49 protein-coding genes and 2 tRNA genes (1 of these 51 running past the window's edge) are annotated in these 57671 nt (G+C 51.1%); 38 read left to right on the top strand and 13 right to left on the bottom strand.

Going from position 1 to position 57671, the window contains the following annotated elements:
- A protein-coding gene (locus ABD892_RS01265; RefSeq protein WP_345193028.1) for a prenyltransferase crosses the window boundary here: on the top strand, window positions 1-709 show its 3' portion. The gene continues 158 nt to the left of window position 1, outside the view; the window shows 709 of its 867 coding nt (coding positions 159-867); its start codon lies beyond the left edge, outside the window; it ends in the stop codon at window positions 707-709.
- Window positions 710-762: 53 nt separating this feature from the next.
- Here ABD892_RS01265 and gspD read toward each other — a convergent pair whose 3' ends face one another.
- Window positions 763-2760: a type II secretion system secretin GspD gene (gspD, locus tag ABD892_RS01260; protein WP_345193026.1), complete on the bottom strand. Its 1998-nt coding sequence runs from the start codon at window positions 2758-2760 to the stop codon at window positions 763-765.
- A 38-nt stretch (window positions 2761-2798) separates the two neighbouring features.
- On the bottom strand, window positions 2799-3434 hold the full coding sequence (locus tag ABD892_RS01255) for a type II secretion system protein N (protein WP_345193024.1): 636 nt from the start codon (window positions 3432-3434) through the stop codon (window positions 2799-2801).
- A 368-nt stretch (window positions 3435-3802) separates the two neighbouring features.
- Between ABD892_RS01255 and gspE the strand changes: the two genes are divergently transcribed.
- The 12 genes from gspE to bamJ all read left to right on the top strand — a co-directional run bounded on the left by gspE (window position 3803) and on the right by bamJ (window position 12571).
- Window positions 3803-5299, top strand: a complete 1497-nt coding sequence (gene gspE / locus ABD892_RS01250) for a type II secretion system ATPase GspE (RefSeq protein ID WP_345193169.1) — start codon at window positions 3803-3805, stop codon at window positions 5297-5299.
- A 26-nt stretch (window positions 5300-5325) separates the two neighbouring features.
- The gene (gene gspF, locus ABD892_RS01245) at window positions 5326-6546 is read left to right on the top strand and encodes a type II secretion system inner membrane protein GspF (protein ID WP_345193022.1); all 1221 of its coding nucleotides are present in this window, start codon (window positions 5326-5328) and stop codon (window positions 6544-6546) included.
- Window positions 6547-6567: 21 nt separating this feature from the next.
- Window positions 6568-7005, top strand: coding sequence for a type II secretion system major pseudopilin GspG (gene gspG, locus ABD892_RS01240; protein ID WP_345193020.1), 438 nt, complete (start codon window positions 6568-6570; stop codon window positions 7003-7005).
- A 1-nt stretch (window position 7006) separates the two neighbouring features.
- On the top strand, window positions 7007-7501 hold the full coding sequence (gene gspH / locus ABD892_RS01235; protein WP_345193018.1) for a type II secretion system minor pseudopilin GspH: 495 nt from the start codon (window positions 7007-7009) through the stop codon (window positions 7499-7501).
- Between the two features lie 40 nt (window positions 7502-7541).
- Window positions 7542-7925: a type II secretion system minor pseudopilin GspI gene (gene gspI / locus ABD892_RS01230; protein ID WP_345193015.1), complete on the top strand. Its 384-nt coding sequence runs from the start codon at window positions 7542-7544 to the stop codon at window positions 7923-7925.
- Window positions 7886-8587, top strand: a complete 702-nt coding sequence (gspJ, locus tag ABD892_RS01225; protein ID WP_345193013.1) for a type II secretion system minor pseudopilin GspJ — start codon at window positions 7886-7888, stop codon at window positions 8585-8587. The genes gspI and gspJ overlap by 40 nt, the downstream gene beginning before the upstream one ends.
- A complete protein-coding gene (gene gspK, locus ABD892_RS01220) occupies window positions 8584-9591 on the top strand; it encodes a type II secretion system minor pseudopilin GspK (protein ID WP_345193011.1) in 1008 nt (335 codons plus the stop codon). Before gspJ ends, gspK begins: the two co-directional genes overlap by 4 nt.
- A 3-nt stretch (window positions 9592-9594) precedes the next feature.
- A complete protein-coding gene (gene gspL, locus ABD892_RS01215) occupies window positions 9595-10950 on the top strand; it encodes a type II secretion system protein GspL (protein WP_345193007.1) in 1356 nt (451 codons plus the stop codon).
- A 56-nt stretch (window positions 10951-11006) separates the two neighbouring features.
- Window positions 11007-11513, top strand: a complete 507-nt coding sequence (gene gspM / locus ABD892_RS01210) for a type II secretion system protein GspM (protein WP_345193005.1) — start codon at window positions 11007-11009, stop codon at window positions 11511-11513.
- Window positions 11514-11653: 140 nt separating this feature from the next.
- A tRNA-Val gene (locus tag ABD892_RS01205) sits at window positions 11654-11729 on the top strand.
- 21 nt (window positions 11730-11750) lie between these two features.
- A tRNA-Asp gene (locus ABD892_RS01200) sits at window positions 11751-11827 on the top strand.
- 126 nt (window positions 11828-11953) lie between these two features.
- The gene (bamJ, locus tag ABD892_RS01195; protein ID WP_345193003.1) at window positions 11954-12571 is read left to right on the top strand and encodes a BamJ family beta-barrel-assembly machinery protein; all 618 of its coding nucleotides are present in this window, start codon (window positions 11954-11956) and stop codon (window positions 12569-12571) included.
- A 13-nt stretch (window positions 12572-12584) separates the two neighbouring features.
- Here bamJ and ABD892_RS01190 read toward each other — a convergent pair whose 3' ends face one another.
- The gene (locus ABD892_RS01190; protein ID WP_345193001.1) at window positions 12585-13616 is read right to left on the bottom strand and encodes an AraC family transcriptional regulator; all 1032 of its coding nucleotides are present in this window, start codon (window positions 13614-13616) and stop codon (window positions 12585-12587) included.
- Between the two features lie 218 nt (window positions 13617-13834).
- Between ABD892_RS01190 and ABD892_RS01185 the strand changes: the two genes are divergently transcribed.
- Both ABD892_RS01185 and ABD892_RS01180 read left to right on the top strand, forming a co-directional pair.
- Window positions 13835-15880, top strand: coding sequence for an oxidoreductase (locus tag ABD892_RS01185; protein WP_345192998.1), 2046 nt, complete (start codon window positions 13835-13837; stop codon window positions 15878-15880).
- Window positions 15881-16110: 230 nt separating this feature from the next.
- Window positions 16111-17049, top strand: a complete 939-nt coding sequence (locus tag ABD892_RS01180) for a 1-aminocyclopropane-1-carboxylate deaminase/D-cysteine desulfhydrase (RefSeq protein WP_345192996.1) — start codon at window positions 16111-16113, stop codon at window positions 17047-17049.
- On the opposite strand, the gene ABD892_RS01175 is transcribed toward ABD892_RS01180, so the two are convergent.
- Window positions 17032-17967, bottom strand: a complete 936-nt coding sequence (locus ABD892_RS01175; protein ID WP_345192992.1) for a DUF1853 family protein — start codon at window positions 17965-17967, stop codon at window positions 17032-17034. The two genes, ABD892_RS01180 and ABD892_RS01175, sit on opposite strands and share 18 nt — an antisense overlap.
- Before the next feature lie 90 nt (window positions 17968-18057).
- On the opposite strand from ABD892_RS01175, the gene ABD892_RS01170 reads away from it, so the two are divergent.
- The 11 genes from ABD892_RS01170 to ABD892_RS01120 all read left to right on the top strand — a co-directional run bounded on the left by ABD892_RS01170 (window position 18058) and on the right by ABD892_RS01120 (window position 32717).
- Window positions 18058-18939 (top strand): NAD(+) kinase, encoded by an 882-nt coding sequence (locus tag ABD892_RS01170; protein ID WP_211828818.1) that lies wholly within the window; start codon window positions 18058-18060, stop codon window positions 18937-18939.
- Window positions 18940-18995: 56 nt separating this feature from the next.
- Complete coding sequence (locus tag ABD892_RS01165) at window positions 18996-19994, top strand: metallophosphoesterase (protein ID WP_345192988.1); 999 nt, start codon at window positions 18996-18998, stop codon at window positions 19992-19994.
- A gap of 44 nt (window positions 19995-20038) precedes the next feature.
- Window positions 20039-20926 carry a rhomboid family intramembrane serine protease gene (locus tag ABD892_RS01160; protein WP_345192986.1) on the top strand — a complete coding sequence of 296 codons (888 nt, stop codon included), beginning with the start codon at window positions 20039-20041 and terminating at the stop codon, window positions 20924-20926.
- Between the two features lie 31 nt (window positions 20927-20957).
- Window positions 20958-21230 carry a YeaC family protein gene (locus ABD892_RS01155; RefSeq protein WP_425559141.1) on the top strand — a complete coding sequence of 91 codons (273 nt, stop codon included), beginning with the start codon at window positions 20958-20960 and terminating at the stop codon, window positions 21228-21230.
- A gap of 21 nt (window positions 21231-21251) precedes the next feature.
- Entirely contained in the window at window positions 21252-22109 is an 858-nt protein-coding gene (locus ABD892_RS01150) for a DUF2797 domain-containing protein (RefSeq protein WP_345192984.1), read from the top strand.
- Window positions 22110-22208: 99 nt separating this feature from the next.
- Window positions 22209-24854, top strand: coding sequence for an aminopeptidase N (gene pepN / locus ABD892_RS01145; RefSeq protein ID WP_345192982.1), 2646 nt, complete (start codon window positions 22209-22211; stop codon window positions 24852-24854).
- Between the two features lie 433 nt (window positions 24855-25287).
- Window positions 25288-27288 (top strand): DUF1302 domain-containing protein, encoded by a 2001-nt coding sequence (locus ABD892_RS01140; protein ID WP_345192980.1) that lies wholly within the window; start codon window positions 25288-25290, stop codon window positions 27286-27288.
- Between the two features lie 75 nt (window positions 27289-27363).
- A complete protein-coding gene (locus ABD892_RS01135) occupies window positions 27364-28734 on the top strand; it encodes a DUF1329 domain-containing protein (RefSeq protein WP_345192978.1) in 1371 nt (456 codons plus the stop codon).
- 336 nt (window positions 28735-29070) lie between these two features.
- Window positions 29071-29985 (top strand): WD40/YVTN/BNR-like repeat-containing protein, encoded by a 915-nt coding sequence (locus ABD892_RS01130; RefSeq protein ID WP_345192975.1) that lies wholly within the window; start codon window positions 29071-29073, stop codon window positions 29983-29985.
- A gap of 16 nt (window positions 29986-30001) precedes the next feature.
- Complete coding sequence (locus ABD892_RS01125; protein ID WP_345192973.1) at window positions 30002-32377, top strand: efflux RND transporter permease subunit; 2376 nt, start codon at window positions 30002-30004, stop codon at window positions 32375-32377.
- Window positions 32378-32504: 127 nt separating this feature from the next.
- Entirely contained in the window at window positions 32505-32717 is a 213-nt protein-coding gene (locus ABD892_RS01120; RefSeq protein ID WP_345192971.1) for a hypothetical protein, read from the top strand.
- Window positions 32718-32729: 12 nt separating this feature from the next.
- On the opposite strand, the gene ABD892_RS01115 is transcribed toward ABD892_RS01120, so the two are convergent.
- Window positions 32730-33872 carry a cation:proton antiporter domain-containing protein gene (locus ABD892_RS01115; protein ID WP_345192968.1) on the bottom strand — a complete coding sequence of 381 codons (1143 nt, stop codon included), beginning with the start codon at window positions 33870-33872 and terminating at the stop codon, window positions 32730-32732.
- A gap of 233 nt (window positions 33873-34105) precedes the next feature.
- On the opposite strand from ABD892_RS01115, the gene minD reads away from it, so the two are divergent.
- The 3 genes from minD (at window position 34106) to ABD892_RS01100 (ending at window position 37336) form a co-directional block, all read left to right on the top strand.
- Window positions 34106-34942, top strand: coding sequence for a septum site-determining protein MinD (gene minD / locus ABD892_RS01110; protein ID WP_425559140.1), 837 nt, complete (start codon window positions 34106-34108; stop codon window positions 34940-34942).
- The gene (gene minE / locus ABD892_RS01105) at window positions 34932-35198 is read left to right on the top strand and encodes a cell division topological specificity factor MinE (RefSeq protein WP_345192964.1); all 267 of its coding nucleotides are present in this window, start codon (window positions 34932-34934) and stop codon (window positions 35196-35198) included. Before minD ends, minE begins: the two co-directional genes overlap by 11 nt.
- Window positions 35199-35395: 197 nt before the next feature.
- On the top strand, window positions 35396-37336 hold the full coding sequence (locus ABD892_RS01100; RefSeq protein ID WP_345192960.1) for a transglycosylase SLT domain-containing protein: 1941 nt from the start codon (window positions 35396-35398) through the stop codon (window positions 37334-37336).
- Window positions 37337-37346: 10 nt separating this feature from the next.
- Here the strand turns inward: ABD892_RS01100 and ABD892_RS01095 are convergent, their stop codons facing one another.
- The 4 genes from ABD892_RS01095 to ABD892_RS01080 all read right to left on the bottom strand — a co-directional run bounded on the left by ABD892_RS01095 (window position 37347) and on the right by ABD892_RS01080 (window position 40687).
- Complete coding sequence (locus ABD892_RS01095; protein WP_345192958.1) at window positions 37347-38327, bottom strand: ABC transporter substrate-binding protein; 981 nt, start codon at window positions 38325-38327, stop codon at window positions 37347-37349.
- A 46-nt stretch (window positions 38328-38373) separates the two neighbouring features.
- Window positions 38374-39114 carry an ABC transporter permease gene (locus ABD892_RS01090; RefSeq protein WP_345192956.1) on the bottom strand — a complete coding sequence of 247 codons (741 nt, stop codon included), beginning with the start codon at window positions 39112-39114 and terminating at the stop codon, window positions 38374-38376.
- A gap of 22 nt (window positions 39115-39136) precedes the next feature.
- Window positions 39137-39880: an ABC transporter ATP-binding protein gene (locus ABD892_RS01085; protein WP_345192954.1), complete on the bottom strand. Its 744-nt coding sequence runs from the start codon at window positions 39878-39880 to the stop codon at window positions 39137-39139.
- A gap of 198 nt (window positions 39881-40078) precedes the next feature.
- A complete protein-coding gene (locus ABD892_RS01080; RefSeq protein WP_345192952.1) occupies window positions 40079-40687 on the bottom strand; it encodes a hypothetical protein in 609 nt (202 codons plus the stop codon).
- Window positions 40688-41134: 447 nt separating this feature from the next.
- On the opposite strand from ABD892_RS01080, the gene ABD892_RS01075 reads away from it, so the two are divergent.
- From ABD892_RS01075 to ABD892_RS01065, 3 genes are all read left to right on the top strand, one after another.
- Window positions 41135-43294 (top strand): type I secretion system permease/ATPase, encoded by a 2160-nt coding sequence (locus tag ABD892_RS01075; protein WP_345192950.1) that lies wholly within the window; start codon window positions 41135-41137, stop codon window positions 43292-43294.
- A gap of 10 nt (window positions 43295-43304) precedes the next feature.
- Window positions 43305-44759 carry an HlyD family type I secretion periplasmic adaptor subunit gene (locus ABD892_RS01070; protein ID WP_345192948.1) on the top strand — a complete coding sequence of 485 codons (1455 nt, stop codon included), beginning with the start codon at window positions 43305-43307 and terminating at the stop codon, window positions 44757-44759.
- Window positions 44760-44871: 112 nt separating this feature from the next.
- The gene (locus ABD892_RS01065; protein WP_345192945.1) at window positions 44872-46188 is read left to right on the top strand and encodes a TolC family outer membrane protein; all 1317 of its coding nucleotides are present in this window, start codon (window positions 44872-44874) and stop codon (window positions 46186-46188) included.
- Window positions 46189-46252: 64 nt separating this feature from the next.
- On the opposite strand, the gene ABD892_RS01060 is transcribed toward ABD892_RS01065, so the two are convergent.
- Window positions 46253-47332, bottom strand: a complete 1080-nt coding sequence (locus tag ABD892_RS01060) for a malate dehydrogenase (protein ID WP_345192943.1) — start codon at window positions 47330-47332, stop codon at window positions 46253-46255.
- Window positions 47333-47434: 102 nt separating this feature from the next.
- Window positions 47435-47869, bottom strand: coding sequence for a universal stress protein (locus tag ABD892_RS01055; RefSeq protein ID WP_345192940.1), 435 nt, complete (start codon window positions 47867-47869; stop codon window positions 47435-47437).
- A gap of 136 nt (window positions 47870-48005) precedes the next feature.
- On the opposite strand from ABD892_RS01055, the gene ABD892_RS01050 reads away from it, so the two are divergent.
- The 6 genes from ABD892_RS01050 to ABD892_RS01025 all read left to right on the top strand — a co-directional run bounded on the left by ABD892_RS01050 (window position 48006) and on the right by ABD892_RS01025 (window position 56123).
- The gene (locus ABD892_RS01050; RefSeq protein ID WP_345192938.1) at window positions 48006-48455 is read left to right on the top strand and encodes a hypothetical protein; all 450 of its coding nucleotides are present in this window, start codon (window positions 48006-48008) and stop codon (window positions 48453-48455) included.
- Between the two features lie 311 nt (window positions 48456-48766).
- Entirely contained in the window at window positions 48767-50911 is a 2145-nt protein-coding gene (gene fadB / locus ABD892_RS01045) for a fatty acid oxidation complex subunit alpha FadB (RefSeq protein ID WP_345192936.1), read from the top strand.
- Window positions 50912-50990: 79 nt separating this feature from the next.
- Window positions 50991-52166, top strand: coding sequence for an acetyl-CoA C-acyltransferase FadA (fadA, locus tag ABD892_RS01040; RefSeq protein WP_345192934.1), 1176 nt, complete (start codon window positions 50991-50993; stop codon window positions 52164-52166).
- 493 nt (window positions 52167-52659) lie between these two features.
- Entirely contained in the window at window positions 52660-55305 is a 2646-nt protein-coding gene (topA, locus tag ABD892_RS01035; RefSeq protein ID WP_345192932.1) for a type I DNA topoisomerase, read from the top strand.
- Window positions 55302-55811 (top strand): DUF6586 family protein, encoded by a 510-nt coding sequence (locus ABD892_RS01030; RefSeq protein WP_345192930.1) that lies wholly within the window; start codon window positions 55302-55304, stop codon window positions 55809-55811. Before topA ends, ABD892_RS01030 begins: the two co-directional genes overlap by 4 nt.
- 78 nt (window positions 55812-55889) lie before the next feature.
- Window positions 55890-56123 (top strand): hypothetical protein, encoded by a 234-nt coding sequence (locus tag ABD892_RS01025; protein WP_345192928.1) that lies wholly within the window; start codon window positions 55890-55892, stop codon window positions 56121-56123.
- On the opposite strand, the gene ABD892_RS01020 is transcribed toward ABD892_RS01025, so the two are convergent.
- Window positions 56101-56613 (bottom strand): SulA-like leucine-rich domain-containing protein, encoded by a 513-nt coding sequence (locus tag ABD892_RS01020; RefSeq protein WP_345192925.1) that lies wholly within the window; start codon window positions 56611-56613, stop codon window positions 56101-56103. The two genes, ABD892_RS01025 and ABD892_RS01020, sit on opposite strands and share 23 nt — an antisense overlap.
- A gap of 74 nt (window positions 56614-56687) precedes the next feature.
- Window positions 56688-57293 (bottom strand): transcriptional repressor LexA, encoded by a 606-nt coding sequence (gene lexA, locus ABD892_RS01015; protein WP_345192923.1) that lies wholly within the window; start codon window positions 57291-57293, stop codon window positions 56688-56690.
- Window positions 57294-57671 lie beyond the last annotated feature (378 nt).

Here is a 57671-nt window from a genome sequence, read left to right as displayed (position 1 = left end):
TGGTGTGTTGTTACAGGCCGCCACTAATCTGTTTAATGATTATGCAGATCTTAACTTTTGGCGGCGACAAACCACCGCACTGGCCACGTGTGTCATGCATCAGATCCGAATGAATGCGCAGTGTGCCATGGCGATGGCGTTTGTGGCTTGTCTGCTCGGCCTTTACTTGGTGAGCCATGCGGGATGGCAACTTTTACTGATTGGCCTTCTTGGTGTGGCTGGCGGATATTTTTATACGGCTGAGCCTGTCAACCTGAAAGAGCGGGGGCTTGGGCTTGTCGCTGTTTTCGTTTTTACGGGGCTGCTGATGGTGGAAGGTGCCTATATGGCGGTTAGTGGTGACTGGTCTTTCCGTGCTTTGCTGCTGGCCTTGCCTTTATCTATTTTGTCGAGCCTGGTGCTTTTGGCTAATGAACTGCGGGATGTAGAAGATGATAGTCAACGTCATATAAAAACATTTACCGTGCGTTTTGGGTTTACCGTTGGGCGATCACTTTACCTGACCCTGTTCTTGATGCTTTTTGCTGTAGTCGTATGGCTTACAGTATCTGACTTTATTCATGAGCCGATGTGGCTTCTGCCATCGGTTGTCTGCCTGTATTGGCCACTTCGTTTGTTGTTTAGCGGGCAAAAGGATTTGTCACGTTTGCCTCCCATGACGGGGCGTGTCTTTATGGTATTTGGTCTTGGGTTGATGTGTGCCGTGTAGTTGGATGTAACCGGGAACAGGGGGCTCTGTTCCCGGCCAGCACTTATTGAATGTTAATTCTTCAGGCGTAATTCAAACAGCTTGGCTGCGGTATCAGGCATGCTGCCACTAACAGGTGAAGATGCTTTGCCGTCATGAATTAATTTCAGGGTTGAGTATTTTCGGTTGGTTGCGTTTGTCAGTGATTCGGGCGTTCTCATGATGCTGGGTTTGATAAAAAGCATCAGATTTTTCTTGGTGCGTTTATCGGTGCTGTTGGTAAATAAGCCGCCCAATAAGGGGATATCGACCAAGAAGGGGACTTTGGATGAACCTTTCTGAACATCGTCTTGTAGCAGACCGCCCAAAATAACAGTGTTGCCATCATCTACGATAATCGTGGCCTTGATTTTTCGTTGACTGGTTATGGGATCACCACTTTGTGTCACACTGGATGTGTTATCCAATAAGTTGGATATTTCCTGTTCGATTTCCAAGCGCAAAGATTCTCCGTCACCGATGTGAGGTGTAACTTTGAGTGTCAGGCCAACGGGTTTTCTCTCTGTCGTTGTGAATGGGTTCGTGCTTGAATCGCCACCACTGGTGTAAGAGCCCGTTTGGAAAGGAACTTCCTGGCCGACGACGAATTCCGCTTCTTCATTGTCGAGCGTTATCATGCTGGGTGTGGAGAGCAAATTGGTTTTAGTTCGACTGCTCAGAGCATTAACCAGCACACCGAAATTACTGTTTCTTAATGCCACGGAACCAATACTGATAGTGGGTAAAGGCGCTCCGACGACGGAAACAGGGTTTGCTGTATTGCTGGAGTAGGTGTTTTTTCCACCAATACCCCATTGGATACCCAGTGCATCATTAACGTCACCTGATACTTCGACAATGGCTGCTTCAATTAACACTTGAGCCCTGCGAACATCCAGCTGCCTGACCAGGGTTTCGAGTTCTTTCAACGTGTTTGGGTCAGCAATCATAACCAGCGCGTTGGTTGTCTCATCCGCTTTGATGAAGATATTGCCTGACAGCCCCTTATTGCTGCTTCGCGAACTGCTGCCCTGGCTGGTCGGGGCTGACGGTACACCGGACGGTCTTGAGCTGTTGCTGCCAGATTGGGTGCCCGTATTTCCTTCTTTTATGGACTGGGAGGCTTCGCTGAGAATCTCGGCGAGATTCTTGGCGTCGGCATAGCGGAGGAATATTACTCGCGTGGATGATGTCAGGATTCCCTGTTCATCTAATGTGTGGACAAGCTTTCTGACCCGTGCGCGCTTGTTGGCATTACCCTTGATAACCAGCCTGTTACTGCGCTCGTCGGCAATGACCTGAAGGCTGCTGGGGAGGGGGCCTTTGTTGCTTGACAGTGTGTCCTGGATGATTTTGCTGACATCGCCGACCCAGGCGTGTTCGAGCTTGATGACTTCGTAGTCATTGTCGCTGGCGTCGTCTAGATCCCTAACCAGGTGGGTGATACGCTCGACGTTGTCGGCTAAATCGCTAATTACTACTGCATTGCCGGATGATGATGCCGCCGCATGGCCATATTGTGCGATTAAAGGCCGGATGATGGGAATGACTTCAACCGCAGAGACGCTGTGTAGATCTAAGACTCGTGTCACCATGGTAGCGTTGTCGGGCTTTTTCGCTGAGTCCGGCGAAGTGCCTGCGGTCTTGGCCGTGGTGGTAGGGATAATGCTCTTGGCATTACCTTTCGGAATGACTGCGTAGCCATTGGCACTCAGGACCTCAAGAAAAATATCGTAAATCTGGTCCTTGTCCATGGGGGTGGATGAAATGACCGTAACGGTATTCCCACCCTTGATGCGGGGATCAATAATAAATGTGTCACCCGTGATATTGGCGATCTGGGCGATAAACTCCCTGATGTCGGCATTCTGCTGATTCAGTGTCCAGTGCTTTTCTGTGGAAGAATCATCCTGGCTTGATACCGCTTGCTTGGGCAGCGCCGACTGTTCTGCAAAGGCAGAAAAACAGGTGAGCAGCAGAGAGAGTGTCAATACCCCAAGGCGTTTCATGCCTGCTCGCTCTGTTGGAAACATAATCATTGGCAACCTGTACAATTTATTGTTCGCTAAGGCTAATTCCCCTGAGCCTGCTCAAGACGCTGGCGCAGCTGTTCCATTCGATCTTCAAGGGCCTTGGCGTTCTCCTGGTATTGATCGCTTAGGCCTGGCATTTCTTTGGGCATAGGAGGCGTTTGCGGGTGGCTCACTGTTTCCAGCACCTTGTCGTGGGTGATTTCCGGAAAGACCAGCTTCTGCAAAGCGCCGTGATAGCGTATGACGATGTAGTGTGGGTGTACCTGATCCAGAACCGCTCCTCCGGGGAGAGAATCGCCAATCCGGTAAAACCGATCCTGGCCGCTGCCGTCCTGAATGATAGCGCTGGAATCTGTGGTTGTGTCTCCTGCCAGTGCGCCGCGCAGGGTCAGGTTCAGGCTGGTTTTTGGGAGTTCCTGTGTTGAGAGTTGGGTATTTGACTCTTGACCTTCACCAAATAAAAAACTGAAATCGGCGAGCACAAACGTTTTTTGACTGGTGTTGCTATCGTTTGCAATGTCTGAGACTTCAGGGGGGCCTTGAAGAGTGCGATACAGGTTAAATGATTGCACTGCCAGTGTGGCAAGCATTCCAATAGTCAGCACAGCCAGAATAATGCTCGACTGGTGCTTTGCAAGCAAATTCAGCGATTTATCAAGCACTTCGTTGTTCATGTTGTCATGATTATCCTGGACGAACAGTGCAGAGAATTAAGTTTATTAATGTAGTTATTATTAAACATGATAACAGCAATTTTTTTTAAAATCGTCAAATGGCTCACAGAGGAATATGCCTCAAGGAGCGAGGAATGCGTCATCACCAAAAAACCTGCAAATCGTATGAAATCAAAGCATAATAGCTCATAGTCTGTTACTTGGACGTTATGACTAATAAATCGTTCCCTCTCTGTCAGGAACGTTATACTGATTGACCAGTCCAATAATTATTAATGGGGAAATCAGGAGCTACACGCTTGAACAATCAAAGCCAGTCGGAATCCGTTAGGGGGCAGATTGTCGCTGACGCACAGGAGCGTGAGTCAATGGCGCCCAGCGTACTGGCCATGCCGGAGTCAGTACGAATGCTGCCTTTTGCCTTTGCACGACGTCACAACCTGGTGCTTGATAAGGAAGATGGGCAACCTGTGTTGCTCATGCTGAATGTACCCTCGATTGAGCTGATTGCTGAAGTACGTCGCTTCTGTGGCAGTCCTTTACAGTACCGTCAGCTGGATCAGGAAGCCTTTGCTGCCGTGATGTCCCGCTGCTATCACGAAAACAGTTCGGATGCCCTGCAGCATGTGGCCGGGATTGGTGATGACCCTGACCTGGTTAGCCTGGCGGATGCGGTACCTGAGACGGAAGACCTGCTGGAGCAGTCAGATGACGCGCCTGTCATTAAGTTGATTAATGCGCTTTTGACTGAAGCTATCAAGGAAGGTGCTTCCGATATTCATATTGAAACCTTTGAATCCCGCCTGGTGGCACGGTTTCGTGTGGATGGTGTTTTACGGGAAATCCTATCGCTTAAACGGAATCTGGCGGCACTGCTGGTATCTCGAATCAAGGTTATGGCGCGACTGGATATTGCAGAAAAGCGTATACCTCAAGATGGTCGAATTTCGCTACGGGTAGCGGGTAAAGAGGTCGATGTTCGGGTATCCACGCTGCCTTCGAGTAATGGCGAGCGGGTTGTACTCCGGTTGCTGGATAAGGCAGCAGGACGCCTTCGTCTGGAGCACTTGGGTATGCGCCAGGAGGTGATGTCAACAATACAGCAAATGTTGGCCCAGCCCCATGGCATCATTCTGGTGACCGGCCCGACAGGTTCCGGTAAAACCACGTCCCTTTACGCGGGCCTTTCGTCACTCAATGACAGTTGTCGCAATATTCTCACGGTTGAGGATCCCATTGAATATAACCTGGAAGGCATTGGGCAGACGCAGGTGAATACCAAGGTGGACATGACTTTTGCCCGTGGTCTGCGGGCTATTTTGCGTCAGGATCCGGATGTCGTGATGGTGGGGGAGATTCGTGATACGGAAACGGCTGAAATTGCCGTTCAAGCCAGTCTGACCGGCCATTTGGTCCTTTCTACTCTGCATACCAATACCGCGATTGGCGCCATTACCCGCCTTCATGATATGGGGATTGAGCCGTTCCTGTTGTCGTCCAGTTTAATCGGAGTTATTGCGCAGCGTTTGGTCAGAATCCTCTGTACCCATTGTCGTCAGCCGTATGTGGCCGATGAAGTGGAGTGCCGTCAGCTGGAGGTGGATCCCGAGAGTCCGCCCACGCTATACCATGCGACGGGTTGCAGTGAGTGTAAACACAATGGCTATCGGGGACGTACGGGGATTTATGAAGTGGTCTCTATTGATGATGAAGCCCGGAGGATGATTCATCGGGAAGCCGGCGAGCAGACGATTAATGATTATGTTCGTCGAACCCTGCCCAGCATTCGGGCGGATGGTCGGGAAAAAGTGTTGGCCGGTGTCACCACGCTTGAAGAAGTACTCAGGGTTACCCGTCAGGATTAACAGGCCGGAGGGCGTGGAAGCACATCATGGCTGCGTATGAATATCTGGCGCTGGACGAAAATGGCGCCCAGCAGCGGGGTACCCTTGAGGCGGATAGTCAGCGTCAGGTCCGGCAGGTGTTGCGTGACCGGGAGTGGACACCACTGCAGGTTGATGCAGTGGCTGAACATAAAACCCGCCAAGGTACTGCGCGTTTTCAAGGCATTGGGCGGGGGATGTCGGCTTCGCAGCTGGCATTGATTACACGTCAGTTTGCCACCTTAATCCAGGCCGCTATGCCGATTGAGGAAGCATTAAGAGCGGTTGCTGCACAGCAGGAAAAACGGCGACTGAAAAATATGTTGCTGGCCATTCGTTCAAGAGTGTTGGAAGGTTTTACCTTGGCTCAGAGTATGGATGCCTTCCCAAATCATTTTCCGCACATGTACCGTGCCACTATCGCTGCCGGTGAGCATGCCGGTTATCTGGACAAGGTCCTGAATCAGCTGGCTGATTATACTGAGCAGCGCATGCAGTCACGCCAGAAGGTTCAACTTGCGCTCTTATATCCGGTAATACTGATGCTGGCCTGCGTGGCTATCGTCAGCTTCCTGTTGGGTTATGTCGTGCCGGATGTGATCAAGGTCTTTATCGACAGTGGCCAGGCTTTGCCCCTGGTGACCCGGGGATTAATTACTGTCAGTGAGGGGTTTCAGCAGTATTGGCCGTGGCTGGCAGGTGTTGGAGTATTACTGTTTTTTGCGACGCGTTATGCCTTGGCAAAGCCCGATATCCGATTGCGCTGGGATCGGCGACTTATGGGCTTGCCGGTGATCGGGCGGTTCAGTCGATCATTGAATACCGCCCAGTTTGCCGGAACCTTGAGTATTTTGACCCGTAGTGGTGTCTCATTGGTGGATGCTCTGATGATTGCCGCTCAAGTGGTGGGTAATGAAGCCATGAAAGCCTCGGTGAAAACGGTGGCAAGAAAGGTCAGTGAAGGAAGCAGCCTGCACCGGGCATTGGAGGAGGCTGGTTATTTTCCACCGCTGATGTTGCATATGATAGCCAGCGGTGAGGCAACCGGGGAGCTGGAAGCCATGCTGGACCGGACGGCTGACAATCAGCAGATGGAGCTGGAAAATCGTATGGCTATGCTGGTTGGACTGTTTGAGCCCCTGATGCTGGTTGTGATGGGGGGCGTTGTGCTGGTGATTGTGTTGGCGATTTTGCTGCCAATTTTGAATATGAATACATTGATTGGGTAATCGGTGTCAGGAGGTAGAGACATGATGCAGGACAGGCGGCAGGGTGGTTTTACACTCATAGAAATTATGGTGGTGGTCGTCATTTTGGGTATTCTGGCGGCGCTGGTTGTGCCCACCATTATGAGCCGGCCGGATCAGGCCAAGGCGACGGTGGCCCGGACAGATGTCAATGCCATAGCCAGCGCACTGGAAATGTATCGGCTGGATAATGGCTTTTATCCAAGTACCGAGCAGGGGTTGGATGCGCTGGTAAAAGAGCCTTCCGGCAGTCCTGAGCCGCGGCGCTGGAATCCGGATGGTTACCTGCCCAAGGTGCCGGTCGATCCCTGGGGGCATCCTTACCAATATGAAGTACCAGGTACGCACAACACCCGCAGCTTTGATGTTTATTCACTCGGGGCGGATGGTCGCGTCGGTGGTGACGGCATTAATGCCGAAATAGGTAACTGGGAAGAGTAACGTGTATCGGGCGGCCAGAAACAGGGGGTTTACGCTGATTGAGATACTGGTGGTCATATTGATCATCGGGATTATTCTGGGTGTGACACTCCTCGCTCCCCGGTCGTCAGGCCCTGCACAAGCCTTGCAGGATGAGTCTCAGCGGTTACAGCTATTAATGGAGCAGGCCCGAGATCGTGCACTGCTTGATGGTCAGGAGTATGGGCTTTCTACCACAGATAATGGTTATTACTGGTGGCGCTGGTCACGGGATAATGAGGCCTGGAAAAAATACGAGGACGCACACTACAGGCCGCATCAATTTTCGGATCGCATCCGGATGGACGTGATAGAACCGGTACCGTCGAATTTGCCCGGTAACGAACAGAAACCATTAATCGTCATGTTCAGTGACGGATTGATGACTCCGTTTCAATTGAATCTGTATCTGGGGACAGACGGACAGCAAACCCTGCAGTTGTCATCCGATGGATTGTCTGCGGTGTCAATGCCATGAGCAAGAACCAGGGGTTGGTTTTAATAGGAAAAAACGGTTGATGCGGCGTACGTCAGGGTTCACATTGCTTGAGGTCATGATAGCGCTGGTTATCTTTGCTGTGGCGGCCTCAGCCTTGTTGCTCTCTGACGGGAATGCCGTGAAACGAACGGCTCAGATACAGGACAGGATCATCGCGAACTGGCTGGCGGACCAGGCGATCAACCACTTTTATCAGGATGCGGATAACCTGCAGGTCGGGAGTTTCGGCGGACCGCAGGTGATGTCAGGGCGGGACTGGTATGTGCAGAGTGATGTGCTTGAAACCGACAAAGCGGGCTTTTACCGGGTAGAAGTGACCGTTTTTGCGGGCAATCAACTGCCTGAAAACAAGAAGGAGGCAATATGGGGTCTAACCGGATTCCTGCACAAGCCCCTTCGCTGAGGCGTTCAGGCGGTTTTACATTACTGGAGTTGTTGATCGCGATTGCTATTTTCGCGCTCATTGCGACAGCCTGCTATCGCCTGCTGAAGTCCGTTACCCAGATGCAGGAATCATCGATTGCCGTTTGGGAGAATGTCGGCGTTATGCAGCGTGCACGGCTGGTTCTGGAAAAAGACCTGTTGCAGCTTGCGATTCGTCCTATAAAAGATGAGTTTGGTCAGCGCCAATCCGCAATGGTGGCCGGTCAGGACGGTAAATTGCTCGAATTTACTCGTTCGGGTTGGCGTAACATTACCGGGGAATTGCGTAGTGATCTGCAGCGGGTGTCTTACGAGCTATCTGACCGCCAGCTGATTCGGCGTTATTGGCTGGTTCTTGATCGGGGCATATTCCTGGAGCCCCAGCAACAGGTGCTGATGGAGGATGTGGATGCCATTCGCTTTCGTTTCCGTGACAGCCGGAAACGCTGGCATAAAACATGGCCGCCTCAATCAGAGAAACAGAGTCTGCGACCCTACCTGCTACCGGCGCTGGTTGAGGTCGTGATTGAGCATCCTGAGTATGGCTACATCAGAATGCAATTACCGGGTCTGAGCTATGAGCCTCAACTGCAAACGGAGCAGGCGCCGCCATCTCCCAATAATGGGGGGAATGGTTCATGAGGGGCTCAGGCAGGAATCGTCACGCCAAATCCCGTGAATCCGGAGTCGCATTGATTTTTGTGCTCCTGATTTTTGCCATTATTGCCGTTGTGGCAGCAGGTATTGCGACAAGGCTTTATCATAATACGGAGAAGCAGTCGCGCTATCTGCAGTATGTCCAGGCTAAGCACTACGCCCTTGGTGCTGAACACTATGTGGCGTTATTGTTAGAAGAAGATAAAAAAAAGGACAAAAAAGAGGGAAAACCAGTTGATCACTGGTTTGAATCCTGGGCTGACGCCAATGACCGGTTTGAAGTTGCCGAAGGCGAGATATCTATTCAGGTACTTGATGACCAGGGACGCTTTAACCTTAATCTCCTGGCAGATGGGCAAGGTAAGGAAATTCTGGAAACACTGGTCAGGATTCTGTCTTATGAAAAAATCGATCCGAGACTGGCGTATCGTATCAGGGATTGGATTGATCCCGGCCAGGAAGTCTCTGGCAGTGGTGCGGAAGACAGTCTCTACTTGACGGCGTCCCCCCCCTATCGAACGGGTGACACCTTGATGGCTTCGGTGTCGGAATTGAAATTGTTGCAGCTATTAACGCCGGATGAATTTGCACGGTTGTTGCCACATGTCACTGTCCTGCCGGACAGCAAGGCTGGCCTGAATGCCAATACGATGACGGCAACGGTTTTCCAGAGCCTGTCTGACCGGCTCAGTGAATCGGATGCCAAAGCCTTTATTGATGGACGGGGCCGTGACGGTTTTTCTGATGTTGAGACCTTCAAGAAGCACCCACTCATCAAGGGAAAGATTGACGAAAATGTGCTTAAGAAGCTGAACCTTGATGTGAAAAGTCGTTTCTTCAGTGTCTATATCAAGGCGGTATACCGCGATGTGACGTTTTATCTCCATTCCCGGCTTGCCAGGGATGATGAAGGCAAAGTGACCGTGATAGGTCGAGAACTGGATGTGTCCCCGAAGTGGGTTGCAGCCCTGCGTGAGTCGGTGAGGTGATTGATGAATCAGGAACTTGTCATTCGTATCATGCCATCTGTGCATGGAGAAGGCGTAACTTCCCCTGTTCAGTGGATGGTGAGAGGGCAAGCGTCAGACGATGAGACGACCATCCGGCAGGGCTGTATTACTGATCTTCAGGTCTGGGCTGAACAAGTACAGAACGAGGCGCCGGAGCAGTGGCCAGAACAGGTTACGGTGTTATTGCCCGGTACTTTAGCCGGTCTCCATCGTTTGCCGGTGACATCGGCTCAGAAAAAACACCTGAAGCAGGCACTGCCTTATCTGATTGAAGAAAGCCTGATCGGCAATGTTGAAGAACAACATATTGTCGGCTTGTCGGAAACTGGGCGTGACAGTGTACTAGTCGGACATCTTCCTGTGGCGGCTATGCAGGAATTGATAGATACGCTCGCAGAAAGTGGCATTTCGCCTGTTAGTGTTGTGTCTGAGAACGGCCTTTGGCATACCGATGACCAAACGATCATGTTGCTGTTTGAACAGGGAATGGTGACGATTGCCTCCCATGAAAAGCCGGCGCAGACCGTGGATCGTGAAGCATTGCCTTTTTTGCTTGGTCAGTATCTTCATCATGATTTGATTGATCAGAGCACTGCGGTGCAGGTCGATGACGATAAGGGCACGTCAGAGCCTGAGAATATGATCACTACGATTAAAGTACTTTCCGAACGCAGTGAGAGTGAAACGGATATTGCCCAGATGACTGCTTTGGCAGGGGAGGGGGGCAAGATAGAGTATCAGGGTATCAATGGCGGCAGTGTGTTATCGGCTCTCGCGTCATTGTTGTCTGAGCAGCGCAGAGCAAGAGCGCTGGTGGAATTCCGCAGTGGTGCTTTTAAGTGTCCCAGAAAGGCGGGCAAGCGTTGGCGCCAGTGGCGTCCGGTTGCCTGGGTAGCTGGGGTCTGGGTTGCACTAGAATTTGTCTTCTATCTAGGACAAGGGTTCTGGTTTCAGCATCAGGCGGCTCATTATTATGATCAAAATTATGCGCTTTATAAGGAAATTAATTCGGGTGACCGCTCGGTGGTGGATGTCAGGAACCGCTTTAACAGTCTGCTAAAGCGGGCTGGCACGGCAAAAACAGATAATGGTTTCCTGCAGGTGTTAAACACCCTGTCCAGGGTCAGTGCTCAGGCTGGGGCAAAGGGCGTCGAGCCAAAAAGCCTGGATTTCAATGAGAGTGGTGACGGGGTTACGCTGAATGTTGCGGCGGCGAGTTTTGAAGCGGTCAACCGTTACCTGGAGGCTCTTCGTGACGCGGGGTTAAAGGCGACAATGGAAACTGCGAACCAGGAAGGAAATACGGTGGTTGCCCGTCTTAGTATGAGGTCGTCATAGGGAAATGTTGAGATTGATAAGTTTAATGGGTTCACTGGTAAGGATTAAACGTCATCATGGGTAAATTGGTCGATGCTTTAGCACCTTATCTGGACCGTGCGCGGGATTATTATGCGCAATTGTCCAGCCGTGATCAGCGGGCGCTGCTGGTATTGTCGATATTTTTTGCAGTGATGCTGGTGTATTTTGCGGTATGGCATCCCATCGCGAGCTGGTCGGCCAAGCAGCGGGCGGATTATGTCTATGAAAAAGAAACCCATGCGCTGATGGTGGCTAACCAGGGCAAGGCGAGATCCGTAGTGACAGCGTCTTCGCAGTCTGCCCCAACGAAAGATGCTGCGTCGGTGATTGCTTCTTCCGGTAAGCGTTCAGGCTTGACCCTGACCCGCGTGCAGCCCGCGCGACAGGGGGTGTCAGTATGGATTGATGAAGTACCCTACCAGAAGCTGTTGGGGTGGCTGATTTATTTGAACGAAAAAGAACACCTGCAGATTCGCCAGATTCGTATCGATCGTACCGAGCAGGATGGCGTAGTCAAAGTCTTTATGCGGTTGTCCTATTAGCCTGAATATTATGAGGTTGTCGTCTTTTTCTGGATTGGGGCATTGACCTGTACCGGTAAATCTGTAGAATGCGCTTCCCGTAGCCACTTGCAGACGTCAGTGACAACCTTCTCCGCGAAGGTGGCGTTTGAAAGCGTGTTGGGTGATTAGCTCAGCTGGGAGAGCATCTGCCTTACAAGCAGAGGGTCGGCGGTTCGATCCCGTCATCACCCACCAAAACAAGTGCTGCACAAAAGCGGACCGGTAGTTCAGTTGGTTAGAATGCCGGCCTGTCACGCCGGAGGTCGCGGGTTCGAGCCCCGTCCGGTCCGCCAGATAAGAAAGCCTGTAATCAATGATTGCAGGCTTTTTTGTTGTCTTTATTACATGTTTGTCGTGTATCCCTTTCTCGCTGCCATTCTGATATTCTTGCCCCCTTTACCCTACAGCGGAGCAGTTGAATGTCTGATTACGAAACCCACGAACAGCAGGCCAGTTACGGTATTGGTCGTCAGATGGGTGACCAGCTGGCCAGCCAGAGCTTTGAAGGGCTGTCTATTGAAGCCGTTCAGCAGGGTCTTGCGGATGCGCTGCGTGGGGAAGGCTGGGCTGTTGAGCCTGCGCTGGTAAAGGAAGCGTTTTCCGTGATCAGTCAGAAAATGCAGGCTGAACATGAAGAGAAAGCCAAGGTATTAATGGCTGAAGGCGAAGCCTATCTGGCAGAAAACGCCAAGCGCGATACCGTTAAAGTGACTGAATCAGGTCTGCAGTATGAAATTCTTGTAGAAGGTGAGGGTCAGCAGGCTTCACGTGACAATACTGTACGTGTTCATTACCACGGCATGCTGGTGGATGGCACCGTCTTTGACAGTTCTGTTTCCCGTGGTGAGCCGGCAGAGTTTCCGGTGACTGGGGTGATTGCCGGCTGGATTGAAGCGCTGCAGATGATGCGTGTCGGTGATAAGTACAAGTTGCACATTCCCCATAATCTGGCGTATGGAGAGCGTGGTGCGGGTGGTGCTATCCCTCCGTATGCTGCCCTTGTGTTTGATGTTGAACTGCTCGATATCGTTGCCTGATAGCGAACCCCTCCTATCGATTCCGGCGGCCAACCTGATGTTGGCGCCGGAATTCTCCCGGCGTTAGGCCACTCCAGCGTTTAAATGCACGCTGGAAGGCTTCCGTTGATGAAAAACCTGTCATGAAGGCAATTTCAGACAGGGCATAATCTGACTCTTTCAGCCAGGCGCTGGCCAATGATTCACGGGTTTCATCCAGAAGTTGCTTAAAACTGGTCGCTTCTTCCTGCAATTTGCGCCGCAAGGTCCATGCCGGCAGGTGCAGTTTTTCCGCGACATCATCCAGTCCCGGTGTGGTGTCCGGAAGCAATGAGGCGATGATCTGGGCCGTTTTGCTCCGATAGCTATTCCACTCTGCCAGATTATGAAGGCGTTGTTCGCACTGGGTGAGAAAGGCCGTATGATCGGCCGGGTTAGCAAACAGGCAGGGCGTTGAAGGTGTCTTTGATCCCAGTATCAGTTGATTGTGTGGTTGGCCAAAGAGTACCGGTAGGTTAAAGGCTTCAACATAGGCTGCTACGTAATGGGGCGCTGGAAATTCAAAATGGACTTCCCTTACAAGATTGTCGGCGCCGGTTAGTAATGCACATAACTGGTACCAGCCACTCAGTACGCTATCAACGACAAACCGGTTGTATTCGTTATAAGGGGCTATGGAGTAAAACCGGAGAATACCTGCGTCTGAGGTTTCCTGATAACGGGACTGTCCGCGGATATTTCGACCGTATAAGGGCTCGAGCCTTACCAGTAATGACAGGGCGTCTCCCAATGTATCTGCGGTCATGGCGGTATAACCGCATAATCCCAGCCCGTGCAGGCGGCTGTGTTCACCGGCTTTCAGACCCAGTGCGGGGTTGCCTGTTAATTCGATCAGTGCGTGACCGAGTCGCATGAACCGGCCAATGGAGATCCAGTGGCGTTGGTTGTCGAGTTGCTCCGGTGTAATGCTGAACCGTTCAAGCACCGGTGACGGATCGTATCCACTGCTGCGAACTGCGTTCAGCAGGGGCAGGGTAAAATTCAGCGACAGCTCACCCAGCTTCATTGTCTAACGTGCATCCACGGTCAGTGATTTGTTGTTTTCGGTCATTGTCTCGATATGCCCTTACGATTACTGTCGTCTGGACAATAACCTGAATTCTAAACCGTGAATAACGGCGGACAAACCCTCGTGAGCATAACGGGCACATTGAATATCATCAATGCGGCTTGATCACGAACAACAACAGATAATGCCGCCTGCTGATGAGTGAGGAGAATCGTATGTCAGGACACGACCAATACCCGCACCTGCTGGAGCCGCTTGACCTGGGTTTCACAACGTTGCGTAACCGGACTCTGATGGGATCCATGCATACCGGGCTTGAAGAGCGCCCGAAAGGCTTTGAACGCCTTGCTGCGTTCTACGCGGAGCGTGCCCGTGGCGGGGTTGGCCTCATTGTCACCGGCGGTATTGGGCCGAATGCCGAAGGCGCCGTGGCGATGGGCGCTGCCAAGCTGAATACGGAAGCAGAAGCCGAAGAGCACCGGATTGTGACGGAGGCTGTCCATAAGGAAGGCGGCAAGATCTGTATGCAGATTCTTCATGCCGGTCGTTACGCCTATAGCCCTAAAAGTGTTGCCCCTTCTGCAGTGCAGGCTCCCATTAACCCCTTCAAACCCCATGAATTGACGGAAGAGGAAATCGAAGGTCAGATCCAGGATTTCATCAATTGCGCTGCACTGGCGCAGAAGGCTGGCTATGACGGCGTTGAGATCATGGGGTCTGAAGGGTATTTCATTAACCAGTTCATTGCCGAGCGGGTCAACAAACGGACCGATCGCTGGGGTGGCAGTTATGAAAACCGAATCCGGCTGCCGCTCGAAATCATTCGTCGTGTGCGTGAGCGGGTAGGGACAGATTTCATTATCATTTATCGCCTTTCAATGCTGGATCTGGTCGAAGGTGGTAGTGTCTGGGATGAAATTGTCACGTTGGCGAAAAAAGTGGAAGAAGCCGGCGCCACCCTGATCAATACCGGGATTGGCTGGCATGAAGCCCGTATTCCGACCATTGCCACCATGGTGCCTCGCGCGGCGTTTACGGATGTGACCGCGAAACTGAAAGGGGAAGTGGGTATTCCGCTGGTTACGACCAACCGTATCAATACCCCCGAGGTGGCGGAAGAGGTTCTTGCGAATGGTCAGGCGGACATGGTCTCCATGGCACGCCCCTTCCTAGCGGATGGTGAATTCGTTATCAAGGCTGAGCAGGGTCGTGCAGATGAAATCAACACCTGCATCGGCTGTAACCAGGCCTGTCTGGATCATACGTTCCAGGCCAAACTGACGAGCTGCCTGGTCAATCCCCGTGCCTGTCATGAGACCGAGTTGAATTACATTCCGTTGAAGCAGGAAGAAACCCGTAAAAAGATTGCTGTTGTGGGTGCCGGTCCAGCGGGTCTGGCCTTTGCGACAGTCGCGGCTGAGCGCGGGCATGCGGTGACCCTGTTTGATCAGGCCAATGACATTGGTGGTCAGTTCAATGTGGCCAAGCTGATTCCGGGCAAGGAAGAGTTCTATGAAACCTTGCGCTACTTCCGTCGCCGCATTGAGTTAACCGGTGTTGATCTGCAGCTGGGTCAGAAGGTGACGGCGGGTGATCTGCTGGGTATTGGTTTTGACGAAGTGGTGCTGGCAACCGGCATTGTACCAAGAAAGCCGGCTATTGATGGCATCGAGCATGAGAAAGTGCTGGGCTATCTGGATGTGCTGAAGTATGGCAAACCAGTGGGTAAGACAGTCGCGGTGATAGGAGCCGGCGGTATCGGTTTTGATGTGGCGGAATTCATCACTCACGAAGGTCAATCCAGCAGCTTGAGCAAAGAAGCCTTCTTCAATGAGTGGGGGATTGACAAGGATTTCAATGTTCGCGGTGGTGTTGAAGGTATGTCGCAGCAATTGCCGCAGTCTCCCCGGGAGGTGTTCCTGCTGCAACGTAAGAAGAGCAAGGTAGGGCAGAATCTGGGTAAGACCACTGGCTGGATTCACAGGGCAACCCTTAAGCACAAGAATGTTGTGATGCTCAATAAAGTGGAATACCAGAAAGTGGACGATGAAGGATTACATATCCTGCAGGATGGTGAAGCCAAGGTGTTGCCGGTGGACACGGTGATTGTCTGCGCCGGTCAGGAACCCCTGCGAGAACTGCAGGCTGGGATTGAAGCAGCCGGTGTCAACGTCCACCTGATCGGTGGTGCCGATGAGGCCGGTGAGCTGGATGCCAAGCGTGCGATTGACCAGGGCTCTCGTCTCGCTGCTGTCATCTGATCTTTTTGGTTATTGCAAGGTGTTGCCGCTGTATATCTTCTACAGCGGCATTTTTGTTTTTGAATTTGGTATGATTATACGTTTCCGTTATGTGAGCCAAAACGTATGCTTCATTAGGGAAAATACTGGAAAAATACAACGATTGCCTAGAAAAGGCGCCAGAGTTGTATTTCATTTGGACTTTAGTTTCTGATCTTGCGCTCACGAACTCAGCCTTCCGGATAGTTTGCATGGCTTCGCCTTCTGGTCTGATTCCCGGGTTAATAGAACCTGTTCCATTACAAAAGCTTGTGATTCAAAAAGGACCATTGGCATCTATCCATTTGGATGTGCTGCGTCTGGATCTTGTGCATCCATTGGTCAGTGGCAACAAGTGGTACAAGCTCAAATATAATCTGGATGACTGCCACAAGCGTGGGTTTCAAACAGTGATCAGCTTTGGTGGCGCCTGGTCAAACCACCTGCATGCGTTGGCAGCTGCTTGTCAGGTTGTTGGGGTTGAGTCCGTTGGCGTTATTCGTGGTCAGAAACCTGATGTACTCTCGCCATCGTTGAAAGATATGCAGGCAATGGGAATGCGCCTGCACTTTGTGACACGTGAGGCTTATCGCCGACGCTATGACACTGAGTTTCATGGTGAGCTGATTGTCGCTCTGGGGTGTGACTCTGCAGTAACCCGTATTATTCCTGAAGGTGGCAGTAATGCTTCTGCTATGCAGGGATGTGCAGAAATCCTGTCTCTGCATAGTATTCAGCCGGTCGATTACGATCGCATTGCTACAGCCTGCGGAACAGGGGCAACACTGGCTGGCTTGATTCTGGGGGCGGAAGGAAAGGGGCGATTTCTTGGCGTGCCGGTTTTGAAAGGGGGCGATTTTCTTGTTCAGGATATTCGCAAGCGGTTGATGGATTTCGGTTGTGATTATCAAAACTGGCAACTCAGGACGGAGTTTCATTGCGGCGGCTATGCGCGCCAGACTGATGAACTGCAGCAGTTTATACGTCGATTTTATGAAGATACCGGTGTGCCTCTGGATCGGGTTTATACCGGCAAGCTCTTTTTTGCATTGGAACAGTTAGTTGAAAACGGCGATATTCTGCCTGACAGTCGAATCCTGGCGATACACACGGGTGGTTTGCAGGGAAATCGTTTACTGGTTGAATCGTAAGTGAGCCTGATCTTCCCAGTCATCCGGTACCAGGAAGAAACGGGATATTTCCCGGTACTCATCATCCTTTACGGTCAATCCGGCCAGCATGACAGGGCCCCGGTATTGCTCGAATAATGACGCGGCATTCATACGTAGCCAGTCGACGGTATGCACATGGGTAGTGTTGACTTGTGACGTATGGCCATTCAGAGGAGGTGTAATCCACTGATGCTTGTTTAAGTGGCTAACTGCGTTGATCTGCTTGCTGTTGGCATAGTGATCCAGTGCGCTGGTTGTGAGCCAGTCGCCACGTAGATGGTTGTCAGATAACAGGTCAGGTGCCGTTATTGAGTTTTCAAAGGGATAAAACAGGCAACCCTGTAAGAGGGTTTCGCTGATAATTGCAGTGATACCAAGGGCTTCCAGAGAGTGACGGCCTTCTATGGTTTGGCTTAACACAGACTGGTGATGGAGCAACCGTTCAACCTTATGGTCGAAGCGATCCTCAAGACCAGGCCCAAACCAGCCGGCAAGTGAATCTGTGCCGGGCAGTCCCAGGTAGAATTTGACCGCCATTTCCCGATGCACATAGGTTTTTCGGGTGCCACAGTAATAAATCAGATCAAATTCGCCCACGGTACGTTTCCCTGACTGAACCTGACGATTGCTGCTGATAACCCGGGTATCCGGTAAATGCCGGAAGATAGCCTGCCAGAGCGTCTCGTAATAGACGCCGAGAAGATGGTGTCTTTTTTCCTGTAAGTCACCCAACAGTGCGTCAAGGTTGCTTTTCAGGTCACCCATTGCGGGTCGAACGGACGGCGGCAAGGCAGACGCCAGTAAGGCGGGATGCTGCTGGTGATCCAGCAGAACCGGGCATTCCAGCAGCCACTGGGTCGATGCCTGTAGCGTTTCTGTAGAAAAATTGACGCTCATGGCTCAGTCTTCCTGAGAAACCCTGTGACGGTCAGGGCCGTGGACGTTTATAATGGACAGTAACATCTATTTCTCATAACCAATGGTTTTATGGAACAGTTCAAGAACATTGGGATCATCGGTCGTCTGGGCAGTGTCCAGGTTGTGGAGACGCTCAAGCGGCTGAAACAGTTTCTGTTGTCCCGTCACCTGCACGTTATTCTGGAAGAGCCATTGGCGCAACTGTTGCCCGGTCACGGGTTGCAGGTCTGTAACCGGAAGATGATGGGGGAAATCTGCGATCTTGTGATCGTCGTCGGTGGTGATGGTAGTATGCTCGGCGCCGCCCGGGCGCTGGCGCGGCATAATGTGCCGGTGCTGGGGGTAAACCGTGGCAGCCTGGGATTTCTCACCGATATTCAGCCTGACAACCTGGAAGAGCAGGTTGGCGAAGTGCTTGAAGGCAAATATATCGTCGAAAGCCGTTTCCTGCTGGAAATGACGATCAAACGGGAAGGTGAGGTCATCGGACGTGCTGGCGCCCTGAACGAAGTGGTACTCCACCCGGGTAAGGCGACCCGGATGATTGAATTTGAACTCTTTATTGAAGGTCAGTTCGTTTACAGCCAGCGCTCTGACGGTTTGATCGTGGCTACACCGACCGGTTCTACGGCCTATGCACTGTCCGGTGGCGGGCCGATCATGCATCCTCGACTGGACGCCTTGGTGCTGGTGCCGATGTTTCCCCATACCCTGAGCAGTCGCCCGATCGTCATTGACGGTAACAGCGAGCTGAAAATCGTCATCGGCCGCAATAACCCGACCTATCCGCAGCTCAGTTGCGATGGTCAGGTGCATATCACGGCAGCCCCGGGTGATACCGTGACTGTCCATAAAAAACCGTACAAACTGCGTCTCATCCATCCCCTCAATCATAACTACTACGAAGTGTGCCGCACCAAGCTTGGGTGGGGTAATCGTCTGGATAGCTAAGCACCCCGCGTGGTCTAACGTTGTTCAGGCACTGGTTTCCTGGATTGGAGTACGTCATGGAATATGCAGACAGTGTGTGTCATCAGGGTTATGACCTGATTGGCGATGTCCACGGCTGCAACAACACCCTGTGTCGGCTGCTGGCCGAGCTGGGTTACAGACAGGTGGATGGTATCTGGCGCCATCCGGACCGGCAGGCGGTGTTTGTCGGCGATATTGTCGACCGTGGACCCCGGATTCGGGAAGCCCTGCGAACTGTGCGGGATATGGTAGAAGCGGGCGCCGCACAGCTGGTCATGGGAAACCATGAGTATAATCTGCTGGCCTTTTTAACGCCCGGTGCCGAGGGTTCCGGGCTGGAATACCTGCGTTCCCATACGGAACGTAACTGTCGTCTGGTCAGGGAAACCCTGGAGCAGTTTGCCGGCCATGCCGATGAGCTGGCGGATCATGCTCGGTGGCTGATGTCCTTGCCGCTATTTCTCGAATTTCGCCGTTTCCGTGTGGTGCATGCTTGCTGGGACCCCCGCCTGATTGGCGAGTTCCGCCGTCGCTACCAGCGCAACACTATCGACAGTGAGTTCCTGCAGGAATCTGCGGTCTACGGCAGCTTTGCCAACCGGACGGTGGACCATCTGCTGAGGGGCATAGATCTGCCCTTGCCGGATGGTATGACCATGACCAGCAAGGACGGTCTCGTGCGCCGGTTTTTCCGGGCTGCCTTCTGGCAACAATACCCGGATACCCTGAACGATGTGGTGTTTCAGCCCGATCCGCTGCCGCCGGAGCTGGCGGGCCGCAAGCTGTCGCCGGATGATCTGGAGCGTATACCCTACTATGATCCGGACCAGCCCCCGCTGTTCTTTGGCCACTACTGGCGTTCCGGTACGCCGGCGCTGATCCGACCCAATATTGCTTGCCTGGATTACAGTGCCGTCAAATATGGCAAGCTGGTCGCCTACCGGATGAGTAATGAGCGATGGCTCAAACACAGCCATTTTGTCTGGGTGGATGTCGACCCGGACGAGCCCTTCACGGCTTCGGCTGCTTTTTAATGATGCGATACTTTTTCGTGATGCGATAAATCGGCGAGACAATCATGCAACGTGTACTTGAACTGTCTATGGAGATAGACCTGTTACCTTTTTCCGCTTTTCTCTGGCGGGAGGGGATTGCCCACCGGATCACCGAGGAAGGGGGGCGTCAGGTGCTGTGGCTGGAGAATCCGGCCAGTGCGGCGGCGCAGGTGGAGCAATTTTACGCTGACTGGCAGGCAGGCCTGCTACAGCTTGGCGAAGTGAAAATTCAGTGGTGGAAGCGTCATGGCTTGATGAGCGGACCGCTGGCGGACTGGAAGCGCATGCCGGCGACATTGTTGTTTCTGGTGGTATGCCTGGTGGTGGCCTTCATTACCCGGCTGGGCAATGATTATCAGACGGTTGCCTGGTTTTCATTTCTGAATTTTGACATTGCCGGGGAATATATCCGCTTTGTGCCCTTGTCCTACAGCCTGTCCCACGGGGAGTACTGGCGTCTGCTGACACCGATTTTCCTGCATTTTGGCATTCTGCACCTGGCGTTCAACATGCTCTGGTTGCTGGAATTCGGGCGTCGGCTGGAGTTGCATCATGGCAGTCTGTTTATTGCGCTGCTCATTATTGTCACGGGGCTGGTTTCCAATATCGCCCAGTATCAGTTTGGTGGCAGTGTGGCGCTGTTCGGCGGGTTCTCTGGCGTCATTTATGGCCTGATGGGCTTCCTGTGGATTCGGGAAAAAGAACAGCCGGGACTCTATGGCGTACCTTCCGGGATTTACATGTTTATGTTGATCTGGCTGGTGATTGGCTTTACCGGCGTGTTGGGAGCGATCGGTTTTGGTCAGATGGCCAATACGGCGCATGCGGGTGGCCTGTTAAGTGGTGCAGCCTGTGGCTGGTTGTACAACCGCTTTCGGGGCGAAAAACAAAATGTGGTGAAAGGCGCCTGAAGGCTACAGCGATGCTGTGACAGGGGGAATAATGGAATTTGATCAGTTAATCAAAACAATGACGTCCGAAACCGTGGCGAACCTGCGTCGTGCGGTGGAGCTGGGGAAATGGCCCGATGGTCGCAAGCTGACACCGGAGCAGCGTGAATCCAGCCTGCAGGCCGTGATTGCCTGGGAACGGCACCATCTGCCCGAGTGTGAGCGTACCGGTTACATGGCCCAAGCCTGTCGTTCGCATAAAAATGAAACGTCGTCCGAAGAAAGCAAGGACAATGAAACCATTCTGCGGTTCAGGGATGCCTGAGCCCGGGAGAGGGAGTGTAAGTTGACAGAACAGGTAATAACCGGCGCCAAAGTCCTTTCGGGGGTGCTCAGGAAAATGCGTGGTGAGCTGGTGGATGGTGTGGTGCACTACCAGCTTCCTGTGGGGGAGGATTTATTGCCGCTCAATGCTTTGATCGGTGAAAAACTCTCCATTCACTATGCAGGTGCAATCAACTGCGTCCATTGTGGCCGGAAGACCAAAAAAAGCTTTAACCAGGGATTCTGCTATCCCTGTTTCCGCAAGCTGGCCGCCTGTGACAGCTGTATCATGAGTCCCGAAAAGTGCCACTATGATGCGGGCACCTGTCGTGAGCCGGAATGGGGTGAGCGTAACTGCATGACCGATCATGTGGTCTATCTGGCGAATTCATCCGGCATCAAGGTCGGGATTACCCGTCTGAATCAGGTGCCGGTGCGCTGGATTGATCAGGGCGCTGTCGAGGCGCTGCCGATTTTCCGGGTCGCTACCCGTCGATTATCCGGTCTGGTCGAAGACCTGTTCCGCTCAGCCGTGAAGGATCGAACGAACTGGCGTGCGATGGTGAAGGGACAGGTACCTGAACTGGACATTGTCGCTGAGCGAGACGCCTTGTTTGATCGTTTTGATGATGATATCGCTGCATTGCAGCAGGAATACGGGGTCCAGGCTATACAGCCAGTGCTGGATGCAGAGAGTTATCGCTTCAGTTACCCTGTTCAGCAATACCCGGTCAAAGTGACGTCCTTTAACCTGGACAAAACCCCGTTGGTCGAAGGGGTGCTGCAGGGTATCAAGGGACAATACCTCTTACTGGATACCGGCGTGATCAATATCCGGAAATTTACCGCTTACCAGGTGGACGTTTCCGTGGCCAATTGAGACCAGAAGTCTCACGTTTCACAGGGAATGATTGATCTCAGGAACAAGCCGTCTGCTGGCCTGTCTGACAGAGAGAGGCCATGACACAAGGAGCATACGATGAAAGACGCACAACCCGGCGCGATCTATCTCAAGGATTACCAGGAACCCGATTACTGGATCGACAAAACTGATCTGTCGTTTGATCTGGTCGAAAACGAAACACGGGTTACGGCCCGTCTGCAGTTCCGCTTGAATCAGGATCGGCACAACAGCCAGCTGCCACCACTGGTGCTGCATGGCAATGCCGATATGAAGCTGGATCTGGTGAAAGTGGATGGTGTCGAACTGACGCCGGAACAGTACACGTTGACGTCGGAAACACTGACCCTGCCCATAAGCAGTGACCGTTTTGAAACGGAGATTGTCTCGGTGCTGGCGCCACAGGACAACACGTCGATGGAAGGGCTGTACAAGTCTGGCGGCATGTATTGCACCCAGTGTGAAGCAGAAGGATTTCGACGTATTACCTGGTATCTGGACCGGCCTGATGTGATGTCGCTGTTCACAACCCGGATCACTGCGGATAAAGCGAAATATCCGGTGCTCTTGTCCAATGGTAACTGCATTGAACAGGGTGAAACGGAAGATGGCCGCCATTGGAAAGTGTGGGAAGATCCGTTCAAAAAGCCGGCGTATCTTTTTGCGCTGGTGGCTGGCAATCTCGTGTCAGTGGAGGATACCTTCACGACCCAGAGTGGACGTGATGTTACCCTTCAGATCTTTACGGAGTCGCACAATATTACCAAGTGCGACCATGCGATGCGTTCCCTGAAACAATCCATGCGCTGGGATGAGGAAGTCTATGGTCGTGAGTATGACCTCGACATCTTCATGATCGTGGCCGTGGATGATTTCAATATGGGGGCCATGGAAAACAAGGGGTTGAATATTTTCAATTCCTCCTGCGTGCTGGCCCGGGCGGATACCGCAACAGACGCCACCTTCCAGCGCATTGAAGCCATTGTTGCCCATGAATATTTCCATAACTGGTCTGGCAACCGGGTGACCTGTCGGGACTGGTTCCAGCTCAGCCTGAAGGAAGGGTTTACGGTATTCCGTGATTCTGAATTCTCCGCAGACATGAATTCTCGTACCGTGAAACGGATTGAGGATGTCAATCACCTGCGTAGCGCACAGTTTGCTGAAGATGCCGGCCCCATGGCACATCCGGTGCGTCCATCGTCATTTATTGAGATTTCCAACTTCTACACGCTGACGGTGTATGAGAAAGGGGCAGAAATTGTCCGGATGATTCATAACCTGGTCGGTAAGGATGGATTCCGGAAAGGGAGCGACCTCTACTTCGAACGGCATGATGGTCAGGCAGTGACCTGCGAGGATTTTGTCCGCGCCATGGAAGATGCCAATGGTGTCGATCTGTCGCAGTTTATGCGTTGGTACACCCAGGCCGGTACACCGGTGCTTGATGTTGCCGACAGCTATGATGCTGACAATAAGCGTTATGTTCTGGAAATCACCCAGAGCTGTCCGACAACGCCGGGGCAGGAAGAGAAGGAGCCATTCCATATTCCGTTGGGAATAGGCCTGTTATCTCCAGCAGGAGTAAACCTGCCTGTGGGTGATAAGGGTGAAACAACAACGGTGTTGGAAGTGCGTGAAGCCAGCCAGCAGTTTGTTTTCGAGAATATGGCGGAACGACCCTTGCCATCGCTGCTGCGGGGATTCTCTGCACCGGTTCGGCTGAACTACGACTACAGCCGTGAAGATCTGCTGTTCCTGATGCGTCATGATGAAGATGGTTTCAACCGCTGGGACAGCTGTCAGCGGCTGGCGACGGATACCATCCTGGATCTTGTGCGTGATATTCAGGCCGCCAACCCCCTGTCGCTGGATTCACGGTTGATCGAGGCTTGGCGTGAACTGCTGGAAGACGAGACTGCTGATAAGGCTATGGTGGCAGAAATGCTGTCGTTGCCATCTGAGCAGTGGCTGTCTGAACAAATGGCGGTTATTGATGTTTATGCAATCCATGAGGCGCGGGAGTTTGTCCGTGGCGAGTTGGCGAAGAGTCTGAGTGAACCGCTTCAGTCGCTCTATCGTGGGCTGGCCGTCGAAAAGCCGTATAAGCCGGAAGCGGAAGATATCGCCGAACGACAGTTGAAGAATATCTGCCTGGGTTACCTCACAGAACTGGACACACCGGCAATGCTGGTACTGGCGGAAACCCAGTTCAATAATGCCACCAACATGACGGATCAGATGGCGGCGTTGTCCTGTGTCGTGAATGGCGCCCATCAATCGGCACTGGAAAAGGCAGACGCATTGCTGTCGGCTTTCCATGACCAGTGGAAGGGTGATGCCAATGTGATGGATATGTGGCTGTCTGTGCAGGTTTCCGGGGCGCGTATGGGATCGCTGGAGCGGGTCAAAAAGTTGATGGAACATCCTGTCTTTGATTATCGCAACCCGAACAAGCTGCGGTCACTGATTGGTGCTTTCTGTATGCGTAACCTGAAGCGTTTTCATGATCTTTCGGGGGAGGGTTATGCATTCCTGGCGGACAACATTATCCGCCTCGATAAGCAAAATCCGCAGATTGCTGCCCGTATGCTGACACCGCTGACGCGCTGGCGGCGTTACGATGAACAGCGCGTTGGGTTGATGAAAGGCGAGCTGGAGCGCATTCAAGCCAATGAGCTGTCCAAGGATGTCTTTGAGGTCGTCAGTAAATCTCTCGCGTAACCTTTTTGTTACTCGATCATTAAAACTGTTACCCGGCTATTAAAAAGTGTTACCGGGTAACTGTTTCCCTCTCAATAAGCGGAATTGACGAGTGTCTGTCGTCAATTCCGTTTTTTTATTCCTGTCTTAATGGATAGCTTGTCGCGATATTTGATCATTTTTCATTTTCTTACCCTATTGACAATGGGTTTACAGGCTAAAAAGACAGATTGGTATTAATTTTGCTAAAACCGCCCTGAAGATGGCTGTGGGCTGATGCCAGAGCGTTCGAGAGTTGATTTTCTGAACGTTGCCTGTCATTCTCGTGCCCGCCTGCGGGGGAAATGTCAGCAACCGGTAAGGAGCTGGTCAAGCAAAGTGGGCACAGGCAAAGCCTGACAATAATAAAGGGGCTCTGGGGCGCCCCGTCACAATCCACGGAGTTATCACGATAATGAAGAAGAAGCAGAACACACTGCCGACACCGATACGACTCGCGCCGGCCGCTGCCGGTTTCACCCTGGCCAGTATCCTTGCGGTAGCACCTGTTCACGCTATCGAGTTTGATCTGATGGATGGTGAAGTGACCGGGTCTGTTGATACTACGATCTCCTACGGGGCGTTGTGGCGCGTACAGGGTCAGGATCGCAATAATGACGACATCAATGGTAACGACGGTAACCGTAACTTCGATACTGGACTGGTGTCGCAGGTTTACAAGATTACCTCTGACCTTTCCCTGGAATATGAAAACTACGGTGCCTTTGTTCGTGGTACTGCCTATTACGACACTGAGTTCTGGGGTAGCAATAACTACGGTAAGGAAAGCTGGCAGCCTTTCCAGCCCAGTCAGGCAGGTATGAATGGGACTCGTCCTGATAACCGTTTCCTGGATGACGCCAAGAGTATTTCCGGTAAGAATGCCGAGATTTTAGATGCTTATGTTTACGGCAGCTGGGATATCGGTGAAATGCCGCTGGATGTCCGTTTTGGTAAGCAGGTGCTGAGCTGGGGGGAAGGCCTGTTCTACCGTAATGGTATCAATACCACCAACCCGCTCGATGCCGCTAAGTTCCGTCTGCCGGGTTCCGAGCTGAAAGAAGCGCTTGTGCCTGTTGAAACACTGGCAATGAGTCTGGGTCTTACAGATAACCTTTCAATGTCAGCATTCTATCAGTTCAACTATCGCCGGACTGAAATTGATCCTGTAGGTACCTTCTTCTCTGAAACTGATCTCTTTGCTGAAGGTGGGCATACTGCTTATAACGAGTTTGAAGGGACGGATTTAGAAACCGCAATACCTGGTTATCAAACAATAGTGGCTGCTGCAGAAAATGGTATTGGTGGTCTTACTCCAGCTATTCTAAATGGCCTCGGTATTAGTGGTGATGCCGAATTGTATAACGATGGTGCTATATCAAGAGTTGCTAATATTGGAGGTGATATAAATCCAAGTGATGATGGTCAATTCGGTGTTTCATTTAGGTACATAGCAGAAAATCTTAACGATACTGAGTTTGGTTTCTATTTCATTAATTACCATTCAAAAGAGCCAACAATTTACGCTGATCTTAATGATGATTTTGATGGAGTTAATGTGGGTGGATTAACTACACCTGCTGGAGGGGTTTTGCAAGCTTCCGGCTTGGCTACCGTTGAACTCATAAATAACGTAAATGCTAATAGGGAATATGCTGAAGATATTCGTGTCTACGGTGTGAGTTTTAATACCACTGTTGGTGATACATCTTTTTCGGGTGAGATAGCCTACCGTCCAAATATGCCAATTGGCATTGCTACTACCAATGATTTATTAGGTGATTTGGTTTTGCAGGGGGCTGATTTGGCCGATAATAGCGGCACTGTTGGTGATGGTGTAATAACGATTGCAGATCAAACAATCGATAGAAATGGTGCAGTTCATAATTATGAGCGAGTAGAAAGTTGGAATTTGTCTCTTCTGGCCATACATAACTTCGGACCAAGTCTGACTTTTGATTCTCTCTTTGGTGTAGTGGAGGTAGCTTCTGAGCATCTTCGTGGTTCAAGTCTGAGCTATACCGGTGTCCAAGCAACAGGTACTCCTGGCGTCTTAGATGATGAAGATAGGAACTTTGCCGGACGTGGCGATTGTGCTTATGTAAACGGCTGTGACGATAGTGATCAGGTGAGTCGTAATGCCTGGGGTTACAGTGCCGTTCTTGCTGGTACCTGGAACGATGTTTACGCCGGTGTCAACCTGAATCCTTACCTGCGCTGGAGCCAGGATATTGATGGTACTTCACACCGTACCGGTAACTTCCTGGAAGGTCGCAATGCCATGACTGTCGGTGTGGATGCAGTGTATCTCAATAATCTGGAAGTTGGTGTCCAGTACACAGAGTTTACCGGTAATGGCAGCAATTCCATGCGTGACCGGGACAACATTGGCATCAACGTTAAGTACTCCTTCTAATCCTTGATAAAAAAGGTTGCCGGTCGGGTCTGAGGATCCGGCTGGAGCGTACGATAATAAACGACGGATTACAGTATGAAGTCAAAACTCCTCCTGACCGGCCTGGCTACCGCGCTGCTGGTGGCTGGCCAGGCGATGGCCAAGGTCACACCTGACCAGGCGGCGGAACTGGGCAAAAGCCTGACGCCACTGGGTGCGGAAATGGCGGGTAATAAAGCAGGCACCATTCCTGCCTGGAAACCGCTGAAGGATGCGGATATTCCCGCAAGCTACAAGAATCCTGGCCAGCATCAGCCCAATCCTTACCCGGATGACAAGCCGTTGTTTACCATCACGGCTGAGAATCTGGATCAGTACCGCGATAAACTGACACCGGGGCAGATCAAGCTGTTTGAAACGTATCCTGAAACGTTCAAGATGCCGATCTACGAGACCCGTCGTAACGCCCGCTATCCTGAGCGTATTTATGAAAATACCCAAAAAGCGGCCACCAATGCTGAGCTGCTGAAAGGCGGCAATGGTTTCAAGGGCGCTTATGACGCTTATCCCTTCCCGATTCCACAGAATGGCCTGGAAGCGCTCTGGAACCATATCGTGCGCTACCGGGGGGAATACCTGGTGCGTCGGGCCTCCGAAGTGGCCGTCCAGCGCAACGGTGATTACTCCCTGGTGACGTCCCAGCAGGAAGTGTATTTCAACTACAACAACCCCGCCCAAACGGAAACTGAACTGGACAACGTCCTGTTCTACTACCTGTCGTTTGCCAAGGCGCCGGCACGTCTGGCTGGTGGTGCGGTTCTGGTTCACGAAACACTGGACCAGGTGGCAGAGCCCCGCAAGGCCTGGGGTTACAACGCAGGGCAGCGTCGTGTACGTCGTGCACCGAACCTGGCTTACGATACGCCGATCGCTGCTGCTGATGGTCTGCGTACAGCGGATGATACCGATCTCTATAACGGCGCGCCGGATCGTTATGACTGGGAGCTGAAGGGCAAGAAAGAGATCTATATCCCGTATAACAACTTCAACCTGATCAGCCCTGAGCTGAAGTACGACGACGTACTGATGGCCGGTCACGTCAACCCTGAGCATACGCGGTATGAGTTGCACCGTGTCTGGGAAGTGGAAGGCACACTGAAGAAAGGCAGTCGCCATATTTACTCCAAGCGTGTTCTGTATCTTGATGAGGACAGCTGGGGTGCAGCGCTTGTGGACCAGTATGATGGTCGTGGCGAGTTGTGGAGGGTCAGCATCGGTTACCTGATGAACTTCTATGATCTACCCACCACCTGGACGGCACTTGACGTGTTCCATGACCTGCAGGCCCGTCGCTACCATGTGCAGGGGCTGGGTAATGAAGAGAGCCTGTTCCTCGATTTCGCCCAGGCGATTCCGGATGACAAGTACTTCAAGCCATCCGCGCTGAGGCGCAGGGGACGTCGCTGATTCAGTGGCGTAGTACAAAAAAAGCCACTGGAAACAGTGGCTTTTTTGATGCTGTTAATGTGATTTATGGTTTCGGTATGTGCTTATTTTTTCCTGTTTTCTGCGTATAATCAGGCGCGTTCATGATTGTCCTTGACTGTGTGCACTGAATAAAAAGAACTGCCTAACAATAATTTTATGATCTGTTTCCGGGGGATGAGTATGCATGGTCTCTTCACCAGAGGACCTTCGGGGTCCCGGGCTTTACCTGGCAGAGCCCTGAAGGGGATAACCGCAGCAGTTGCTCTGGCATCTTCTCTTCACACTGTGTCTGTTCAAGCGAATCCGATCGCTAGCGTGAATAGTGATCACGCGGTGCTGTCTGAGAAGGCTGCTTCCTCGCTGTTGCTGGATATTACCCGTGCGGGTGATGGTCTGCGGCTGGTTGCCGTCGGCGATCGCGGTCATATCCTGATTTCTGATAATAATGGCTATGACTGGCGTCAGGTCAGTGTTCCCAGTCGGCAAATGCTGACGGCTGTGAGCTTCCCGAGCGCCACCACCGGCTTTGCGGTGGGCCATGACGCCGTGATTCTTAAAAGCACTGATGGTGGCGACAGTTGGGTCAAGGTTTACGATGACCTGGATGCAGAAGTGCCGTTGCTCGACATCATGATGATGGATGAACAAACCGGTTTCGCCGTTGGTGCCTATGGCTACATCGTCCGCACTGAGGATGGGGGTGAAACCTGGGACGACTGGTTCGACATGATTGAGAACGAGGACGAGTTCCACTACAACGCTATTACGCAGATTGGAGACGGAACGTTGTTGCTGGCTGGGGAAGCCGGTCTTCTGTACCGCTCCTTAGATGGCGGTGAAACCTGGGAGTTTCTCGAAAGCCCCTATGAGGGTTCTTTCTTTGGCATTATTCCCAGCAGTGATCCTGGTTCTGCGATTGTGTTTGGCCTTCGTGGTAATGCTTTCCAAACGGTTGATGCAGGTGAAAGCTGGGTCGAGGTGGATACTGGAACGGATCAGACCCTGTTTGGTGCGGTACATATTGACGGGAATGGACAGGTGATTGTCGGCAGTTCCGGCACACTGTTTGAAATGAGTGATCCTGAACCGCAGATTCATACCCGCAGTGATCGGGCAACACTGCTTTCAGCCTCTAAAGCGCCGGACAACAGTCTGGTGGTGGTAGGAGAGACCGGTGTACACCGAATGCCGGTTGGCAAGCCTGCCGTCGCAACCCTTTCAGAGCAATAATAACGGGGTTTCCTGAATGTCCAGTCATCATCTGAATACCGAACCCGTGCTGGAACGCCTGTTTTTTAATAACAGGGTGTTCTTCCTCGCCTTCTTTCTTCTGGCGACCGTTGTCCTCGGCTGGCAGGCCATGCAATACCGCATTGATGCCAGCTTTGAAAAAATGATTCCTCTCAAGCATCCGTTTATCCAAAACTGGATGGAGCGTCGTGATGAGCTGGGTAGCGGTGGTAACTCACTGCGAATCTCCGTTGAGGCCAAAGAGGGCGATATCTTCGACGCGGGCTACATGGAAAGCCTGCGACGTCTGACGGATGACGTCTTTTACCTACCGGGGGTGGATCGAGCGGCACTGAAGTCTCTCTGGACGGCCAATGTACGCTGGCTGGAGGTGACCGAGGACGGTTTTGAAGGCGGTCCGGTGATTCCCCAGACGTATGATGGTTCCCGTCAGAGTCTGGAAGAGTTGCGCGTTAATATACTGCGTTCCGGTCAGGTTGGTAGCCTGGTCGCGAACAATTTCCGCTCCAGCATCATTGAGTTCCCGCTGCTTGAGTTCAACCCGGAAACCGGTGAAAAGCTCGATTACAAGGCGTTGTCCCAAAAGCTTGAGGAGCTGCGAACGAAATATTCCGTGCAGGGGGTCGACCTCCACATCATTGGTTTTGCCAAGATCCTTGGGGATCTGTTCGAAGGTGTGGATGCGATCAAGATCTTCTTCCTGCTGGCCATTGCGATCACCCTGGTATTGCTGTTTGCCTATTCCCGTTGCCTGAAGAGTACGCTGGTTGCGGTGTTCTGTTCTCTGGTTGCGGTGGTCTGGCAGCTGGGGCTGTTAACCGCCATGGGTTTTGGCATTGATCTTTATTCCATACTGGTTCCATTCCTGGTGTTTGCCATCGGTGTGAGTCATGGTGTGCAGATCATCAATAACATTGGTATTGAATCTGCCCATGATGCCACGCCGCTGGATGCAGCCCGTCGCACTTTCCGGACGCTGTATATTCCGGGCATGCTGGCCCTGGTGTCTGATGCGATTGGTTTCCTGACACTGCTGGTCATTGAGATCAGTGTTATCCGCGATCTGGCTATTGCCGCGAGCATTGGTGTTGCGGTCATCATCTTGACCAACCTGGTGTTGCTGCCGGTGCTGATGTCATACATCGGTGTGAGCAGGCGGGCCAGTGATCGGTTGAAGGTAACGGAAAAGAAAGAGGCTATCACCTGGCGGGCCATGTCGTATTTTGCGCATCCGGTGGTGGCACCGTTGTCTGTCGTACTGGCTGTCGCTGGCTTTGGCGCCAGTTATTACTTCAGCCAGGATCTCAAGATTGGTGACCTTGATCCTGGTGCGCCGGAGCTGAGGGCTGATTCTCGCTACAACCTCGATAACAAGTTCATCACCGAAAACTATTCCACCAGTGCGGATACCTTTATCACCATGGTGGAAACCGATACTGAACAATGCTCATCCTATGCGTTTATGGATGCGCTGGATCGCTATATGTGGCATATGAAAAATGTCGATGGCGTTCAGGATGCGGTGTCGATGGTGACCGTGGCCAAGCAGGTTATCAAAGGCTTGAATGAGGGGAATCCCAAGTGGCAGGCGCTGTCGCGTAACCAGTATGTACTGAACAACGCGATCAGCAACCAGACGGCTCAACAGCTCTACAACAAGGACTGTAGTCTGGCGCCGGTATTGATCTTCCTTGAGGATCATAAGGCTGAAACCCTTCAGCGTGTTGTTCAGGCAACGGAAGCGTTTGCCGTAGAGAATAACCAGGATGGCCTGACTTTCCTGATGGCTACCGGAAACGCTGGTGTTGAAGCGGCGACCAATGAGGTCATTGGCTATGCCCAGAATCAGATGCTGGTGTTTGTGTATGGTGTGGTCAGTATCCTGTGTCTGATCACGTTCCGCTCAGTACGGGCGTTGATCTGTATCATTGTCCCGCTGGCACTGACATCGCTGCTATGCCAGGCGCTGATGGCGCAGTTGGGCATTGGTATCAAGGTGGCCACCTTGCCGGTTATTGCGTTGGGTGTCGGTATTGGTGTCGATTACGGTATCTATATTTACACACGTCTTGAAGGATTCCTGCGCCAGGGCATGCCTCTGCAGCAGGCCTACTACATGACGCTGCGGACAACGGGTAAAGCGGTCATCTTTACCGGTATTACCCTGGCCATTGGGGTGGGTACGTGGATCTTCTCCCCGATCAAGTTCCAGGCGGATATGGGGATGCTGCTGACCTTCATGTTTGTATGGAACATGATCGGCGCTATCTGGCTGATGCCTGCGCTGGCCCGCTTTGTTCTGCGCCCTGAGTTGCTGGCGACGAAAGCCCGTGAGGAGGCTGTGCTGAAGTCACAAGTTCCTGCCGGCTAACAACGTCTTCGTTTGTGTTGAAAAAGGGTCAGCGCATTGCTGATCCTTTTTTATTGCATCTAATACCGGTAAAACGCGTAAACTGACGTAAGCTGAAAGTAAATGAATCCACCAAGAGGGTGCAGGGATGACAACCTATCACATTGATGACAAAGAGGGTGTTGTAGAAAATCTCAGAGAGGCGATGGCGCTGGATGCCGGAGAAGATGTTGTCAGAGTTGCAATAGGGTTCCTTGAAGCCATGATGGAATTTGCCGGTGATGGCAATGCCCTGACCATCAGCAATGGTCAGGAAGAAACCGAAGTGCTGCTGCGTCGTGAAACAGCAAATAGTGAGTAAATTGACTGACCTTTAATCCTGTCGTAGCTTTCTTGCAGGGGAAATAGGGGTCGGAAGTTTGAAGACGACCAGGTAGGTTGACAGAATAAAGGTGATAATTGCTGCTGTTTCAATAATCATGGCGGTGTCATGGGAAAGTTTTCCTGCTGATAAGGCGCCGCTCGCTAGTAATAATGAGAATTCACTGCTTTGACCTAACCTGAGACCCATTTCCATTGCATTAGTGGGCGTTGCTTTGCCGATATAGGTCAGCAACACTCTGAATATCAGCGGTTTTCCTATAAGAATAACTGCGGCCAGTAAGATAATAGGCAGAAGCAACTGACCGGTTTCAAAAATATCAAATTGCGCGCCAATAGAAAAAAAGAACAGGATCAGGAAAAATTCTCTAAGCGGCTTCAGGCCTTCGGCAATAAACAGGGATACCGGTGATGTGGCTATGGCAACACCGGCAAAAAAAGCGCCGATTTCGTAGGACAGTCCAATCGCTTTCGCAATTTCGGCTGCGGTAAAACACCAGCCCAGGGAAACCAGGAAAATATATTCTGGAATAGTATCGAATTTCTTGAATAAAGGCAGGGCAATGAAACGGACAATCCACCAGGCTGCGAGTGCAAAAAGGGCTGTTTTGATTGGTAGAAAGCCGGTTTGCCACGACAGTGCGGCTTCATTGTTATAAATCAATAGTATGGCGAGAATTGCCAGTATGTCTTCGAATAAAAGAATACTGATCATGACTTCGCCCGTTCGTTTATGGTGCAATGTGGTGGTTGGAATCAGTTTCAGGCTGATGACGGTACTGGAAAAAGAGAGTGCGACGCCCGAAATAACTGCCTCGGTTGTACTGATACCAAATAACGTGATTAATGCGATTGCCACAATCGCAGTGGTAATAACAACGGCTAATAATGTTACGGCGGCGGTTTGTTGAAGCAGTTGCCATAAATTTCTTGGATGCAGGTGCAGTCCCAGCAAAAACATGAGCAGGATAATACCCATATGGGAGATGGCTTCGATGTGACCGGGGTCGGCAAACAGCTTCAGCCCATCAGGGCCGGCAATCAGTCCCAGGGCGATATAGGCAAGAATGATGGGTTGTCGAAGCCAGACAAACAGGGTGCCTAAGACTGATGCCCCGCCAAAGATAATGGCCATCTCCAGTACAAAATTGCCATAGATACCCTGCACGACAACTCCCGATTACCGCATGACGACATTAAAGATGGTTTCAAGGTAGTCAAAGGAACGAGATGTGTCAGAGAAAAGACTGAAGTATGAAAGAAGGCATTTGCTTGATTTAAATGTATGCTTTTTATGCCAGCCAATTTAATTCTATTTATTAACCATGTATTGTTAACACTAATGACGATAACTGTCTGTGCAAGGAGATGGCAGTGAAGGGACGGTGTATAACAGTGACGTCCGGAAAAGGTGGCGTCGGAAAAACAACCACATCGGCTGCAATCAGTTCTGGATTGGCGTTACGCGGCTTTAAAACCTGTGTCATTGATTTTGATGTCGGGTTAAGAAATCTGGATTTGGTCATGGGGTGTGAACGTCGCGTGGTTTATGACATTGTGAATGTCATGAATGACGGCATTACCCTTAACCAGGCTCTGATTAAAGATAAACATAACAGTAATCTGTTTATTCTTGCCGCCTCTCAGACCCGAGACAAGGATGCCCTGACCGATGAAGGGGTTGCCAGAATCATTGAGGAATTGAAAGAGACATTTGATTACATTGTCTGCGATTCACCTGCGGGCATTGAGCGGGGAGCCATCCATGCGTTGTATCATGCGGATGAGGCGGTTGTGGTCGTCAATCCGGAAGTGTCTTCCGTGCGTGACTCCGATCGTATTCTCGGCCTGTTACAAAGTCGCTCCCGGAGAGCTGTCGAAGGGCTGGAACCGGTAAAAGAGCATTTGCTGATCACCCGCTATGACCCTGTAAGGGCAGCGGAAGGCCAGATGCTTTCCATTGAAGATGTCGTGGATATTCTGGCTTGCCCGCTTCTTGGTGTGGTTCTGGAAAGCCGGGAAGTGCTGGAAGCTTCTAACAAGGGGGTGCCTGTTGTTCATGAGCATGAGTCGCTCGCGGCCATGGCTTATATGGATGCGGTTGATCGGTTGCTGGGAAAAGAGATTCCCTTGCGGCATATCCGTCGAAAAAAACTGTCCTTCTTGGAGAAGGTTTTTTCGCGGGGGGTGAAAGATGCTGTTTGATAAATGGTTTTCCTTCGGAAAGCAGGAGAAAAGCGCCAGTGTCTGCAAAGAACGCTTGCAGATTGTAATTGCCCATGAGCGTCGCCAGCGTGAAGAGTCGCCTGAGCTGGCGCGATTGCGATGCGAAATCATGGAGCTGGTTCGCCGCTTCTATGACATGCCATCCAATGAGGATATTGAAGTTGTCATGGAAAAACAGGAGGAGCAGGATATTCTGGCATTGAATATTCAGATTCCAGCGCGACCATGCAGTTAGAAAACAGGCTTGAATCAGCGTGAGCCGCTATATTATGTTAGGAGTAGCAAGCTATTTAGGGCTTGGTGGGCGACAGTGATTCGGTAAGGACGGCGATTCACTGTCGCGTAGCTCAAAGTGTAACGGAGTGTCGAGTCGTTATGGCGCAGCCGTATCCTCCCATTAGGGATGGTTTCAACGGGAACGGATTCCTGACTATGAGCCGCTGTCTGCAGCATTTTATCCTTATATTTGTCAGTCTTATGGCGTTTGCTTCAACGGCGACGGCTGATCTGGCTAAACAGCGGAAAGCCTTTCTGAGTGCTGAAAAAAGTCTTCAAAAAGGCCAGTCCTGGCAGCAAGAGTGGCACGCAACCCTCTCTGACTATCCACTTTTCCCTTATCTGGAAATACAGGCGCTTCGTCAACGGCTTTCCAAGGCATCGTCTGATGAGGTGGATACCTTACGGAATAAATATCCTGACTTACCAGCGATTCGGCAGCTGGAAGTGGCCTGGCTGGATGAATTAATCAGTCGGAAGCGGTGGTCAGACTATATCGCCAGTTATAACAGCATAAAGCCCCATGGATATCGTTATCAGTGTTACCTGACGCAGGGGCTGCTGGCTACGGGAAGCCGTCAGGATGCAATGACGTTGGCGGAATCGTTGTGGGTGGTAGGACACTCCCAATCCAAAGCCTGCGACCCGGTTTTTTCTGTGTGGCGCCAAGAGGGCCATCTGACGTCGGATTTAGCTTTCAAACGCTTCTGGTTAGCTGTGGAAGAGGGCAATATTACGCTGGCGCGTTATGTGAGTCGCCAGATTACAACTGAACAGCATAAGCAGAGTGTTGATCTCTTCTGGCAAATCAGACAGCAGCCCACAGTATTAACAAGGAATACTTTCTTAAGGCGTAATCTGGCGAATCGTGAAGCACTGCTGGTTTATGGTGTTAAACGCTTGGCGCGTCGCGATATCGCCCGTGCAGCGCGGGTTTGGATACGGGATCGCGAACGCTTCTTCATGAACGGTGACAGTAGAAAGTTACTAGATCAGTGGCTCGCCTTGCGTATCGCACAGAGTTTTGAACCCGATGCAGAAAAACTGATCAATTGGATTGATCCGATGTTTGCCTACCCGGAGGTGACAGAATGGCGGGTTAGGGTGGCGTTGGCAGATCAGGACTGGTCTCTTGTTTCGAACCTTATAGAGAAGTTACCTGAAGACCTGCAGTCAACGCCCCGTTGGCGCTATTGGAGCATGATGGCCCAAAGGCATATCTCACAGCCGGACAATACCTCTATCGTCACGCTTGCCCAGTTGGGTGGCAGTCGTAGCTTTTATGGTTTTCTGGCTGCAGAGTTGAATAACTCGGTGTTTGGTCTTGAACAGCGTGATGGCGTCCTTGATTCGGATACGGTACATGCCTTGAAGACCCGGCCCACTTTCCGGCGCATTGCAGAGCTTCGGACACTGAAACGTGAGTCTCTGGCTCGGCAAGAGTGGTATGCTGCGATGAAGCAACTGGATAAAGATGAGCGCCGACATGCCGCACGGCTGGCTCATCATTGGCAGTGGCACAACCAGGCCATTATGACGGCGGCAAGGGAGTCCATGTGGGATGAGTTGGGTATACGTTTTCCTGTCCCGGATCCCATGCCGTTGTTCGAGCGTAATGCGCAGGCATTCAGTGTTGACCCGTTGTGGTCATTGGCCGTTGCACGTCAGGAAAGTGCGTTTTACCCCAAGGCTCGGTCAGGCGCTGGCGCGAGAGGACTGATGCAATTGATGCCAGCAACGGCAAGGCTGACAGCCAGCAATTACGGCATTGCCTACAGGGCGGCCTATGACTTGTATCGACCCTCTGTGAATATTGCACTGGGTACAGCCTACCTGGCCGACATGAAAAAGCGATTTGAGGGTAATCGGGTGTATGCGACAGCTGCCTATAATGCCGGTCCCAGCCGGGTTAAACGGTGGATTGAGCAACGGGGTGATCTTCCGCTCGATATCTGGATTGAAACGATCCCCTTCAAGGAAACCCGGAACTATGTTCAGAATGTCCTGTCGTTTCGAGTCATTTTTGCCAGCCTGATGGGCATGCCCGTCAGGCTGTTTACGGATAATGAAATGAATCTGCTGGCTTATAATCAGTAAATTGTGGTGATTAGTCGATGGGAGCCAGCATCGTATCCATATTCGGCAGTTTTTTAATTGCCCCTATCTGTTGCAAGTAAGCGGCGTAGTTTTTAAAACGCTGTCGGTCAATAGCGGCTGGGCGTAGAGCAAAGCGGTTCACTGTATCCTTCCAGGCCATTTTGTTCAGGGGAGTGTCCAGGCCTCCTGGTGAATACGCGGCAAATGCTTTCCAGGCTTCATCCGGATGGTTGATGATGTATTGACTGCTCTTTTCTATCGCACGAAGGAAACGACGAATGATCGCGTTATCTGTTTCTTTGCTATTGGCGGCAAACAGAAGTTCCGAGTAGGGTGGCACTCCGAATTCTTCAACATAAAAGGCCTTCCCCTTGGCTCCTTCAATCGCGAGTTGATTCAGCTCGAAATTTCGATAACCGTCCAGAATGGCATCGACACGCTTGCTGAGCAGTGACCCAGTCAGAGCCCATCCCACATTGATGACGTTAACGTCTTTTGAACTTAAGCCGGATGAAGCAAGCATCACATCAAGTAGCTGTTTCTCATAGCCGCTGGACAGAGATACACCGATGCTTTTCCCTTTGAGGTCTTTCAGGGTTTGTATGGGGCCGTCTTCCAGCACAATCAGGCAGTTTAGCGGGGTTTCTATCAACGTACCCGCCCAGCGTACTGGTAGCTGGTTAAGAGAGGATTTCACCAGCTGCTCGCTGTAAATGACTGCCATATCAACTTCACCGGCTGCTAATAACTTGATGGGCAGGCTCGGTTCTGCAGGTTCCTGGATGGTAACCTCAAGGTTTTCCTCGGCAAAATAGCCGTTCTGCTGCGCAATAATGATGGGGCCGTGGTCGGGGTTGACGAACCATTCCAGCATGAGCGTAATTTTGTCCGGCTTGTCCTGTTTTTGTGGGGAAGGACTTGCCTGAGCATTGTTGGTCAGCACAGATAGCAGTGCCAATATTGTCAGAATTGAATATTTGATATGTCTCATGGTTTATATAGTGGCTTCAGTGGGGAGAGATAAACAGATCGACACCTTAGTGGTAAATGCTGGTTGTTTCAGGTTGCCAGGGCACAAGTTGCTTTGTTGCCCAATCAACCAGTATATAAAACATGATGGTGAAAGAGGCCAGGACAACCAGCGCTGCGAAAAGCTCACTGATCATCAGACGGGCATTGGCCTGTAACATGTAGTACCCAAGCCCGGCACTGGAGCCAACCCACTCACCCACCACCGCACCGATAGGCGCGATAACGACGGCAATACGCAGTCCTGCAGCGAGGATCGGTAGAGCTGCTGGCCAGCGGATGAAACGGAGTGTGCTGTACTGAGTAGCACCCATAGTTTGAGCCAGATCCAGCCATTCCTGCTGTGTATGGCGCAGGCCGTCATAACAACACATGGTTACCGGAAAGAATAACGCAATTGCTGCCATGGCGACTTTTGACGCTAGTCCGTACCCCAGCCACAACATCAGAACCGGTGCCAGAGCGAACGTGGGTATAGCCTGGCTGATAATTAATACTGGTAGAAGCCACCGGCCAAAGCGGCGGAAATAGAGTAGTGCAAGGGCAAAAGTGATACCGGCTACTACGCCAAGTAGTGTTCCTAGCAATATCTCACTGGCAGTAATCGCACTGTGATAAAACAGAATGCTGCGATGTTGATATAGGCTCAGCGCTACATCGCTCGGTTTTGGAAATATCCAGGCGGGCAGAGAGAGTGCAGTGACGAGTAGGTGCCAGATGAAAATCAACCCAGCAATGAGCACAATCATGCGCGTGATCCTGGTCCGCATGCTAGACGTCCTCTTGTCGAAGTTTTTCAAGGATATGGCCATGCAATGCCATCAGCTGCTCGTTGTCGAGAGAGCGAGGCGCTGAGCCTTGAGGGTATAGAGGCTCAGTTAGTGTGGCCGGGCTGCCTTGGAGATGATAGACCGAGTGCCCCAGACGCAGGGCTTCCAGTGGGTCGTGGGTGATCATGAGGATGGTTCTGTCCGCGAGTAATTCACTGGCCAGGTCCTGAAGCTTCAAGCGGGTTAACGCGTCCACAGCGGCAAAGGGTTCGTCCATCAGTACGAAAGGGCGGTCTTCCATGAGTGTACGTGCCAGCGCGACCCGCTGACGTTGACCGCCCGAAAGCTCTCTGGGGTAGGATGATGCCTGTTGCTGTAAGCCAACGGAGCGCAACAGGTGATGAGCTTGTTCAATTTTATCCTTCGATAGTGGTTCTTTTCTCAGGCGGCATCCCAGTGTTACGTTATCAATAACGGACAGCCAGGGCAGTAGTAAATCCTGTTGGGCCATCCATGCGACACGATGATGTACCGGCAAGCTATCCGAACTGGTGATATCACCATTGGCCTGGGCGCCATGGCCGAAGGCAAGTCCAGCAATCAAACGTAGCAGGCTGGATTTACCAACCCCACTGGCTCCCAGTAGGCAGGTCCACTGATTAGCAGGGAGCGTTAAGCACAAATTCGTAAAGATGGGTTTGTTGCTATAGGAGAGCGACGCATTCTTAATGTGAAGATTTGGCATGGTATTGGGGCTAACGCCTTATGAGCTTGCATCAGTTGAGCAAGTATTCAGGCTGATTTTTATCGCAATGAATTCAATCGATTATGGCCACCTGCTTAGAAGAGCAATGCTTTACGTCAAGTGTGCTGGCGGTGGTTGTTTGTCGTGGAAGCCCCATTCGCTTAAAACAGTTTGCTGTGGGGCTTACGAGGTTACGTCTCAGGCGGGCTCTGCTTCTGCAACCGGCTGCTGAGTTTTGTTGGACGATTTCGATGACTGTGCCGTTTCAAGTTGTTCTTTCAACTCGTCACGTTCTTTGTTGCTGACCTCAAGCTCCGCTGTGACTTCGTCAATGCGACGCTTGCGTTCACGGCTTTCTTTACTGATTTGATCAACCAGTTTCTTTTGCTTTTTCAATTCCTGGCTGGCATCGTTGAATTTCTTCTTGAGCTTTTCAGGTTCCAGCGCTTTGAGCGTCTTCTGTTCACGCTTCAGCTTATTGGTCTCTGTTTCCAAGGTTGCCAGCTTTTTCTCGGCGGTTTCAAGCTTGCGGCGTAAGCTACTCGCATCCTTCTCATTGGTGCTGGCAGAGGATTGCGCTAACGCAAGCCCATCCTTCATGCTGCGGTTATCATCAAATAACTCGCTATTTCTGCCCTTGAGTTTTTCGTTTTCTACTTCAAGGGTTTGAACCCGGCTTTTCAGCTGTGTGAGTTCATCCCGGATACTCTTTTCGTTGGACTCGTAGATTTTCCTGATTTTCTCATCGACGCTCAGATAGTATTCGAGTCGGTTTGCTAGCTCAGCGCGAAACAGCTGCTCACTCATGGATAAGATGGCTTCCTTAGAGAATGGTCTTTAACGGAAAGGGTTCAGGTCTTCGAAACAGCAAGAAGTGTAATCCTTTGACTGTTGCATAACAACGTAGCTATAAGATAGGCATTGTAGACGAAGTTTATCCAATTTCCCAACATATTTCCTTAAATTAAGCAATTCGTAGTCGCCAACGCGTATTTGTGAAATCTATCGGTCATTGGTGGCTGTATAAAAAAACAGTATGTTGTTTAGGGAACTGATTCATTGAAAAAGAAGGTGTCAAATAACGGGCAAAAGTGAGTGCGAGTGTTATTGAACAAGTTACCTACGACAGCTATTTGATACGGTAATAGATAAACTGAATAAATGTTCATCATGCCATAAGAAACTTATTTATTCTGATGAATATAAGGAACGCAGTCATAGTTGAACTGTTGCACGGATGCTACAGGTTATTCCATGGATTCGTCTTCACCCCAACAAGCCTCTACCGCCGGTTCAGAACGGTTTTCTGATCCGTTGTTGCTTTGCCTGGTCAAAATCTGTCGACTCTATGACAAAGCTGACAGTCTGGAGGCCATTACGGCAGGCTTGCCGATAGCGGATGAACCGTTCAGCGTCGACTTGTTTAACCGTGCTGCTGAACAGATTGGCTTTGTCACGCGGCAGATCCGAAAGAAACTGCTCGATATTCCTCGTTTGGCCTGCCCGGCAGTATTACTGCTAAGAAATGGCCAGGCCTGCGTTCTTATGGACATCAATCACCAGGAACAGATGGCGAGCCTGGTGATTCCGTCGGTTAGTGAGGATGTTCAGGATATTGCGTTTGAGCGGCTCGCTGAAGAATATCTCGGTGTCATGTTGTTGCTCAAGCAGAAGCACCGGTTTGATGAGCGCTCACCCTCAGTGCTGGATGACAATGGCAAGCATTGGTTCTGGAGTGCGCTGACGGTCTCTTTACCGCTATATAAAAGCGTGCTTCTGACTTCGATTATGATCAACTTCCTGGCTATCGTCAGCCCGATCTTTGTCATGAATGTCTATGACCGGGTCGTGCCCAACAATGCCTTTGAAACACTCTGGGTGCTGGTGACCGGCGTTTTGATTGCCTTTGGTTTTGATTTTCTGGTCAAGTGGCTGCGCTTTTATGCACTCGACAAGGCAGGAAAGAAGGCTGATATCATTTTGTCGTCAAGAATCATGAGTCAGGTTCTGGGGCTGGAAATGACGTCGCGACCCAGCTCTGTAGGCTCATTCGCCAGAAGTATGCAGGATTTTGAAAGTATTCGGGATTTTATCGCCTCATCAACCATTGCCAGTCTGATCGATATACCCTGTGCCATCATCATTCTGACCGTCATCGGTATTCTCGGCGGGTGGCTGGTGGTGATTCCCATTGTGGCAATGGTTTTGATTGTTTCCTATTGCCTGATTATCCAGCCAGCTTTGCGCAACTCCATTGAAAAAACCTACCGCTCTTCTTCGGCAAAAAACGCCACGCTGATTGAAAGCCTGATCGGTCTGGAAACCATTCAGCTATACGGCGCGGAGTCCAAAATCCAGCATGAATGGGAGAAGCATATTGGATTCCTCGCCAAGTGGGGCGTTAAGAGCAAGATGCTGAGCCACTCTACGTCGATGGTGGCGGGTTTTATCCAGCAATGCAGTACGGTCGTTTTGATTGCAACAGGTGTCTATTTGATTAGTGACCATACCTTGTCGATGGGAGCACTGATTGCCTGCAATATGCTGGCAGGCCGTAGTATGGCCCCCATGTCACAGTTGGTCAGCCTGCTGACCCGTTTTTACCAGTCAAAAACGGCGCTGGCTGGGCTGGACAACATCATGAATATGCCCAAGAGGCGTAGCCCGGACAGGCAGTATGTCAATCTTGATAATATTACGGGGGATCTCGAGCTGGAGCAGGTGACCTTCACTTACCCTGACCAGAAACTCAACACCCTGGAAGACATCACGCTTTCTATCAAGGCTGGTGAAAAGGTTGGGATTATTGGTCGTATTGGTTCAGGAAAGTCGACCCTCGGAAAGATGTTACTGGGCCTCTACCCGCCGAGCAGTGGCTTGATTCGTCTTGATGGGCTGGATGCAACACTTATTGACCCGGTGGCGCTGCGTAAGGCGGTTGGCTGCGTACCTCAGGATATCAACCTGTTTTATGGTACTGTCCGGGAAAATATCACGTTAGGTGCGGGCGCGGTTGACGACGAAACGGTTGTCAGGGCGGCCAAGATGGCAGGGGTCACAGACTTCACCAATATCCACCCGGAAGGTATGGATATGCCCGTCACTGAGCGTGGGGCGAACCTGTCGGGCGGTCAGCGCCAGGCGATCGCGGTTGCCCGAGCGTTTATGCACGATCCTTCCATTGTGGTGCTGGATGAACCAACCAGCTCCATGGATCATAAATCTGAGCAGCTCATCAAGGAGCAACTGCAAAAGTATTGCAGCAATAAAACGCTTGTACTTGTTACACACCGAATGTCATTACTGGACCTGGTTAATCGCCTGATCGTCATTGACCGGGGGCGAATTGTTGCGGATGGCCCGAAAGTTCAGGTCATGGAAGCGCTAAAACACGGAAAAATTGTGATCAGTTAGCCTGATAACCATGAGCACACTATTAAATAAGTTAGGTCAGATGATTATTGCTACAGCAACCCGGCTGAAGGCCTGGAGTCTCAGGCTGGTGATGTTGCCTGTCGACATGATTAAGAAACTGATAAAGAATCCGCGTGCCATCAAAAACTTTTTCTCTCGCTCGGAAGAGAGTGAGTTTAAATCGGAATCCATCGAGGTGTCCCTTCAGGATTCATCTTACATAACGGTCTTTGTCAGTATTACCGGTACTGCATTGATCGTAATTGCTTTGACGTGGGCTTCCTACGCGGAATTGGATGAGATCACGCGCGGAGCAGGCACGGTGATTCCCTCGTCTCGATTGCAGATCGTAGAAAATCTGGAAGGGGGTATTATCAAAAAAATCTACGTGAAAGATGGCGACCAGGTACGTGCTGGTCAACCGCTTTTACAGTTGGATGATGTCCATTTTTCTGCCAAGTTTCGAGAGAATGAGCTGGAATACTTCAGTGAGTTTGCCAAAGTCGTTCGTCTTGAGGCTGAGGTGAATGGTGAGAGCCTCAATTTTCCCGAGGAATTGAGCGGCTATCTCGAATATATCCATCGTGAGCGCGATTTTTATGATAGCCGCAAGCGTACCCTAGACCAGGGGTTGATGATTGCGGAGCAGGAAGTCGCCAAGATTTATCAAGAGCTCGAATCGATCAAGGCGAAGCATTCCCACCTTGAAAAAAGCTATGCCTTGATGAAAAAGGAGTATGACCTCACAAAGCCGATGGCGGATGAGGGGGTTGTTTCCAAGGTTCAGTTGTTGCGATTAGAGCAGAAGGTCAGTGAGATTGAAAGTCAGTTGGCGGATGCCCGGCACTCTATACCAAAACTTGAAGCTGCATGGAATCAGACCAAGGGTAAGCGGGAGGAGTTGAGCTTGCAGTTTCGCGAAAAGGCCATTGAGGAGATAAAGACTGCAGAGTTGAAGTTGGCGCAATTAACGGTCAACCGGAACTCGTTGAAAGACAGGGTGGCAAGAACCATTGTCCGCTCTCCTGTTGATGGTGTCGTGAAGAAAATTCATATCAACACGATTAGTGGTGTGGTTGATCCCGGAATGGAGCTGGTTGATATCATTCCTGTTGATGATTCGTTACTGGTTGAAGTCAAGGTGCCCGCGAAAGATATTGCATTTCTGCGTCAGGATCTGAAGGCCATGGTCAGATTTACCGCTTATGATTTCACTGTTTATGGCGGGTTGACAGGGGAGGTTGTTCATGTGAGTCCCGATGCGCTGGAAGAAGAGGATGGTAGCTATTATTACCTGGCCCAAGTCAGAACTGAAAAATCGTATTTTGGTACTAACGAAAAACAACTGCCCATCATTCCAGGCATGCAGGCTGAAGTCGATATTATGACGGGAAAAAAAACGGTTCTGGAATATTTAATGAAACCGATTCTAAGAGCCAGAAAAGTGGCGCTGACAGAACGATAAAAGGAAACGCTAATTAACCGATATTTGTTTTAGGTATTCATTTATTTTTCGCTAGTGACGTGTGTGGTGTGTGAGTCAATAGGGAAAGCGTTCTGCCCTTCAGGGAATTCGTATGATTAACAGGCGCTTAATAATACAAAATCTGTCAATCTGGTTGGTATCAGCCTGGATTACATCTTCCAATGCGACAACATTGGAGGAAGTGATACTTATTACCCTGAAAGAACACCCTGATATTCTTGCCGCCCAGAGCCGTGTGAATACTGAAAGCCTTAAAGCAGATCAGAGTGAAGCCGGCCTGTATCCGACAATGGATCTCAGTGCCGCCATTGGTGTTCAGCGAAAAGATAGTCCCAGTACACGTAGTAATGGTAATGATAAAGATAATATAGAGCGAAATGAGTCTTCGCTCATTGTTCGCCAAAATGTGTTCAAGGGGTTCGAAACCATTCGTCGTATGGAGCAATATGACCATGGGGCGAAAGCCAGAGAATATGAGTCGCTGAATACGCAGGGATCTATTGCACTAAAGGTGGCTGAAGTTTATATCAGTGTTCTTGAGAAGAAGAAACAACTTGAACTGGCAGAGAGTAACAGGGATCTGCATGAAAAAACCAAAAAACAGATCACGAGTTTGTTTAATCAGGGGCTAGCGAGTGAATCCGATCTGGCCCAGATTAGTGGTCGAACCTCTCAATCCAGAGCGTTTGTCGTAGGCGCGAAAAGTGAACTTAATAGGGCGTTGAGCAGTTATATTGCAGTGGTTAATCGTAAAGCTGAAAACCTGTTGATGCCAGAGGTGCTCAAACTTGGGTTCAAGACGTTGGATCAGGCAATGAATCAACTGGATGTACATCCTCTGATGCGAGCCTCACAGGAGCAGGTTAACAGTGCAGATGCGGCTTACCAGGCTAGCCAGAGTGTTTATTATCCCAGTGTGAATGTTGAATTTACCCATCAGAGGAGTCGTGATGCGGACGGTGTGACCGGGCATGATGAAAGCTCTGTGGCCAAATTGAGCATGTCATACAATTTGTACCGTGGTGGGGCAGATCTGGCGCTGGTGGGACAGGCAGCATCGCAGGCGCAGTTAATCCGTGCGGAAAGGCAGAAAACGCATAGACGACTCGTGTTAGAGCTCAAGCAAGCCTGGTATCTGTATGAGTCATTAACACAGCAAAAGCCCTATTTACAGGAACATGTTAATAACAGTATTAAAACGTTGAATGCGTACACCAAGCAGTTTGACCTGGGGCAGCGTACCCTGGTGGATGTCTTGAATACCGCGACGGAATTGTATCAGGCCAGAAAAACGTTCGTTAGACATGAATTTGATATCATGTTGTCAAAGTTTCGTTTACTGAATGCGGCGGGTCAGTTAATGGAACGACTCAAGCTTTCCTCGATTCAAAATAAGCAGGAAGGGTGATAAGGAATAAAAAAAACACGCAATAAACTGGCCCGTATCAATCGGGCCAAGCCTTCGATTTTAATCAAATTCGATCATTAATTTTTCTTGGGCCAAGATAGTGCCCAGGTACATTGTTGTTGGTAGTCTGGCTACCGTATGATTCTAAATTTTGCAGGAAGTCTGTCGGGATCAGGTGTCGGATTGCATCCCTTTCTTCCAGAAGCTCCTGTTCCGTGATTTTGAAGTAATCCCTTGAAAGGTCGTTCAGTGTCAGGCCATTGATAATCTGATACCTGCCATAATTGCATCGCACTGGATAGGAGAAAAATATGCCTTTTTCGACATCATAGCTGCCATCACTCATGACACTCATGCTGACATAGTCGTTTTGTCGCGTGCCATGTACCCAGTCATGCATATGATCAATGATCGCCTGTGCGGCTGACGATGTGCTGGAGTGTCCGCAAACCTGGATGATTTCCGCACCACGCTTCTGTATGCGTGGGATATAGGAGTTGCGATACCACTCGGTGTCAATCTGTGGCATGACAGGGTTTCCATGCATCATTGCGTGGTGGAGATCGGGGTACATGGTCGGTGAGTGATTGCCCCAGATTATCACTTTTCGAATATCCTGCGGGTTACAGGATTTCTTACTGGACAGAATGCCAACGGCTCGATTGTGATCCAGGCGGGTGAGCGCGCTGAATTGTGTAGGGCTCAAGTCGGGGGCATTGCTGCAGGCAATTAATGCATTGGTGTTGGCCGGGTTGCCGACCACCAATACCCGGACATCCGGGTTGGCGTAGCGATTGATCGCCTGGCCCTGCACGGAAAATATTTCGGCGTTTGCCGTCAGCAGGTCACTACGCTCCATGCCTTGTGCGCGAGGCCTCGCACCGATAAGAATCGCATAATGTGCGCTAGAAAAACCGCTGTCCGGGTTGTCATGCAGACTGATTGAATGCATCAGTGGATAGGCGCAGTCTTCCAGCTCCATGGCGATACCCCGAAGAGCATCGATGGCTTGGGGGACTTCGATCAATTGGAGATAAACCGGCTGGTCTTTACCAAACATGTCGCCGGCGGCGATCCTGAAGAGCAGGGCTCGGCTGATGCTTCCCGCTGCGCCGGTAACGGCGACACGCACAGGTTTCTTCATAGGGGGATTAACCTTCGTTGAAGTGAAACGGGCAGAGGGAAGTGTAGTCAAGAGAACGGGGTAGTCAGTGGATGACTACCCCGTTTTAACGGAATGACGGGTTTATTTCCCGACGCGAACGGCCAGAACATCACAGGTAGCACCGTGGAGAATGCTGGTGGATGTTGATCCAAGGATCAGTGCCAGACCATGCCGGCCATGGCTGCCAACGACAATGAGGTCAATATCATGTTCTTCGGCGATGCGGTGAACTTCCCGTTCAGGACGACCGTACACTACGTGCTGATCGCCTTTTTCGATATTGATTTTGCCAGCCAGTTTGTTGATCCGCTCGCGGGCTTGCTGGGTGATCTCATCCTGCAGTGTGGTCAGGTCGAGGGGGATATCGCTGCCGTAGGCGACACTGAGGGGCTCCACGACATGGACCAGGGTCAGCCGGGCGTCATTGGCTTCGGCGATAGCCTGGGCCTTGTTCAGCACTTCATCAGCTTCCTCGGTCAGGTCGACAGCTACCAGAACGTGCTTGTACAGGCTCATTGTATGTTCCTTTTCCGGTTCGTAAAGAGGCTATTCCTGATGTCTATCCGCCCGATTTTGCCGACAGGCCTTGCCCGAAACCGAGACATGCAGGCAGACTTACATCAACATACTAAAACAAAATGCTGAGAAGTGTATGACCTGGCTCATAGTTTTACTGATTTTGGCAGTGATTGCAGGGAATCTGATGTGGCTGATGCCGTCGAAGAGGGAACGTCAGCAAATGGCATTCCGGCAGGCGGCTATTAGCCAAAAAATGAATGTCAGTGAGTGCAGGGAACTGGAGAAACTGCCTGATGTCTGTGACACGGAAGCTCACTGGATGGAGTATGTCCTGCCAACCGAACGTTCGTTGAATATCCATATTCCAATCGTTCTCAAGCGTATGAAAAATCATGCCTGGGTATTGCCTGATGCGCTGAATCAGCCAGCTATTGCTGGATTACTTGAAGTGCTCCCGTCAGGCGTTGTTCAGATCACTATCCGGCAAATGAGTGTGGTCGCTTTATGGGATGAACGGGGTGATAAAAATACCATTGATCAGCTTCATGCTGTTTTGATCTCACTGCGAGATACCTATCTCTAACCATTAGATGTTAAAAGGCGATGATGCTGTAGCCGGTGAATAGAACTGCTATTTTGCAGGACATTCTGTTCGGTTCTTCAGGTTGCCGGTGTCGGTAAATACCTAAATCGCCCTTGACATTACCTAGCTTTTCCGTGAAGGTTTCACACCGGATTCAAACGGTCGTATGAATTGCATATGATCCTTTGTCAGAACACGAACAGGTGGCCAGGGAATGGCAGTGAAAAAATCCTTCAATGCCCGGTGCGGACCTTGGCTGCAGCGGGTTGTTGTACAGGCCTAGAGTGTCGCACAAACGTGGAGAAACGTTCATGATTTACGAAGGCCAGGCCATCACCGTCACGTTGCTGGATGATGGCATTGCTCAGCTGAATTTTGACCTGCAAGGGGAGTCCGTCAACAAGTTCAACCAGACCACTCTGAAAGAACTGCATGAGGCCACTGATGCCATCAGGGCCAGCAGTGATGTCAAGGGTGTGGTTGTTACCAGTTCCAAAGACGTCTTTATCGTCGGTGCCGATATCACTGAGTTTACTGATACCTTTGCCCTGCCTGAAGAAGAGTTGATGGGCTGGGTGCTGAAAGCCAATGCGGTGTTCAGTAACTTTGAAGATCTGCCGGTGCCCACTGTGACTGCCATCAACGGCATGGCTCTGGGCGGTGGATTTGAAATGTGTCTGTCGTCTGATTATCGGGTGATGTCCACCAAGGCCAAGGTGGGTTTACCGGAAGTTAAGCTGGGTCTGTTCCCGGGCTTCGGGGGAACGGTTCGCCTGTCCCGTGTTGTGGGTGCAGACAACGCCATTGAGTGGATCTGCATGGGCAACGAGAACCGTGCGGATGCTGCGCTGAAAGTGGGTGCGGTTGACGCGGTCGTTGAACCCGAGCAACTGCTGGAAGCGGCCATTGACCTGGTTAAGCGCGCAGGAGCGGGTGAGCTGGATTATCTGGTCAAGCGCCAGGAAAAACTGGAAGCGGTCAAGCTGCCCCCCATGGAGCAGATGATGGCGTTTAATTCGGCCATCGGTTTTGTTGCCGGTAAGGCTGGCCCTAACTATCCAGCGCCGGTTGAAGCCATCAAGGTCATGCAGAAGCATGCTGGCAAGAAACGTGATCAAGCCATTGAAATTGAAGCAAAAGGCTTCGTTAAAATGGCCAAGACTTCCGTGGCCGGCAACCTGATCGGCCTGTTCCTGAATGATCAGGCGTTGAAGAAGACCGCTAAGGCTTACGAGAAAAAAGCCAAGCCCGTTAAACAGGCCGCTGTACTCGGTGCTGGTATCATGGGCGGTGGTATTGCCTATCAGTCTGCCTACAAAGGCACGCCGATCATCATGAAAGATATCAATCAGGCCGGTATTGATCTGGGCCTGAATGAGGCAAAGAAGCTGCTGGTCAAGCGGGTCGAGCGTAAGAAGATGGATGCGGCGAAGATGGGGGATACCCTGAACCGCATTGTGCCCACCCTGTCTTACGGCGATTTCAAAGAAGTTGACGTTATCGTCGAAGCTGTTGTCGAAAACGTCAAGGTCAAGCATGCCGTTCTGGCTGAAGCTGAGAAGCAGATTCGTGATGATGCAATCCTGACTTCGAATACTTCAACAATCTCCATCAATACGCTGTCAGAAGCGCTGGATCGTCCAGAAAAATTCTGTGGGATGCACTTCTTTAACCCCGTGCACATGATGCCGCTGGTGGAAGTCATTCGTGGCGAGAAGACCAGTGAAGAAACCATTGCCACTGTGGTCAGCTATGCCAAGGCCATGGGTAAGACGCCGGTTGTTGTGAATGACTGCCCGGGCTTCCTGGTGAACCGTGTCCTCTTCCCTTACTTCGGCGGCTTTGCCGGACTGCTGCGTGACGGTGCTGACTTCCAGCAGGTCGACAAGGTCATGGAACGCTTTGGCTGGCCAATGGGCCCTGCTTACCTGATGGATGTCGTTGGTATTGATACCGGTGTGCATGCTGAAGGCGTCATGGCAGACGGCTTCCCTGACCGCATGAAGCGTGACTTCAAAAGCGCGGTTGATGTGATGTTCGAAAACAACCGTCTGGGCCAGAAGAATAATCTTGGTTTCTACAAGTACGAAACCGATAAGCGTGGCAAGCCGAAGAAAGTCGTTGATGAAAGCACCTATGAGCTGATTGCGCCGGTATGTGCGGATCGTCGTGACTTTGAAACGGATGAAATCATTGCGCGTATGATGATCCCGATGTGTCTGGAAGTGGTTCGTTGCCTGGAAGACGGCATCGTTCAGACTGCGGCGGATGCTGACATGGGCCTCATCTTCGGTATTGGCTTCCCGCCATTCCGCGGTGGTGCGCTGCGTTATATCGATGAAATGGGCGTTGCTGAGTTTGTTGCCCTGGCTGACAAGTATGCGGACCTCGGACCGCTGTACCAGGCAACCGAAGGACTCCGGAAAATGGCCGCTGAAGGGAAAACCTTCTTTTAAGGTTGTTCAGGATATTCCGTAACAGATAACGCCTGGCCCGGCCTGTTCCGGGCCTGATAAGAATTCAGGAGCAAACGACATGAGTCTGAATCCGAGAGATGCGGTGATCGTCGATGCGGTCCGCACACCGATGGGTAAGTCCAGAAATGGACAGTTTCGTAATGTTCGGGCAGAAAAGCTGTCTGCCGAGCTGGTTGAGGCCCTCAAGGCACGTAACCCGAACTGGAACACCCGCGAAACAGAAGATGTGATCTGGGGCTGTGTAAACCAGACCAAAGAGCAGGGCATGAACATCGCCCGTAATATCGCGATGCTGGCGGATCTGCCCCGTGAAGTGGCAGCACAGACTGTTAACCGCCTGTGTGGCTCTTCCATGCAGGCGCTGCATACTGCGGCCATGGGCATCGCTACCGGTAATGGTGATGTGTTTGTGGTTGGCGGTGTAGAGCACATGGGCCACGTAAAAATGGATCATGGCATCGACCTGAACCCGGAAGGTTCCAAGCATTACGCGAAAGCGTCCAACATGATGGGCCTGACAGCTGAAATGCTGGGCCGTATGCATGGCATTAACCGTCAGCAGCAGGATGAATTCGCGCTGCGTTCCCACAAGAAGGCCTGGGAAGCGACCGTAGAAGGTCGCTGGAAGAATGAAATCGTAGCCATCGAAGGTCATGATGCCAACGGCTTCAAGGTGAAGTGCGAGATCGATGAGGTTATCCGTCAAGACGCCACTCTGGATGCATTGAGTAGCCTTAAGCCGGTCTTTGACCCGAAAGTCGGTACTGTGACTGCAGGGTCTTCTTCAGCGCTGTCTGACGGCGCTGCTGCACTGCTGGTAATGTCTGCGGAGCGCGCACAGGCGGCAGGATTGAATATCCGCGCCAAGATTCGTTCCATGGCTGTGGCGGGCTGTGAAGCGGCGATCATGGGTTATGGTCCCGTGCCGGCTACCAAGAAAGCATTGAAGCGCGCTGGTTTGTCCATTGAGGATATTGATTATTTTGAGCTGAATGAAGCGTTTGCGGCGCAGGCATTGCCCGTTGCCAAAGATCTCAAGCTGCTCGATAAGATTGATGATCGTGTCAACCTCAATGGTGGTGCGATTGCATTGGGCCATCCGCTGGGCTGTTCCGGTGCGCGGATCACTGGCACCCTCCTGAACGTGCTTGAGTGGAAAGACGGCACCCTGGGACTCGCGACCATGTGTATCGGCCTGGGGCAAGGCATTGCTACGGTGATCGAGCGCGTATAAGTCGTTGTCCAAAAGTGTGAAATAAATCAGACCCCGGTAACCTTTTGCCGGGGTCTGTTGTTTTTACCCTGACAAATAGAGTAGAGTTTTCCGCCGAAAAAGATCGCTGTCCGTGGGGACGATTGATTGTCTCATTGTTCTGGAAAACGCTATCCATTCAGCTGTCTGGCATGACAGCAAGTGACGGGGGATGGTTGTGTTGTCAGTGTTTCAATCCGTACTGTTATTGGCGTATCTCGCATTGATTCACTAGATTCGGTTTTAACAGTGTTTGCATTCGTACGGTGAAGAAGGTATCCCTTAATTGATTTGGCAGGGTAGCTTTTGGGGCTGGTTTGTTGGTAAAACAGATAAAACGCTTTTGAATCAGTCACCTGGCTCGCTTTCTTGACCCGGCGTATGTTAAACCTTATATATTGACGCGATCTGCATAGCTCCCCTGTCCCGATCTGAACCGTGAGGCAGGAACCCGCAACAGGATGTGAAAAACAGTATGGGTAAATCACTGGTCATTGTGGAGTCGCCCGCCAAGGCGAAAACCATCAACAAGTACCTGGGAAAAGACTTTATCGTCAAGTCCAGTGTCGGCCATATCAGGGATCTTCCGGTCAGCGGCAGTGGTTCTCGCACGCCTGTTGATCCGAAAGCGCGGGCGAAGGCAGCGGCTGAAACCCGCAAAATGACACCTGAGCAGAAAGAAAAGCATAAGAAGAAGAAAGCGCGTGAGCAGCTGATCGGCCGGATGGGTATTGATCCTGAAAACGGCTGGGATGCGCACTACGAAGTACTGCCGGGCAAAGAAAAAGTGGTCGATGAACTGCGTCGTTTGGCCCAGGCCGCTGAAACCGTTTATCTCGCAACGGATTTGGATCGCGAGGGAGAGGCCATTGCGTGGCACCTACAGGAAACCATCGGTCCTGATGTAGCCGACTATCGTCGTGTCACATTCAATGAAATTACAAAGAGTGCGATTAATGAGGCTTTCCAGAGCCCCGGTCGTCTGAATATAGATCGCGTCAATGCGCAACAGGCACGGCGTTTTCTTGATCGTGTCGTGGGCTACATGGTTTCACCATTGCTTTGGGCCAAAATAGCTCGAGGTCTTTCTGCTGGGCGTGTTCAGTCAGTTGCCGTCCGCTTGATTGTTGAGCGCGAACGCGAAATCAGAAAGTTCGTACCTGAAGAGTTCTGGGAAGTGTATGCGGATCTTGCCACGGGTAGTGGTGACGCGGCACGATTCCAGGTCACCAAAGAAAATGGTGAAAATTTCCGTCCTGTAAGCAAATCGCAAACCGATGCTGCGCTCGCTTTATTGAAGTCTGCGGGTTATGCGGTACGTGCGCGGGACGACAAGCCGACGACTACTAAAGCGCCGGCGCCATTTATCACTTCTACTCTTCAGCAGGCCGCCAGTACGCGGCTGGGATTCAGTGTCAAGAAGACTATGACCTTGGCGCAGCGTCTCTATGAGGCGGGGCATATTACGTATATGCGAACCGACTCAATTAATTTGAGTGCTGAGGCAGTGGCATCTGCGCGTGATTATATTAATGGTCGTTTTGGGGATGATTATCTGCCCGATCAGCCCAATATCTATTCCAGTAAGGATGGTGCACAGGAAGCTCACGAAGCAATACGGCCTTCTGATGTTGAAGCCTCACCGGGTACCTTGTCCGGACTGGAGAAAGATGCAGAACGTTTGTATGACTTAATCTGGCGGCAGTTTGTTGCCTGTCAGATGGTGCCTGCACGGTATTTGAGTACCAGTATCACTGTTGAGGCAGGACAGTTCGAACTGAAAACCAAGGGACGTACGCTGAAATTTGATGGTTTCACCCGGGTTCTTCCTCCACTGTCCAAGAAAGGTGAAGACGTAATTTTGCCGGATATCCAGCCTCAGCAGAGGCTGAACCTTAATAAGCTGGATCCTCGTCAGCTGTTTACTCGTCCTCCTGCACGCTTTTCTGAGGCAGCGCTGGTCAGGGAATTAGAGAAGAGGGGTATTGGCCGTCCATCGACCTATGCGTCGATTATTTCAACGATTCAGGATCGTGGTTACGTATCACTGAAGAATCGACGGTTTTATGCAGAAAAAATTGGCGATATAGTCACAGACCGTCTGGTAGAAAACTTCCATGATCTTCTGGACTACAGCTTCACAGCGAAAATGGAAGAGAGTCTGGATGAAGTGGCGGAATCCCAAAAAGAATGGAAGCAGCTGCTTGATGCCTTCTACGCAGAATTCAAGCAGAAGCTGGAACAGGCTGAGCAGACCGATGGAGGTATGCGCGCTAACGAGCCGGTACTGACAGCCATTGAATGTCCGGCCTGCGGTCGTCATATGCAGATCCGTACAGCAAGTACAGGTGTATTTCTGGGATGTTCTGGTTACACCTTGCCGCCGAAAGAACGCTGCAAGACTACGATCAATCTGGTGCCAGGTGAAGAAGCTATCAATGCTGATGACGAGAACGCAGAAGTGAATGCGCTCCGTGCCAAGCATCGATGTGGCAAGTGTGGCACCGCGATGGACAGCTACCTTATTGATGAACAGCGCAAGCTGCATATCTGTGGTAATAACCCGGATTGTGACGGCTATGAAATTGAAAAGGGACAGTTCAAGATCAAGGGTTATGAAGGCCCAACGCTGGAATGTGATAAGTGCGGTTCTGAAATGCAGCTGAAGAGCGGCCGGTTTGGTAAGTATTTTGGTTGTACCAACAGTGAGTGCAGCAATACTCGAAAATTACTGAAAAACGGTCAGCCAGCGCCGCCGAAAATGGATCCTGTGCCCATGCCGGAGCTGCGTTGTATCAAGGTGGATGATACCTACATTCTGCGTGATGGCGCGTCGGGCCTCTTTCTGGCGGCAAGCCAGTTTCCGAAAAACCGGGAAACCCGTGCTCCGCTTGTGAGTGAATTGATTCCTCACCGCAAGGCGATTGACAGCAAGTACCATTTTCTTCTGGATGCACCTGCTACTGATCCTGATGGTAATCCCAGTATTATCCGGTTTAGCCGTAAGACCGGTCAGCAATATATCATGACAGAAGTGGATGGCAAATCGACAGGTTGGCAGGCACATTATGAAGATGGTCGCTGGCAGGAAAAGCAAATCAAGAAGAAAAAACAGGCATGAAGCAGTCCGTGCGGGCCAGAACCAATCAGAAATTGTATATGGCTCGTCTCAATCTTGATCGCTGGGAGTCTTTGCTGACCAGCAATGCCTTGCCTGTTGAGGGTGAGGCATTCCGGGAAAGCTTCCTGTTTCATGCCGTTGGCGGTTATCGATCACTTTTGGCGGAAATGCTGGATGCTGCAGATATTGATGCCAGCGCCGAAACCGCCAATCAGGCAGCCGTAGTGGCTGAGAAATACGGTAAAACAGTGGCGGAATTGTCCGCACTGTTTCAACTTGAAGAAACTCAGGAAAGTTGGTTGTCGGCATTGTTGGTGAAATGGGATGGCTGCTGGCTACCTTCAGCTACAGGCATGGTTGAAAGTACACCTGTTGAATATATTCCCCTAAGGGATCACAGTAGTCATATAGTTAAATTTACCGATGCACCTGAAAGCTACCGAATGATTTACGAGTCATTGAAAGCAATGATTACCTGGGTCCGATCGCAAATGGTTGAATGGTGATGGCCTGCGGCAGTATGCTTTTTCGATTAAGCGTCAAGCCGACCATTCCCTAGCCGTACAATCAGGAAAGCAGTGTAGATGTCAGATGATTATGTGTTAGAGATTGTTGAGATTTCCGAGGGGGAGATTGTTTTAAGAACCCGCCATGATCACAAAACACTGTTAACCATGAAGTTTTCCTCAGATGTACTGGAATACCTGGATAACCGCTACCTGGATGTCGCCAAAGTCATGCTGAATGCCGGAATGCAGGCTGCAACCGGGGTCGATGAAGCAGAGGCGTCTCTGTTCATCGGGCGCAGACTGCACTGAGCAATTCAGGTAATGCGGGTTGTTGGGTGGCAGCTCGACGACCGCGAATCGCCAATGCATCCGATCTTCCCGAAATAGCGGCCTGTTCTAGCTTTTCAAGACCTTGCTCAGAGAGATCGTTTATCCAAGCTACGACCGTATGACTGTTGCCGCTACGCAATGCGCGACAGGCGAGATTTAGCGCCTGTTCAGGCGTATCAGCTGTCAGCATGAGCAGCTTGTTGGTATTCAGGTCGGCGTTTTTAAGCCAATGACTGATCTCACTGGTAAAGGCCGATGATGCAATCAAGGTAAGCCAGCGGTCATCGTGGTTACGTGTCAGTTGTGACAGGATAGGTGTGATCAGGCAGATGCTGAGGCTGCTGAAGGCAGGGGCAATGACTTCATTGACATGACCATACGGACGATCTTGCTGATAGCCGTCCTGGTTCATGTCGGATGATTGAGGGAGTCCGATTTCGTGCGGATGAAGCGTTTGTGGTTGAATCATCGAATACATCATCAGTCTCTCCAAAAAGCCCTGGTTTATCTTGCTAAAACTGTTTTATTGATCATCCGTATGCCTTAGTGGCGAATAACTCCGACACTCAGCCCTTCTATGGTGAGGTGGTCGGTTTTTAAATCGACTTCGATGGTGTTGAATTCCTCGTTTTCCGGGTGAAGCAAGACTTTGGCACCTTTTTTCTCAAACCGTTTTACAGTGACTTCATCATCGATACGGGCTACGACGATCTGGCCATTGTGAATATCAGATGTGCGATGGACTGCCAGCAGGTCACCATCCATGATACCGATGTCTTTCATACTCATACCCTTAACCCGCAGGAGGTAGTCGGCCTTTGGGTGGAAAAACTCCGGGTTGACCTTGCAGTGGTCTTCAATGTGTTCCTGCGCAAGGATCGGCATACCGGCTGCAACCTGGCCAATAATGGGTAAGCCTTCTGCTTCATGTCGATTGTCATCAGGGATGCGGATTCCCCGGGAAGCACCGGAAATGATTTCAATGGCACCTTTACGGGCCAGCGCGCGTAAGTGTTCTTCTGCGGCATTCGGGGAGCGGAATCCCAGCTCTTTGGCGATTTCAGCGCGCGTCGGGGGAAAGCCGGTGACTTCGATATGGGATTTTATGAGAGCCAGAATTTCTGCCTGACGGGGTGTGAGCTTAATCATGGCGCTACCTATTCTGTCGTTATATACAGTAACTGTGATTATATACAGTTGTTTTGTGGCTGCAATAAAAATGTTATCGGTAGGTTGTAGTGATCAGCCGTTTTCGTAGAAGAAAACAGTCCGAACAGAGATGATCTGTTATTAGGGTGTGTAATTTTGTACCCAGACATAAGGAATGAGATAGAAGGGAGTGGGCGGGTATATCTGCATGATCGTGGGTATAAATGGGTGAAAACCCAGTAACTGCAAGGGGTTGCAGACGACTGGCGTAGTCCAGATACACGATACTAAATGAGTGCGTATTCTGGCACAACTTGAACACCGATTCTGGTAACTCTTGAACACCCATTCTGGTAAGTCTTGAACACTGATTCTGGT

It is taken from the genome of Kistimonas scapharcae, assembly GCF_039540975.1.
Lineage (GTDB): Bacteria > Pseudomonadota > Gammaproteobacteria > Pseudomonadales > Endozoicomonadaceae > Kistimonas > Kistimonas scapharcae.
Note: the sequence above shows the minus strand (reverse complement) of the source record. Positions and strands in the feature narration are given on the sequence as shown.

Excerpts from the sequence above, each read along its gene's own strand:
- ABD892_RS01160 (WP_345192986.1), top strand. The coding sequence starts at position 20,039 with ATGCAACGTGTACTTGAACTGTCTATGGAGATAGACCTGTTACCTTTT.
- topA (WP_345192932.1), top strand. The coding sequence starts at position 52,660 with ATGGGTAAATCACTGGTCATTGTGGAGTCGCCCGCCAAGGCGAAAACC.
- gspJ (WP_345193013.1), top strand. The coding sequence starts at position 7,886 with ATGGGGTCTAACCGGATTCCTGCACAAGCCCCTTCGCTGAGGCGTTCA.
- ABD892_RS01100 (WP_345192960.1), top strand. The coding sequence starts at position 35,396 with ATGAGCCGCTGTCTGCAGCATTTTATCCTTATATTTGTCAGTCTTATG.
- gspM (WP_345193005.1), top strand. The coding sequence starts at position 11,007 with ATGGGTAAATTGGTCGATGCTTTAGCACCTTATCTGGACCGTGCGCGG.
- ABD892_RS01070 (WP_345192948.1), top strand. The coding sequence starts at position 43,305 with ATGAGCACACTATTAAATAAGTTAGGTCAGATGATTATTGCTACAGCA.
- ABD892_RS01255 (WP_345193024.1), bottom strand. The coding sequence starts at position 3,434 with ATGAACAACGAAGTGCTTGATAAATCGCTGAATTTGCTTGCAAAGCAC.
- ABD892_RS01075 (WP_345192950.1), top strand. The coding sequence starts at position 41,135 with ATGGATTCGTCTTCACCCCAACAAGCCTCTACCGCCGGTTCAGAACGG.
- fadA (WP_345192934.1), top strand. The coding sequence starts at position 50,991 with ATGAGTCTGAATCCGAGAGATGCGGTGATCGTCGATGCGGTCCGCACA.
- gspE (WP_345193169.1), top strand. The coding sequence starts at position 3,803 with ATGGCGCCCAGCGTACTGGCCATGCCGGAGTCAGTACGAATGCTGCCT.
- ABD892_RS01025 (WP_345192928.1), top strand. The coding sequence starts at position 55,890 with ATGTCAGATGATTATGTGTTAGAGATTGTTGAGATTTCCGAGGGGGAG.
- ABD892_RS01115 (WP_345192968.1), bottom strand. The coding sequence starts at position 33,872 with ATGGCCATTATCTTTGGCGGGGCATCAGTCTTAGGCACCCTGTTTGTC.
- ABD892_RS01055 (WP_345192940.1), bottom strand. The coding sequence starts at position 47,869 with ATGAGCCTGTACAAGCACGTTCTGGTAGCTGTCGACCTGACCGAGGAA.
- ABD892_RS01030 (WP_345192930.1), top strand. The coding sequence starts at position 55,302 with ATGAAGCAGTCCGTGCGGGCCAGAACCAATCAGAAATTGTATATGGCT.
- ABD892_RS01060 (WP_345192943.1), bottom strand. The coding sequence starts at position 47,332 with ATGAAGAAACCTGTGCGTGTCGCCGTTACCGGCGCAGCGGGAAGCATC.
- bamJ (WP_345193003.1), top strand. The coding sequence starts at position 11,954 with ATGTCTGATTACGAAACCCACGAACAGCAGGCCAGTTACGGTATTGGT.
- ABD892_RS01155 (WP_425559141.1), top strand. The coding sequence starts at position 20,958 with ATGGAATTTGATCAGTTAATCAAAACAATGACGTCCGAAACCGTGGCG.
- ABD892_RS01090 (WP_345192956.1), bottom strand. The coding sequence starts at position 39,114 with ATGATTGTGCTCATTGCTGGGTTGATTTTCATCTGGCACCTACTCGTC.
- ABD892_RS01125 (WP_345192973.1), top strand. The coding sequence starts at position 30,002 with ATGTCCAGTCATCATCTGAATACCGAACCCGTGCTGGAACGCCTGTTT.
- gspK (WP_345193011.1), top strand. The coding sequence starts at position 8,584 with ATGAGGGGCTCAGGCAGGAATCGTCACGCCAAATCCCGTGAATCCGGA.
- gspL (WP_345193007.1), top strand. The coding sequence starts at position 9,595 with ATGAATCAGGAACTTGTCATTCGTATCATGCCATCTGTGCATGGAGAA.
- ABD892_RS01140 (WP_345192980.1), top strand. The coding sequence starts at position 25,288 with ATGAAGAAGAAGCAGAACACACTGCCGACACCGATACGACTCGCGCCG.
- gspI (WP_345193015.1), top strand. The coding sequence starts at position 7,542 with ATGCGGCGTACGTCAGGGTTCACATTGCTTGAGGTCATGATAGCGCTG.
- gspG (WP_345193020.1), top strand. The coding sequence starts at position 6,568 with ATGATGCAGGACAGGCGGCAGGGTGGTTTTACACTCATAGAAATTATG.
- ABD892_RS01190 (WP_345193001.1), bottom strand. The coding sequence starts at position 13,616 with ATGAAGCTGGGTGAGCTGTCGCTGAATTTTACCCTGCCCCTGCTGAAC.
- ABD892_RS01050 (WP_345192938.1), top strand. The coding sequence starts at position 48,006 with ATGACCTGGCTCATAGTTTTACTGATTTTGGCAGTGATTGCAGGGAAT.
- ABD892_RS01065 (WP_345192945.1), top strand. The coding sequence starts at position 44,872 with ATGATTAACAGGCGCTTAATAATACAAAATCTGTCAATCTGGTTGGTA.
- gspD (WP_345193026.1), bottom strand. The coding sequence starts at position 2,760 with ATGTTTCCAACAGAGCGAGCAGGCATGAAACGCCTTGGGGTATTGACA.
- gspF (WP_345193022.1), top strand. The coding sequence starts at position 5,326 with ATGGCTGCGTATGAATATCTGGCGCTGGACGAAAATGGCGCCCAGCAG.
- ABD892_RS01085 (WP_345192954.1), bottom strand. The coding sequence starts at position 39,880 with ATGCCAAATCTTCACATTAAGAATGCGTCGCTCTCCTATAGCAACAAA.
- pepN (WP_345192982.1), top strand. The coding sequence starts at position 22,209 with ATGAAAGACGCACAACCCGGCGCGATCTATCTCAAGGATTACCAGGAA.
- ABD892_RS01020 (WP_345192925.1), bottom strand. The coding sequence starts at position 56,613 with ATGATTCAACCACAAACGCTTCATCCGCACGAAATCGGACTCCCTCAA.
- ABD892_RS01180 (WP_345192996.1), top strand. The coding sequence starts at position 16,111 with ATGGCTTCGCCTTCTGGTCTGATTCCCGGGTTAATAGAACCTGTTCCA.
- ABD892_RS01080 (WP_345192952.1), bottom strand. The coding sequence starts at position 40,687 with ATGAGTGAGCAGCTGTTTCGCGCTGAGCTAGCAAACCGACTCGAATAC.
- minE (WP_345192964.1), top strand. The coding sequence starts at position 34,932 with ATGCTGTTTGATAAATGGTTTTCCTTCGGAAAGCAGGAGAAAAGCGCC.
- ABD892_RS01175 (WP_345192992.1), bottom strand. The coding sequence starts at position 17,967 with ATGAGCGTCAATTTTTCTACAGAAACGCTACAGGCATCGACCCAGTGG.
- fadB (WP_345192936.1), top strand. The coding sequence starts at position 48,767 with ATGATTTACGAAGGCCAGGCCATCACCGTCACGTTGCTGGATGATGGC.
- ABD892_RS01170 (WP_211828818.1), top strand. The coding sequence starts at position 18,058 with ATGGAACAGTTCAAGAACATTGGGATCATCGGTCGTCTGGGCAGTGTC.
- ABD892_RS01135 (WP_345192978.1), top strand. The coding sequence starts at position 27,364 with ATGAAGTCAAAACTCCTCCTGACCGGCCTGGCTACCGCGCTGCTGGTG.
- ABD892_RS01120 (WP_345192971.1), top strand. The coding sequence starts at position 32,505 with ATGACAACCTATCACATTGATGACAAAGAGGGTGTTGTAGAAAATCTC.
- ABD892_RS01185 (WP_345192998.1), top strand. The coding sequence starts at position 13,835 with ATGTCAGGACACGACCAATACCCGCACCTGCTGGAGCCGCTTGACCTG.
- minD (WP_425559140.1), top strand. The coding sequence starts at position 34,106 with ATGGCAGTGAAGGGACGGTGTATAACAGTGACGTCCGGAAAAGGTGGC.
- ABD892_RS01095 (WP_345192958.1), bottom strand. The coding sequence starts at position 38,327 with ATGAGACATATCAAATATTCAATTCTGACAATATTGGCACTGCTATCT.
- lexA (WP_345192923.1), bottom strand. The coding sequence starts at position 57,293 with ATGATTAAGCTCACACCCCGTCAGGCAGAAATTCTGGCTCTCATAAAA.
- ABD892_RS01165 (WP_345192988.1), top strand. The coding sequence starts at position 18,996 with ATGGAATATGCAGACAGTGTGTGTCATCAGGGTTATGACCTGATTGGC.